The 56,769-nt window shown below is 71.9% G+C and carries 55 protein-coding genes and 1 tRNA gene (2 of these 56 cut by a window edge); 24 read left to right on the top strand and 32 right to left on the bottom strand.

Translation table 11 applies throughout. The features are described from left to right. Positions 1-200 carry the 5' portion of an Lrp/AsnC family transcriptional regulator gene (locus tag ADY59_RS03145; RefSeq protein ID WP_049557255.1) on the bottom strand. 286 nt of this gene lie to the left of the window's left edge, so only the first 200 of its 486 coding nucleotides appear in the window; it begins with the start codon at positions 198-200; the stop codon falls past the left edge of the window. Between the two features lie 96 nt (positions 201-296). Here ADY59_RS03145 and hppD point away from each other — a divergent pair, with 96 nt between their 5' ends. The 5 genes from hppD (at position 297) to ADY59_RS03120 (ending at position 4,956) form a co-directional block, all read left to right on the top strand. Beyond that, positions 297-1,406 carry a 4-hydroxyphenylpyruvate dioxygenase gene (gene hppD / locus ADY59_RS03140; RefSeq protein WP_049557254.1) on the top strand — a complete coding sequence of 370 codons (1,110 nt, stop codon included), beginning with the start codon at positions 297-299 and terminating at the stop codon, positions 1,404-1,406. 74 nt (positions 1,407-1,480) lie between these two features. After that, positions 1,481-2,872, top strand: coding sequence for a M1 family metallopeptidase (locus ADY59_RS03135; protein ID WP_053174403.1), 1,392 nt, complete (start codon positions 1,481-1,483; stop codon positions 2,870-2,872). Positions 2,873-2,912: 40 nt separating this feature from the next. Further along, positions 2,913-3,248, top strand: coding sequence for a PadR family transcriptional regulator (locus ADY59_RS03130; RefSeq protein WP_049557252.1), 336 nt, complete (start codon positions 2,913-2,915; stop codon positions 3,246-3,248). Beyond that, on the top strand, positions 3,245-4,135 hold the full coding sequence (locus ADY59_RS03125) for a hypothetical protein (RefSeq protein ID WP_049557249.1): 891 nt from the start codon (positions 3,245-3,247) through the stop codon (positions 4,133-4,135). Before ADY59_RS03130 ends, ADY59_RS03125 begins: the two co-directional genes overlap by 4 nt. Beyond that, positions 4,132-4,956 carry a hypothetical protein gene (locus tag ADY59_RS03120; protein ID WP_049557247.1) on the top strand — a complete coding sequence of 275 codons (825 nt, stop codon included), beginning with the start codon at positions 4,132-4,134 and terminating at the stop codon, positions 4,954-4,956. Before ADY59_RS03125 ends, ADY59_RS03120 begins: the two co-directional genes overlap by 4 nt. Here ADY59_RS03120 and ADY59_RS03115 read toward each other — a convergent pair. Then, the gene (locus ADY59_RS03115) at positions 4,953-5,891 is read right to left on the bottom strand and encodes an ROK family protein (RefSeq protein ID WP_082309804.1); all 939 of its coding nucleotides are present in this window, start codon (positions 5,889-5,891) and stop codon (positions 4,953-4,955) included. The genes ADY59_RS03120 and ADY59_RS03115 overlap by 4 nt on opposite strands. After that, on the bottom strand, positions 5,888-7,060 hold the full coding sequence (locus ADY59_RS03110) for an FIST signal transduction protein (RefSeq protein ID WP_049557245.1): 1,173 nt from the start codon (positions 7,058-7,060) through the stop codon (positions 5,888-5,890). The genes ADY59_RS03115 and ADY59_RS03110 overlap by 4 nt, the downstream gene beginning before the upstream one ends. Positions 7,061-7,182: 122 nt before the next feature. Between ADY59_RS03110 and ADY59_RS03105 the strand changes: the two genes are divergently transcribed. The 3 genes from ADY59_RS03105 to ADY59_RS03095 all read left to right on the top strand — a co-directional run bounded on the left by ADY59_RS03105 (position 7,183) and on the right by ADY59_RS03095 (position 11,425). Continuing rightward, on the top strand, positions 7,183-8,622 hold the full coding sequence (locus ADY59_RS03105; RefSeq protein ID WP_082309803.1) for a sigma 54-interacting transcriptional regulator: 1,440 nt from the start codon (positions 7,183-7,185) through the stop codon (positions 8,620-8,622). Positions 8,623-8,686: 64 nt separating this feature from the next. Then, positions 8,687-9,424, top strand: coding sequence for a hypothetical protein (locus ADY59_RS03100; RefSeq protein WP_049557241.1), 738 nt, complete (start codon positions 8,687-8,689; stop codon positions 9,422-9,424). A 27-nt stretch (positions 9,425-9,451) separates the two neighbouring features. Beyond that, the gene (locus ADY59_RS03095; RefSeq protein WP_049557239.1) at positions 9,452-11,425 is read left to right on the top strand and encodes a vWA domain-containing protein; all 1,974 of its coding nucleotides are present in this window, start codon (positions 9,452-9,454) and stop codon (positions 11,423-11,425) included. On the opposite strand, the gene ADY59_RS03090 is transcribed toward ADY59_RS03095, so the two are convergent. Continuing rightward, on the bottom strand, positions 11,422-11,844 hold the full coding sequence (locus ADY59_RS03090) for a DUF6292 family protein (RefSeq protein ID WP_063780543.1): 423 nt from the start codon (positions 11,842-11,844) through the stop codon (positions 11,422-11,424). The genes ADY59_RS03095 and ADY59_RS03090 overlap by 4 nt on opposite strands. Before the next feature lie 140 nt (positions 11,845-11,984). Between ADY59_RS03090 and ADY59_RS53200 the strand changes: the two genes are divergently transcribed. Both ADY59_RS53200 and ADY59_RS03085 read left to right on the top strand, forming a co-directional pair. Continuing rightward, positions 11,985-12,110, top strand: a complete 126-nt coding sequence (locus ADY59_RS53200; protein ID WP_269433543.1) for a hypothetical protein — start codon at positions 11,985-11,987, stop codon at positions 12,108-12,110. A gap of 10 nt (positions 12,111-12,120) precedes the next feature. Then, positions 12,121-12,555 (top strand): DUF2269 family protein, encoded by a 435-nt coding sequence (locus ADY59_RS03085; protein ID WP_049557236.1) that lies wholly within the window; start codon positions 12,121-12,123, stop codon positions 12,553-12,555. On the opposite strand, the gene ADY59_RS03080 is transcribed toward ADY59_RS03085, so the two are convergent. Then, on the bottom strand, positions 12,552-13,691 hold the full coding sequence (locus ADY59_RS03080; protein WP_049557235.1) for a cystathionine gamma-synthase: 1,140 nt from the start codon (positions 13,689-13,691) through the stop codon (positions 12,552-12,554). The two genes, ADY59_RS03085 and ADY59_RS03080, sit on opposite strands and share 4 nt — an antisense overlap. Next, entirely contained in the window at positions 13,688-13,882 is a 195-nt protein-coding gene (locus ADY59_RS03075) for a hypothetical protein (protein ID WP_049557233.1), read from the bottom strand. Before ADY59_RS03075 ends, ADY59_RS03080 begins: the two co-directional genes overlap by 4 nt. Positions 13,883-14,001: 119 nt before the next feature. On the opposite strand from ADY59_RS03075, the gene ADY59_RS03070 reads away from it, so the two are divergent. Next, positions 14,002-15,138, top strand: coding sequence for a sensor histidine kinase (locus ADY59_RS03070; RefSeq protein ID WP_049557231.1), 1,137 nt, complete (start codon positions 14,002-14,004; stop codon positions 15,136-15,138). A gap of 13 nt (positions 15,139-15,151) precedes the next feature. Here ADY59_RS03070 and ADY59_RS03065 read toward each other — a convergent pair whose 3' ends face one another. After that, positions 15,152-18,160, bottom strand: coding sequence for a BTAD domain-containing putative transcriptional regulator (locus ADY59_RS03065; protein ID WP_049557343.1), 3,009 nt, complete (start codon positions 18,158-18,160; stop codon positions 15,152-15,154). Positions 18,161-18,226: 66 nt separating this feature from the next. On the opposite strand from ADY59_RS03065, the gene ADY59_RS03060 reads away from it, so the two are divergent. Then, positions 18,227-19,084 carry an NAD(P)-dependent oxidoreductase gene (locus ADY59_RS03060; RefSeq protein ID WP_049557228.1) on the top strand — a complete coding sequence of 286 codons (858 nt, stop codon included), beginning with the start codon at positions 18,227-18,229 and terminating at the stop codon, positions 19,082-19,084. On the opposite strand, the gene ADY59_RS03055 is transcribed toward ADY59_RS03060, so the two are convergent. After that, positions 19,081-20,451, bottom strand: a complete 1,371-nt coding sequence (locus ADY59_RS03055; RefSeq protein WP_049557341.1) for a cystathionine beta-synthase — start codon at positions 20,449-20,451, stop codon at positions 19,081-19,083. The genes ADY59_RS03060 and ADY59_RS03055 overlap by 4 nt on opposite strands. Positions 20,452-20,575: 124 nt before the next feature. On the opposite strand from ADY59_RS03055, the gene ADY59_RS03050 reads away from it, so the two are divergent. From ADY59_RS03050 to ADY59_RS03040, 3 genes are all read left to right on the top strand, one after another. Further along, positions 20,576-21,559 carry an SGNH/GDSL hydrolase family protein gene (locus ADY59_RS03050; RefSeq protein WP_231618510.1) on the top strand — a complete coding sequence of 328 codons (984 nt, stop codon included), beginning with the start codon at positions 20,576-20,578 and terminating at the stop codon, positions 21,557-21,559. A gap of 60 nt (positions 21,560-21,619) precedes the next feature. Beyond that, positions 21,620-22,960: an outer membrane protein assembly factor BamB family protein gene (locus ADY59_RS03045; protein ID WP_231618509.1), complete on the top strand. Its 1,341-nt coding sequence runs from the start codon at positions 21,620-21,622 to the stop codon at positions 22,958-22,960. A gap of 363 nt (positions 22,961-23,323) precedes the next feature. After that, positions 23,324-24,541, top strand: coding sequence for an acetyl-CoA C-acetyltransferase (locus ADY59_RS03040; protein ID WP_049557223.1), 1,218 nt, complete (start codon positions 23,324-23,326; stop codon positions 24,539-24,541). 52 nt (positions 24,542-24,593) lie between these two features. Here the strand turns inward: ADY59_RS03040 and ADY59_RS03035 are convergent, their stop codons facing one another. From ADY59_RS03035 to mfd, 18 genes are all read right to left on the bottom strand, one after another. Then, positions 24,594-25,004, bottom strand: a complete 411-nt coding sequence (locus tag ADY59_RS03035; protein ID WP_049557222.1) for a PPOX class F420-dependent oxidoreductase — start codon at positions 25,002-25,004, stop codon at positions 24,594-24,596. A gap of 101 nt (positions 25,005-25,105) precedes the next feature. Further along, entirely contained in the window at positions 25,106-25,339 is a 234-nt protein-coding gene (locus ADY59_RS03030) for a DUF4287 domain-containing protein (protein WP_049557338.1), read from the bottom strand. 159 nt (positions 25,340-25,498) lie between these two features. Then, positions 25,499-26,287, bottom strand: coding sequence for a Bax inhibitor-1/YccA family protein (locus tag ADY59_RS03025; protein WP_049557220.1), 789 nt, complete (start codon positions 26,285-26,287; stop codon positions 25,499-25,501). A gap of 169 nt (positions 26,288-26,456) precedes the next feature. Next, a tRNA-Leu gene (locus ADY59_RS03020) sits at positions 26,457-26,529 on the bottom strand. Between the two features lie 49 nt (positions 26,530-26,578). Beyond that, complete coding sequence (locus ADY59_RS03015; protein WP_049557219.1) at positions 26,579-27,103, bottom strand: peptide deformylase; 525 nt, start codon at positions 27,101-27,103, stop codon at positions 26,579-26,581. After that, a complete protein-coding gene (locus tag ADY59_RS03010; RefSeq protein WP_049557336.1) occupies positions 27,100-27,612 on the bottom strand; it encodes a glycine cleavage system protein R in 513 nt (170 codons plus the stop codon). Before ADY59_RS03010 ends, ADY59_RS03015 begins: the two co-directional genes overlap by 4 nt. A gap of 80 nt (positions 27,613-27,692) precedes the next feature. Beyond that, a complete protein-coding gene (locus tag ADY59_RS03005; RefSeq protein ID WP_049557217.1) occupies positions 27,693-29,009 on the bottom strand; it encodes an NAD(P)/FAD-dependent oxidoreductase in 1,317 nt (438 codons plus the stop codon). 91 nt (positions 29,010-29,100) lie between these two features. After that, the gene (locus ADY59_RS03000; RefSeq protein WP_049557215.1) at positions 29,101-29,895 is read right to left on the bottom strand and encodes a uracil-DNA glycosylase; all 795 of its coding nucleotides are present in this window, start codon (positions 29,893-29,895) and stop codon (positions 29,101-29,103) included. Positions 29,896-29,913: 18 nt separating this feature from the next. Next, entirely contained in the window at positions 29,914-30,837 is a 924-nt protein-coding gene (locus ADY59_RS02995) for a hypothetical protein (RefSeq protein WP_049557214.1), read from the bottom strand. After that, on the bottom strand, positions 30,830-31,159 hold the full coding sequence (locus tag ADY59_RS02990) for a PadR family transcriptional regulator (protein WP_049557213.1): 330 nt from the start codon (positions 31,157-31,159) through the stop codon (positions 30,830-30,832). Before ADY59_RS02990 ends, ADY59_RS02995 begins: the two co-directional genes overlap by 8 nt. Positions 31,160-31,239: 80 nt before the next feature. Then, positions 31,240-32,643: a hypothetical protein gene (locus tag ADY59_RS02985; protein WP_156325257.1), complete on the bottom strand. Its 1,404-nt coding sequence runs from the start codon at positions 32,641-32,643 to the stop codon at positions 31,240-31,242. 174 nt (positions 32,644-32,817) lie between these two features. After that, positions 32,818-33,762 (bottom strand): Ppx/GppA phosphatase family protein, encoded by a 945-nt coding sequence (locus tag ADY59_RS02980; protein WP_049557209.1) that lies wholly within the window; start codon positions 33,760-33,762, stop codon positions 32,818-32,820. Continuing rightward, a complete protein-coding gene (locus ADY59_RS02975; protein WP_156325256.1) occupies positions 33,753-34,241 on the bottom strand; it encodes a DUF501 domain-containing protein in 489 nt (162 codons plus the stop codon). The genes ADY59_RS02980 and ADY59_RS02975 overlap by 10 nt, the downstream gene beginning before the upstream one ends. After that, positions 34,228-34,677, bottom strand: a complete 450-nt coding sequence (locus tag ADY59_RS02970; protein WP_082309802.1) for an FtsB family cell division protein — start codon at positions 34,675-34,677, stop codon at positions 34,228-34,230. The genes ADY59_RS02975 and ADY59_RS02970 overlap by 14 nt, the downstream gene beginning before the upstream one ends. A gap of 67 nt (positions 34,678-34,744) precedes the next feature. Continuing rightward, a complete protein-coding gene (gene eno, locus ADY59_RS02965; protein ID WP_049557205.1) occupies positions 34,745-36,022 on the bottom strand; it encodes a phosphopyruvate hydratase in 1,278 nt (425 codons plus the stop codon). A 41-nt stretch (positions 36,023-36,063) separates the two neighbouring features. After that, on the bottom strand, positions 36,064-37,002 hold the full coding sequence (locus ADY59_RS02960) for a MazG family protein (protein ID WP_049557203.1): 939 nt from the start codon (positions 37,000-37,002) through the stop codon (positions 36,064-36,066). Positions 37,003-37,004: 2 nt separating this feature from the next. Continuing rightward, entirely contained in the window at positions 37,005-37,595 is a 591-nt protein-coding gene (locus ADY59_RS02955; protein WP_049557201.1) for a SurA N-terminal domain-containing protein, read from the bottom strand. 47 nt (positions 37,596-37,642) lie between these two features. Beyond that, the gene (gene mfd / locus ADY59_RS02950; protein WP_049557199.1) at positions 37,643-41,131 is read right to left on the bottom strand and encodes a transcription-repair coupling factor; all 3,489 of its coding nucleotides are present in this window, start codon (positions 41,129-41,131) and stop codon (positions 37,643-37,645) included. Between the two features lie 172 nt (positions 41,132-41,303). Between mfd and ADY59_RS02945 the strand changes: the two genes are divergently transcribed. From ADY59_RS02945 to ADY59_RS02935, 3 genes are all read left to right on the top strand, one after another. Continuing rightward, positions 41,304-42,020 (top strand): class I SAM-dependent methyltransferase, encoded by a 717-nt coding sequence (locus ADY59_RS02945; protein ID WP_049557197.1) that lies wholly within the window; start codon positions 41,304-41,306, stop codon positions 42,018-42,020. A 66-nt stretch (positions 42,021-42,086) separates the two neighbouring features. Continuing rightward, on the top strand, positions 42,087-43,301 hold the full coding sequence (gene cysC / locus ADY59_RS02940; RefSeq protein WP_049557196.1) for an adenylyl-sulfate kinase: 1,215 nt from the start codon (positions 42,087-42,089) through the stop codon (positions 43,299-43,301). Next, positions 43,298-44,179 carry a sulfite exporter TauE/SafE family protein gene (locus ADY59_RS02935; protein ID WP_049557331.1) on the top strand — a complete coding sequence of 294 codons (882 nt, stop codon included), beginning with the start codon at positions 43,298-43,300 and terminating at the stop codon, positions 44,177-44,179. The genes cysC and ADY59_RS02935 overlap by 4 nt, the downstream gene beginning before the upstream one ends. Here ADY59_RS02935 and ADY59_RS02930 read toward each other — a convergent pair. Further along, positions 44,124-45,155 (bottom strand): glycoside hydrolase family 26 protein, encoded by a 1,032-nt coding sequence (locus ADY59_RS02930; RefSeq protein WP_231618508.1) that lies wholly within the window; start codon positions 45,153-45,155, stop codon positions 44,124-44,126. The genes ADY59_RS02935 and ADY59_RS02930 overlap by 56 nt on opposite strands. A gap of 322 nt (positions 45,156-45,477) precedes the next feature. Here ADY59_RS02930 and ADY59_RS02925 point away from each other — a divergent pair, with 322 nt between their 5' ends. Genes ADY59_RS02925 through ADY59_RS02900 form a run of 6 tightly spaced genes read left to right on the top strand, consistent with a single transcriptional unit; the run spans position 45,478 to position 51,885 of the window. Then, positions 45,478-46,752, top strand: a complete 1,275-nt coding sequence (locus tag ADY59_RS02925; protein ID WP_049557195.1) for a Wzz/FepE/Etk N-terminal domain-containing protein — start codon at positions 45,478-45,480, stop codon at positions 46,750-46,752. Next, positions 46,749-48,026, top strand: coding sequence for a hypothetical protein (locus tag ADY59_RS02920; protein ID WP_049557193.1), 1,278 nt, complete (start codon positions 46,749-46,751; stop codon positions 48,024-48,026). The genes ADY59_RS02925 and ADY59_RS02920 overlap by 4 nt, the downstream gene beginning before the upstream one ends. Then, the gene (locus ADY59_RS02915) at positions 48,013-48,903 is read left to right on the top strand and encodes a hypothetical protein (protein WP_049557191.1); all 891 of its coding nucleotides are present in this window, start codon (positions 48,013-48,015) and stop codon (positions 48,901-48,903) included. The genes ADY59_RS02920 and ADY59_RS02915 overlap by 14 nt, the downstream gene beginning before the upstream one ends. Next, a complete protein-coding gene (locus ADY59_RS02910) occupies positions 48,900-49,751 on the top strand; it encodes a sulfotransferase domain-containing protein (RefSeq protein WP_049557190.1) in 852 nt (283 codons plus the stop codon). The genes ADY59_RS02915 and ADY59_RS02910 overlap by 4 nt, the downstream gene beginning before the upstream one ends. Continuing rightward, positions 49,742-50,992 (top strand): lipopolysaccharide biosynthesis protein, encoded by a 1,251-nt coding sequence (locus ADY59_RS02905; RefSeq protein ID WP_049557188.1) that lies wholly within the window; start codon positions 49,742-49,744, stop codon positions 50,990-50,992. Before ADY59_RS02910 ends, ADY59_RS02905 begins: the two co-directional genes overlap by 10 nt. Then, positions 50,989-51,885: a sulfotransferase gene (locus tag ADY59_RS02900; RefSeq protein WP_049557186.1), complete on the top strand. Its 897-nt coding sequence runs from the start codon at positions 50,989-50,991 to the stop codon at positions 51,883-51,885. The genes ADY59_RS02905 and ADY59_RS02900 overlap by 4 nt, the downstream gene beginning before the upstream one ends. On the opposite strand, the gene ADY59_RS02895 is transcribed toward ADY59_RS02900, so the two are convergent. The 5 genes from ADY59_RS02895 to cysD all read right to left on the bottom strand — a co-directional run. Further along, positions 51,860-52,690, bottom strand: coding sequence for a WecB/TagA/CpsF family glycosyltransferase (locus ADY59_RS02895; RefSeq protein ID WP_231618507.1), 831 nt, complete (start codon positions 52,688-52,690; stop codon positions 51,860-51,862). The genes ADY59_RS02900 and ADY59_RS02895 overlap by 26 nt on opposite strands. Before the next feature lie 29 nt (positions 52,691-52,719). Next, positions 52,720-53,604 carry a glycosyltransferase gene (locus tag ADY59_RS02890; RefSeq protein ID WP_049557182.1) on the bottom strand — a complete coding sequence of 295 codons (885 nt, stop codon included), beginning with the start codon at positions 53,602-53,604 and terminating at the stop codon, positions 52,720-52,722. Next, on the bottom strand, positions 53,601-54,518 hold the full coding sequence (locus ADY59_RS02885; RefSeq protein ID WP_049557327.1) for a sulfotransferase: 918 nt from the start codon (positions 54,516-54,518) through the stop codon (positions 53,601-53,603). The genes ADY59_RS02890 and ADY59_RS02885 overlap by 4 nt, the downstream gene beginning before the upstream one ends. Positions 54,519-54,643: 125 nt before the next feature. Further along, on the bottom strand, positions 54,644-55,906 hold the full coding sequence (gene cysN, locus ADY59_RS02880) for a sulfate adenylyltransferase subunit CysN (RefSeq protein WP_049557181.1): 1,263 nt from the start codon (positions 55,904-55,906) through the stop codon (positions 54,644-54,646). A 4-nt stretch (positions 55,907-55,910) separates the two neighbouring features. Then, positions 55,911-56,769, bottom strand: the 3' portion of a protein-coding gene (gene cysD / locus ADY59_RS02875) for a sulfate adenylyltransferase subunit CysD (RefSeq protein ID WP_049557180.1). The gene runs 56 nt beyond the window's last position; 859 of the gene's 915 nt are visible here — the last part of the coding sequence; its start codon lies beyond the right edge, outside the window; the stop codon is at positions 55,911-55,913.

Raw genomic sequence — 56,769 nt, 5'->3', positions numbered from 1 at the left:
GCCGTGACGTCGTAGCCCAGCCCCACGGTGGACACGTCGGGACCGAAGCCGGTGATGACCCCCCGGGACAACAGCCGGTCGAGCCGGGCCTGAACCGTACCGCGCGCCACCCCGAGCCGGCGTGAGCATTCCAGCACTCCCAGCCTCGGCTCGTCGGCCAGCAGCGCGATGAGGCGCGCGTCGAGGTGGTCAATAGTCACAGGTTCTCCAGCACTTCACGCCGCCGATTAGGCAGATTGTCCACTCATCTACGCAACTCTTGCACAACCAGCCCAGATAAATCGAGAGTTGGTGGTATGAGTGATGTCTTTCCGGTCAACGGGATGGATGCCGTGGTGTTCGCCGTCGGCAACGCCAAGCAGGCCGCCCACTACTACTCCACCGCGTTCGGCATGAGGCTGACGGCCTACCGCGGGCCCGAGAACGGCAGCCGGGACGAGGTGGCCTACGTGCTCACCTCGGGCAGCGCCACGTTCGAGTTCCGGGGCGCGGTGCGGCCCGGCACCGGCGTGTCCGCCCACGTGGCCGAGCACGGCGACGGGGTCATCGACCTGGCCATCCAGGTGCCGGACGTGGAGGCGGCCTACGAGCACGCCGTCGCCAGGGGCGCCCGCGGCCTGGCCGAGCCGTACACCATGGAGGACGAGCACGGGAAGGTCGTGCTCGCGGCGATCGCCACCTACGGCGAGACCCGTCACACGCTCGTCGACAGGTCAAACTACGGCGGCCCCTACCTGCCCGGCTACGCCGCGGCCGAGCCGCTGGTCGCCCCGCCCGCCACCAGGACCGGGCGGCTCTTCCAGGCCGTCGACCACTGCGTCGGCAACGTCGAGCTCGGCAAGATGGACGAGTGGGTGGAGTTCTACCGCAACGTCATGGGCTTCACGAACATGGCCGAGTTCGTCGGCGACGACATCGCCACCGAATACTCGGCGCTGATGTCCAAGGTCGTGGCCGACGGCACCCGCAAGGTCAAGTTCCCGCTCAACGAGCCGGCCGTCAGCCGCAAGAAGTCGCAGATCGACGAATACCTGGAGTTCTACGGCGGACCGGGCGTGCAGCACATCGCGCTGGCCACCAACGACATCCTGACCACGGTCGACCACATGCGGGCGGCCGGGGTGGACTTCCTCGACACGCCGGACTCGTACTACGAGGACCCGGAGCTGCGCGCCCGCATCGGCAACGTGCGCGCGCCGATCGAGGAACTGCAGAGGCGCAAGATCCTGGTCGACCGGGACGAGGACGGCTACCTGCTGCAGATCTTCACCAAGCCGGTGCAGGACCGCCCGACGGTCTTCTTCGAGCTCATCGAGCGGCACGGCTCGCTCGGCTTCGGCAAGGGCAACTTCAAGGCGCTGTTCGAGGCCATCGAGCGCGAGCAGGAGCGCAGGGGCAACCTCTGAACCGGTGGTGATCAGCGGCTCCTTCGTGGATGCTTACGATACGTAGGCATGCGATCACGAAGGGGAGTCGCTTCATGAGGGACACCGGGAGGCGGGCCGCACTGCTGGCCGCCCTGATGAGCGTGCTGGCGTGCGGGCCGTCCAACGGGGAGGCCCGCACCGAGGCCCAGGCGGGCGCGCCCGGCATCGGCGACACCGATTTCCCCACCGACGGCAACGGCGGCTACGACGTCGCGCACTACGCGCTCAAGCTCGGCTACACGCCCGCGAGCAAGCAGCTCGACGGCGAGGCGACGATCCGGGCCACGGCGACGATGCCGCTGTCGCGGTTCAACCTCGACCTCAAGGGGCTCACCGTGAGCGGAATCTGGGTCGACGGGGCCGCCGCCACGTTCACCCGGGCCGGCGACGAGCTGACCGTCGTCCCCGCCAGGCCGCTGTCTCGCGGGGTGCCGTTCACCGCCCGGGTGGCCTACTCCGGGGTGCCCGAGCCGGTGCGCGACTCCACCAACCTGGGCACCTACGGCTTCGTCCCGACCCCCGACGGGGCGTTCGTGGCGTGTGAGCCCAACGGCGCCAAGACCTGGTTCCCCGGCAACGACCACCCAGCCGACAAGGCCGCCTTCGACTTCGAGATCACCGTGCCCGAGGGCGTGACCGCGCTGGCCAACGGCGAGATGCGCGGTGAGCCGCGCACCACGGGCGGCCGCACGACGTTCCGGTGGCGCGAGACCCACCCGATGACCACCTACCTCGCCACCGCCACCATCGGGAAGTTCCGCCTCAAGAAGGGCACCACGGCGGGCGGCATCCCCAACCTGGCGGCCGTCGACCCCAAGTTCGACGGCACGCTCGACAAGTTCCACAAGGTCTCGGGTGAGATCACCGACTACTGGAGCACGGTCTTCGGCCGCTACCCGTTCGGCTCCACCGGGGGCGTGGTCGACGACTTCTCCGCCGGCTACGCGCTGGAGAACCAGACCAAGCCCATCTACGGCGGCTTCGAGCCCGACGACGGCATCATCGCGCACGAGCTGGCCCACCAGTGGTTCGGCAACAGCCTCAGCATCAAGCGGTGGAAGGACCTGTGGCTCAACGAGGGCTTCGCCACCTATGCCGAGTGGCTGTGGTCGGAGCACAAGGGCGGGCGCACCGCCGACCAGATCTTCGCCGCCTACCACGCCCGCCCGGCCACCGACCCGATCTGGGCCTACCCGCCCGGCCGGGCGCGACCCGCCGACCTGTTCAACGAGTCCGTCTACAGCAGGGGCGGCATGACACTGCACGCGCTGCGCGAGGCCGTCGGCGACCGGACGTTCTTCACCCTGCTGAAGACCTGGGCCGCCGAGCACCGCTACGGCAGCGTCACCACCGAGCAGTTCGTCGCGCTGGCCGAACGCCTGTCGGGCAAGCAGCTCGACCCCCTCTTCGACGCCTGGCTCTTCCAGCCGCGCCGCCCGGCCTGATCGCCTTGCCGCACTTCGGGCATCGAAGTATGGTGCCCGCATGCCGAAGGGATCGACGGGCCTGAGTGAGCAGGCGTACTTCGTGCTCGCCGCCCTCCTCGACGGCCCGCTGCACGGCCACGCGATACTCAAGCGGGTGGTGGAGCTGTCCGACGGCAGGATCACGCTGGCGGTCGGCACCCTCTACGGCGCGCTCGACCGGCTCGCGGCCGCCGGCGTCATCCAGGTCGAGCGCGAAGAGGTCGTCAACGGCCGCAAGCGCCGCTACTTCCGCATCACCGACGAGGGCACCGGCCTGGTCCAGGCCGAGGCCAGACGCATGCAGCAGGCCGCCTCGGTGGTCACCCGGCGCCAGCTCGGAGCGACGGCGGGATGACCCGGCTGGAGCGGCGCTACCGATTACTCCTGCGCGCCTACCCCTCCGGCTACCGCTCCGACCACGGCGACGAACTGCTCGACGTGCTCCTCGACACCGCCGAGCCCGGACGCGCCCTCCCTCCGGCCCGCGAGGCGGCCGCCCTGGTCGCCGGAGGGATGCGCGCGCGGCTCACCGAGGCGGCGCGGGGGCCGGCCTGGGCCGACGGCCTGCACCTCGGTGTCGTGGCCCTGGCGCTGGTCAATCTGGCGGCGCTGATCCCGTACACCGCCGAGACCGGCCTGTGGGTCGCCCTGTCCGCGCTCGGCCTCCTCGCCGTCCTGCGCGGGTGGGTCCGGCTCGCGCTGCCCGTGCTGGCGCTGACCGGCAGCAAGAGCGTGGCGATCACTCTCGGGCAGCCGTGGCTCGACCGCACGCTCCTGCCCGTCCTCCCCGGCGGCCCCTGGGAGGGCGGGCCCGCCCTGTACGGCAACGCCGGGCCCGTCGCCACCGCCACCTCCTGCGCCCTCGTGGTGCTGGGCCTGCTCGTCCTGGCCGCCCGCGCCGACCCGCCGCGCAGGCGGTCGTGGTGGTGGCTCCTGGCCCTGCCGGTCGCGGCCGGGGCGGACCCGGGGTGGGGTGACCTGGCCGCCCCCGGCGCTCAGACCGTGGTACGGGTCGTCCTGGAGGCGGCGTTGCTGGTGGCCGCCGTCTACGCGGGGCACGTGACGCGGGACGGCCGGTGGGCCGTCGCGGCCGCCGCCTACTTCCTGCCGGCCACGGCGGACCTGGGCGAGCACCTGTCCACGGCCTCCCGCCAGGAGATCGCCCACTGGGGGCTGCTGGCCGTCCTGACTCTCGGTGCGGCGGCGACGCCGTTCGCCACCAGGCGGAAGCTCGTCCTGTGAGGGTCCTGGCGGCCGTGGCGGCCTTCACCCTGGTGGGCTGTACGGCGTCCGGCGGCCACGCCGGGGGCACGGGCAAGCGGTGGCAGCAGGAGTTCGCGATGGCCGCCTGCATGGCGGACCGGGGCTTCAAGTACAGGCCCTCGGTGCCGGCGTTCACGCCGTCGGCGGAGGTCCTCCGCCGCGCCGACGGCCATTACCCGTCTTTACTAAAATATCGGCAAAAGTACGGCTACACGGTCTTCTCCGGGCACGTCTATCCCACGACGGAGGAGGCTGCGGGCGTGGACGTGCCCCCGCACATTCCCAACGAGAAGTACATCGAGGCCCTGTCCCCCAGCCAGCAGGTGGCCTACCGGGAAGCGGACCGCGTCTGCTACACCCGGGCGATCAAGGCCGTCTTCGGCAAGGACGTCACCGGCATGGAGGACCTCCACCGGCAGCACGCGCGGGCCCACCAGGCGCTCGACGAGCGCGAGTTCGACAACGACCCCGAACTGGTGGCGCTGGCCCACGACTACGCCGTATGCCTGCGCTCGAAGGGGTATCCGGTCCCGACGGAGAAGCCCGGCCGCATCGGCACCCTGGAGCAGGATCGCTTCCTCGGCAAGCTGTGGGAGCTGGGCAGAAGGCAGTATCCCGACGCCACCCCCGACCTGCCGGTCATGCCGAGGCTCACCCCCGACGAGGCCAGGCCGTACCTGCGCGAGGAGATCACGTCCGCTCTCGACGACCTCGAATGCGGCAAGGCGTTCTTCTCCGCCTTCAACCCGCGGCACCGAGCCGCCTCGGCCCGGCTCCAGGAGGAATGGGGCCTCTCCTAGTACCGGTCCCCCACCAGCACCAGAGCCGCCGCCCCCACCAGTCCGGCCTCCTGCCCCAGCGCCGCCGGCAGCACCCGGAGGCGGCGGGCGAAGGCCATCCTGGCGTGCTCGCGCAACGCCTCCTCCAGGGGACCGAACAGCGGCTCGCCGGCCTGGGAGAGGCCACCGCCGATGGTGACCAGGTCCAGGTCGCACAGGTGTGTCGCGGAGGCGATGGCGATGCCGAGCGCCCGTCCGGCGCGGCGCATCGCCGCGAGCGCCACCGGGTCCCCGGCCAGGGCGTCGGCGGCCAGCGCGCGGCCGGTCACGGCGCGGTCCTCCCGATAGAGTCCGTCGCCGGCGGCCGTGCCCGGGGTCCAGCCGCGGGCCAGTGCCCACTCGGTGAGGGCGGGGCCGCGCGCGACGGCCTCCAGGCAGCCGTGGCCGCCGCAGCCGCAGGGCGGCCCGCCGTCGGGTTCGACCACGATGTGGCCGATGTGCCCGGCGTTGCCGGTGCCGCCGTTGATGAGCCGGCCGCCCAGGACGAGCCCGCCGCCCACGCCGGTGGACACGACCATGCCCAGCATGTCCGCGACGCCCCGGCCGTGGCCCCGCCAGTGTTCGGCCACGGCGACACAGATGGCGTCGTTGTGGATGCGTACGGGGAGGCCGGGAAAGCGGCCGGCCAGCCGGGCGCGCAGCGGGAAGTCGCGCCAGCCCGGGATGTTGAGCGGTGAGACCTCGCCCGAGGGCCAGGTCATCGGCCCGCCGCAGCCCACGCCCACGCCCGTGACGCCGGGGGCGAGCGGTTCGACGAGGTCGGCGAGGGTCTTCCAGAGGGTCTCGGCGTCGGCGTCCTGCGGGGTGGCCGCTCTGCGCGTGCTCAGCACGGCGCCGTCCTCGTCCACGTGCGCGGCGGCCATCTTGGTGCCGCCGATGTCGATGGCGAGGATCACCCGCCGCTCGCCGAGGAGAACACCAGCACGGAGGCGGTGAAGCCGTGCACGTGGTTGTGCCCGGCGACCGGCCCGACCTCGCCGGCGGCGAAGAAGCCGGCCACGCCGATCGGCCCGAGCGTGTCGCGCAGCGCGACGGGGTCGTGGTCGGCGGTGCCGAACATCGCCGACCCGCGCCCGTTGCAGGAGAACAGCAGCGCCCCGTCGACGCGGCCGAGCTCTTCCCGGTGCGCGTCGAGCACGTCGTACAGGTCCTCGTCGGCGGTGGCGGCGTCGCGCACCTGGAAGCGGACGGTTCGCCCGATGTCCACGATGTCGCCGATGGCCACGGCCTCCCGCTCCGGATCGATGCCGATCACGCCTCTGATGAGGAAGTCGCCGCGTTCGTGCCGTTCGGCGTACTCGTCCATGGCCAGGCCGATCTGCAGACCGGCGGCCACCAGTTCGCGGTCGTCCTCGTCGAGGTCGCTGACGATGTCCTCCAGCCGGGACAGGGCGGGCTGACCGGCCAGTTCGAGCAGCAGGTTCTCCTCGCAGCGGGTGACGACCATGCTGGGCCCGATCGGCCGGCAGCCCTGGCTGACCACGGTGCTCACCCGCACCGCGCCGCTGATGAGCACGCCGATGGCGCCCTCGGTGTAGACCTCGCCGTCGGCGAACAGGCGCACCGACCCCCTGCCCTGCAGCCCGTTGGCCAGTCCGCCGACCAGCGGCAGGTCGCCGAGCACCTCCACCGAACGCTCGACGAACGCGTCCGTCGGGAAGGAGTACGGGTCGGCCAGCAGGATCGCCACATGGTCGTCGGCCGTCCGCTCGGGCAGCCCGACCACCACGAACCGGTCCTCGGCCGTGAGCGTCTCCAGCGCGAACGTGGTCAGCTCCGCCCCGTCGAGGGTGGCCGCCCACGCGCTCACGGCGGGCGTCAGCTCCACGCCCTGCCCGTCGCCGATGACGCCGGTGGCGCTGCACCCGATCACGTGCGCCTCGGGGGCCAGCCGCATCGCCCGCTCCCCCGCTCTGGCGACGTCGTCGGGATCGTCGCCGCAGATGAAGAAGCAGACCAGGTCGGCCTGACCGCTGAGCCTCGCCAGGGCCTGGCCGACAGCCCTCTCCGCGGCTTCGACCAGGTCGGAATCCACGGCGAGGCCGTCGGCGAAGCGGCTCGTCATCACTGCCACGCCTCTCGCCTCCCTCGGCAGGTCCAAGTTCCCTAGGCCCGATTCTCCCCACTAAAGGGACAAGCACGCACACGAACCGCCACGCAATAGTCAAGATCCGAAATCTCCGCCAGATGCGAAACCCCTGCCACATCGCGCGCCGGGGACGTAGGGTCGATCCCGTGCATCAGCCTCGTATCCTCCGCGAGTTGCGAGAGAGCGGCCACGTTCATCGCACCGTCAAAGCCGAGGTCCGCGAAAACCTGCTGGTCAAGCTCCGGGCGGGCGAGCCTCGTTTTCCAGGCATCGTGGGCTTCGACGACTCTGTCCTGCCCCATCTCGAACGCGCCCTGCTCGCCGGGCACGACCTGGTCCTGCTCGGTGAGCGCGGCCAGGGCAAGACCCGGCTCATCCGCACGGTCACCGGCCTGCTCGACGAGTGGACGCCGGTGGTCGAGGGCTGCGAGATCAACGACCATCCCTACGCGCCCGCCTGCGGCCGCTGCCGGGTACTCGCGGCCGAGCTGGGCGACGAGCTGCCGGTGGCGTGGAAGCACCGCGACGAGCGCTACGGCGAGAAGCTCGCCACCCCCGACACCTCCGTCGGCGACCTGATCGGCGACATCGACCCGATCAAGATCGCCGAAGGGCGCACCCTCGGCGACCCGGAGACCGTGCACTACGGCCTGGTCCCGCGCACCAACCGGGGCGTGTTCTCCGTCAACGAGCTGCCCGACCTGGCCGAGCGCATCCAGGTCTCGCTGCTCAACGTGCTGGAGGAGCGCGACATCCAGGTCCGCGGCTACAACCTGCGGCTGCCGCTCGACATCCTGCTCATCGCCAGCGCCAACCCCGAGGACTACACCAACCGGGGCCGGATCATCACCCCGCTGAAGGACCGCTTCGGCGCCGAGATCCGCACCCACTACCCGCTCTCGATCGAGGACGAGCTGACGCTGATCCGGCAGGAGTCCATGCCGGACATCGGCGCCGACGTGCCCGAGCACCTCATCGAGGCGATCGCCCGCTTCACCCGGCTGGTCCGCGAGTCCACGGCCGTCGACGCCCGTTCCGGCGTGTCGGCGCGCTTCTCGATCGCGGCCGCCGAGACCGCCGCGGCCTCGGCCGTGCGCAGGGCCGCGATCGCCGGCGAGGACCAGGCGGTGGCCCGGGTGTGCGACCTGGCGCCGGTCGTCCACAGCCTGCGGGGCAAGGTGGAGTTCGAGGTCAGCGAGGAGGGCAGGGAGACCGAGATCCTGGCCCACCTGCTGCGCCGCGCCACGGCCGAGACGTTCCGCACCCGGCTGGGCGGGATGGACCTGGCGCCGCTGACCGACAAGTTCGCCGAGGGCACCCAGGTGGAGTCGGGCGAGCTGATCGCCGCCGGTGAGCTGCTGCGCCGCATCGGCCCGGTCGACGGGCTGGCCAAGATCATGTCCCGGCTGGGCATGGGCGCCGGCGACGAGTCCCCCGGGCACGCGGCGGCGGCGCTGGAGTTCGCGATGGAGGGCCTCTACCTCATGCGCCGGCTGTCCAAGGACGACCTCGACGGGGTCGCCGTCTACCGGACGTGAACATCTGGGCGGTTCCGCACGTCTCAAAGGACGACTGACCGTTTCGTCCGGGGGGAACCGCCCAATGCGACTGCTCGCCAGCGCCACCACCGCCCTCGCCCTGTGCGCCCTGAGCGCCTGCGCCACCCCCGTCTCCGCGGGGACGACCCGGGTCGTGTACGGCCACGCCTGGGCCGACGGCACGGGCCACCTGCGCATCCTGCCGCAGTCGGCCACGGCCGCCCGCAAGCAGTACAAGCTCAAGGCCATCCCGGGAGCCAAGGAACTGCGGCTCGGCTACACCAAGGCCGCCTACCTCCGGGTCGCGGTCGCCTGCCACCTGAAGGAGACCGAGGGGCACGTCGCGCTCGACGCCAAGAACTTCGGCAGGACCCGGTGCAAGCCCGCCGACCTGGCCACCGGCCTGGCGTCCGGCCCGATCGCCGTGCGCGTCCACTACACCGGCCGCCAGGCGGTCAAGGTCACCGAGTTCCTGCCGTACCCGTCGAACCTCAGCGTGGTGCGCGGCACGGTCAAGCGGTCCGGCGACCGGACGCTGCTGTTCACCAGGGGCGGCAAGACCGTCAAGCTCGGCTACACGCACGCGCTGACCTTCAGCCGGGTCACCTCCCGGTGCGACTCCGGCTGGCTCACCGGCAGGCCGGTCAACGCCGACCGTGACGGCCTGGGCACCAAGCACTGCGGGGCCGGCGATTTCACCGCCGCGCTGAAGAAGCTCCGCCATCCGGTGCTGGTCCAGATCGACTACCAGCCTCGCAGCGGCCAGGTGTTCCAGGTGTGGGAGGTGTTCGGGGACGCATAGCAGGGCATCTCGGGTTAGCGTGGGGGCGTGACGGCCTACCGCTATGGCGAGTACCACGATGGCCCCGACCCCCTGGCCCCGCCGTACGACGTGCGTGCGGCACTCGACGAGATGGGCGACGCCATCCTGTCCGGCTCCACACCCGTGCACGCCCTGCGCGACCTGCTCAAGCGGGGCCTGCCCGGCGCCCAGGACCGCCGCGGCCTGGACGACATGCTCAGGGAGGTCCGCCGGCGCCGCCGCGACCTGCGCGAGAGCGGCAGGCTCGACGGCACGCTGGAGAAGGCCAGGGCGCTGCTGGACAAGGCCATCGGGCAGGAGCGGGCCGAACTGTTCCCCGATCCGGCCGACGACGCCCGGCTGCGCGAGGCCGAGCTCGACGCGCTTCCCGACGACACGGCCGGCGCCATCCAGGAGCTCAGCTCCTACCAGTGGCGTTCGGCGGCGGCCAGGCAGACCTTCGAGGAACTGCGCGACCTGCTGCGGCGGGAGGTGCTCGACGCGCAGTTCAGGGGGCTGCGCGAGGCGCTGGCGAACCCGGACCCGGCCGCGATGGAGCGGGTCCGCCAGATGATGGCGGACCTGAACGAGATGCTGGAGAAGGACGCTCGCGGCGAACACACGCAGGCGGACTTCGACGCCTTCATGGCGAAACATGGTGAGCTCTTTCCGGAGAAGCCGCGCAACCTCGACGAGCTCGTCGACATCCTCGCCCGGCGGGCCGCCGCCACCCAGCGCATGCTCGCCTCGATGACCCCGCGCCAGCGCGAGGAACTCGGCAACCTCATGAGCCAGACCCTCGACCAGGCCGGGCTCGCCGACCAGATGCGCCGGCTCGGCGAGTCCCTGTACGCGCGCCGCCCCGACCTGGCCTGGGACGCCACCGAACGGCTCACCGGCGAGGAGCCCCTGGGCATGGGCGACGCCGTCACCGCCCTGGAGGAGCTGGCCGACCTCAGCCAGCTGGAGAGCGCGCTGCGCCAGGACTACCCCGGCGCCCGGCTCGACGACATCGACGAGGCCGCCGTGCGCCGCGCGCTCGGCCGCTCCGCCGTCGACGACCTGGAGGCGCTCAAGCGGATCGAGCGGGAGCTGGAGGAGCAGGGCTACCTGCTGCGCCGGCGCGGCAAGCTGGAGCTCACCCCCAAGGCGGTGCGGCGGCTCGGCGAGACGGCGCTGCGCCGCGTCTTCGCCTCACTCGACGCCGGCCGCCGGGGCGACCACGACCAGCACGACGCGGGCTCGGCCGGCGAGCTCACCGGGTCCTCCCGGCCCTGGCGCTTCGGCGACGAACAGCCCGTCGACGTGGTCCGCACCCTGGTCAACGCCGTCCGCGCCGGCGGCCTGCGCACCGACCAGGCGGGCGGAGGGCGTACGGCGGTCAAACTGTCCGTGGACGACTTCGAGGTGGCCGAGACCGAGCGGCGCAGCGCCGCCGCCGTCTGCCTGCTGGTCGACCTGTCCTACTCGATGGCCCTGCGCGGCACCTGGGCCGCCGCCAAGCAGACCGCGCTGGCGCTGCAGGCCCTGGTCGCCTCCAAGTTCCCGCAGGACGCCGTGCAGATCATCGGGTTCTCCAACTACGCCCGGGTCCTGCAGCCGGACGAGCTGGCGGGCCTCGACTGGGACATGGTCCAGGGCACCAACCTGCACCACGCGCTGCTGATCGCCGGCCGGCACCTGGACCGCCACCCCGACTTCGAGCCCGTGGTGCTCGTGGTCACCGACGGCGAGCCGACCGCGCACCTGCTGCGCAACGGCCGCTCGGCGTTCGAGTGGCCGCCGTCGCCGGAGACGCTGGAACTCACGCTGTCGGAGGTCGACAAGATGACCAGGCGGCGCGCCACGATCAACGTCTTCATGCTGGCCGGTGACGATCGGCTCAAGGAGTTCGTGGACGAGGTGGCGCGGCGCAACGGCGGGCGGGTCTTCTCGCCCAGCGCCGACCGGCTCGGCGAGTACGTGGTGAGCGACTTCCTGCGGGTGCGCCGGGCGCGTTAGGCCTCGACGAGCCGGGTGTAGAAGTCGAGCGCGACGTCGAACCCGTCGCGGCAGTTGCGGTGCGAGCGGTAGCAGGGGCGCCAGGCGCTGCTCGCGCCCACTCCGGCGCGGGCGTCGGCGAGCGCCTCGGGCACCCGCTCCGGCCGGGGCAGCAGCCCGCCGCCGAGATAGCGGACGCCGGTCAGCTCGGTGTGCTCGCCGGGGGCGCCGGAGACGTAGCGGCCCAGCCGCCACCCGCTCTCCTCGTCCCACACCAGCGCGGCGCCGTCGGCGAGCCTGACGGTCGCCTCGCGCGGCTCGCAGGGGCCCTCCCACCAGCCGTCGGCCTCGGCGCCGAGCAGCTCGACGACTCGCCGCACATAGCAGATCGGCTGCTGCAGCCACTCGTCGGTATACGGCTCGACGTGCCTGATGGCCACGGACGGCACCCCCTTGTGCCCAAACGGTAAGGAAAGACCAGCGGCCACCCACCATACCCGCGACGAACTTATTCCGTTGCCAGCCCGTCTAGTCATTACGGACGATATTTACGTCCGTCACGGGGAAGGAGGGGTGTCTTGTGCTCGCCATGATTTTCCTGATCCTGGTGATGGCGTTCACCATCGCCGTCACCGAGCTGATCATGCGAGGTTCCCCGGACGGCAAAGAGAGTGTCGAGTCCCCCACCGAGATCGCCGGGGACTAGTCTCTTCCGCATGACGGACCTGCTTCTGTGGCTGCACATCGGCTTCGCGATCTTCACGATCGGGCCGATCACCGCCGCCACCCACGCCGCGCCGCGCGCGATCCGTACGAAGAACGTGCCCGTCGTCCGCACCATCCAGCGCATGACCAGGATCTACAGCGTCGGCTCGCTGGGCGTGCTGGTGTTCGGCATCGTGCTCGGCGTGGTGATGGGCGGCGGCCTGCTCGGCGAGTGGTACATGACGGCGTCGATGACGCTGTTCCTCGTCGCCGTGGTGCTGCTGGTCATCGTCGACCGCGACCTGCGCGGCGCCGTCCAGGCCCTCGAGAGCGAGGAGGCGGACGACGACGCGAAGGTGCAGATCGGCCGGATCGCCGCCATCAGCGGCCTGCTGACCGTGATCTGGCTGGTGATCCTCTTCCTGATGGTGGTGCCGGGCAGCTAACCGAGCGCCCGCGTCAGGTCGGCGAGCAGGTCGTCGACCGTCTCGATGCCCACCGACAGGCGCACCAGGTCGGCGGGCACCTCCAGGGGTGAGCCCGCCGCCGACGCGTGCGTCATCCGGCCCGGGTGCTCGATGAGCGACTCGACGCCGCCGAGCGACTCGCCCAGCGTGAACAGCTCGGTCCGGTCGCAGATCCCGACCGCCTCCGCCTCACCGCCGGCCACCCGGAACGACACCATGCCGCCGAACCGCTTCATCTGCTTGGCGGCGACCTCGTGGCCGGGGTGCTCGCCGAGCCCCGGGTAGAGCACCTGCGTCACGCGCGGGTGGGCGAGCAGCAGGTCGACGACCCGCTCGGCGTTGTCGCAGTGGCGGTCCATCCGCACGCCCAGCGTCTTGAGCCCGCGCAGCGTCAGCCACGCGTCGAACGGCCCGGCGACCCCGCCCATCGCGTTCTGGTGGTAGGCGAGTTCCTCGCCCAGCCCCTTGTCGCGGGCGATCAGCGCGCCGCCGACGACGTCGGAGTGGCCGCCCACGTACTTGGTGGTCGAGTGCACGACCACGTCGGCGCCGAGCGCGAGCGGCTGCTGGAGGTAGGGGGAGGCGAAGGTGTTGTCGACGACCAGGAGCGAGCCGTTGTCGTGGGCCAGCTGGGCGAGCGCGGCGATGTCGGCGATGCCGAGCAGCGGGTTGGTCGGCGTCTCGACCCACACGATCCGCGTCTTCTGCGTCATCGCGGCGGCCACCGCGTCGAGGTCGCCCAGCGGCACCGGGTCGAAGTGCAGGTCCCAGCGCTTGTTGACCTTGGCGAACAGCCGATAGGTGCCGCCGTAGGCGTCGTTGGGGATGATCACGTGGTCCTGCGGCTTGCACACCGTACGCAGCAGGGTGTCCTCGGCGGCCAGCCCGGAGGCGAACGCGAGCCCGCGCGCGCCACCCTCCACGGCGGCCAGCGCCTCTTCCAGGGCGGTCCTGGTCGGGTTGGCCGACCGGCTGTATTCGTAGCCGGAGCGCAGGCCGCCCACGCCGTCCTGCTTGTAGGTGGACGTGGCGTATATCGGGGGCACCACCGCGCCGGTCACAGGGTCAGGCTCCTGACCTGCGTGGATCGCCAGGGTTTCGAAACCGTTGGTCATACGGCCACGGTAACGGACGCGGCGGGGCGTTCCTCCTCCCGCTCCTGCGGTTTGACGACCGGGATGTGCCGGCCGCTCTGTCCCTCGGCGTCCTCGCCGTTGATGCGCGACAGCAGAACCGGGTCCGACAGCGCCAGCAGCACTCCGATGACCAGTCCCACGCCCAGCAGTACGAATCCGATGAAGACCATGGCTCCATGCTGCGCCCCCGCCCCCTGCCGCCACCTCGGCTGAAGGGCCGGTCCGGCCGCCCCGGGGTCGGCCGATCGGACGATACGAGCTGTCCGACTTGCGGCTTAGGCTCAACGCCGTGGGGGAATCCAAACGCGCCGTCTACTGGATCCGGCGGCTGAGCGAGATCGCGATGCTCGGCTGGCTGAGCATGCTGCTCCTGCTCGACCTCGTGATCGCGGTGGGCTCCGGCGGCCTGCAGTACCTCACGGTGCTCTGCGGGGTCGCGGGCATCGCCGCCGTGGTGCTGCGCCGCCGCTACCGCGTCGAGTCGTTCGCCGTCCTGCTGGGCCTGTCGTTCGTGACGTCGCTGGTCCTGGGCCTGGACGGGGTGGTGGGCGTGCCGGGCACCGCCGAGACCGGCGCGACCCTCATCCTGATCATCGGCGTGCTCCGTCACGTCGAACCGGTGCGCAACGCGGCGATACTGGCCTGCGCCGGGCTGATCGTGCTGATGGCCGAGACGATCTGGCGCTCGGAGGGCAACCAGGCGTTCGCCTTCTCCTTCATGCTGTTCGTCGGCTGGTCGACGGTCGCGGGCGCGGGCGGCTACCTGCGCTTCCAGCAGGAGCGCCGCAACGAGGCCGTCCACTCCGTACGGCGCGCCGAGCGGCTGGAGCTGGCCAGGGAGCTGCACGACCTGGTGGCCCACCACATCACCGGCATCGTCGTGCAGGCCCAGGCGGCCCGCACGGTCGCCGTGTCCAGCCCGGACGCCGTCGTGCCCGCCCTCGACGCGATCGCCTCGGCCGGCAGCGAGGCGCTCACGTCGATGCGCCGCATGGTGACGGTGCTGCGGGCCGACGAGGCGTCCCGCGCTCCCGGCACCTCCCTGGCCGACCTGCGGCTGCTCACCGAGCGGTTCTCGGCCGAGGGGCCGAAGGTGGCGTTCGAGATCGGTTCCGGCCTCGGCGACGGCGCGCTGCCGCCCGAGGTGATCACGACCCTGCACCGGGTGCTGCTGGAGGCGCTCACCAACGTGCGCAAGCACGCCCCGCACACCCGGTGGATCGAGGCATCACTCAAGCGGTACGAGGCCGTCGTGGTGCTGCGGGTGCGCAACTACGGCTCGGCCGCCGACCCCCGTGTGGCCCGGCTCGGCGGCGGCTTCGGCCTGGTCGGCATGGCCGAGCGCGTCGAGGCCCTCGGCGGCCGCCTCCGCGCCGGCCCCACTCAGGAAGGCGCCTGGGAAGTCCTCGCCGAGTTCCCGGCCTGACCCGCCACCCGCCTCACCGTAGTCCCGCGCTCGATCCCGTGTCTGCGTCCCCGCTCGGTCCCGCTTCGCTCGTCGAGGTGTACGCCTGCCGGAAGCGGGGCTCGCCCAGGGCGGACAGGGCCGTGGCGGTGATGCGGTCGACGTCGAAGCGCTCCCCTGCGGCCAGCGGGGTGCCGACGGATCGCCTGGCGGCCGCCGCCCTGCCGAGCAGCGCGGTGGCCCGTACGGCGTCGCCCGCCAGGGCCGAGGCCCCGGCCAGCCCTTCGAGCGCCAGCGCCACCGCCCGCGGGTCGCCGGACGCCCGCGCGGCCGCGTACCCCTCGCGCTGCCGGGCCGCCGCCGTCACCACGTCACCCCGCTGCTCAGCGGCGAACCCCAGCTCCGCCATGACGAACGCGATCCCCGGCGTCCCGCGCACCTCCTCCAGCCAGCCGAGCCAGGGCAGCAGCAACGCCTCGGCCTCCTCGTACCGCCCCTGCCGCCGGGCGCTCATGGCCAGCCCGAGCACGGCGTGCTCCTCCGCCGACTTGTAGGACTGCTCCACGGCCAGCCTGCGGGCCCGCTCGTGATACTCGTCCGCCCGCTCGTAGGCGCCCTCCAGCAGCGCCACCCGGCCCACCGCGGACAGCCGGTACGCCACCTCGAACCCGAGCTCCTCGGCCAGCCGCAGCGCCTCCTCGCGCAGCCGGGCGGCCTCGGCGTAGTCGCCGCGCATCTCGGCCAGCCGGTCGAGCGTGTCCATGGCCTCGATCTGGCCCCACCCGTCACCCAGCTCCCGAAAGATCGCCAAGCTTCGCTCGCCGTCGCGCCGCATCACCTCCAGGTCGGAGCGCACGGCCGCCAGCTTGGAACGCAACTGCAGCGCCACCGCGACACCCCACCTGTCCCGAAGCTCGTCGAACGTCCGCAACGCCCGCTCCACCCCCTCCACATGGGCCCGCTGGTCGCCGTACGCCCATCGCACCTGCGCGGGGAACCAGTCCGCCAGCGCCCGCCCGGCCGCGTCGAGCCCGTCGCGCCGGATGTCCGGCGCCGCCTCCCCGGTGGCCAGCGTCATCCCGGCCAGCCACACGGAAGCCTCAGCCGCCTCCCGGTCCCGTACCGTCCCGGCGGCGGCCAGGGCCGCGGCGATGGACCGGCGCGCCTCGCCGAGCCTGCCGCGCAGGAACCAGTACCAGGCCAGCGCGTTGACCAGCCGCAACGGCTCGGGACCCGCGAGCGCGAGCCGGAAGTTGGCCGCCTCCCGGTCGAGCCGCGCCAGCCATTCCCGCTGGCGGCTCCCCCGCAGCTCGGCGCGCTCGGCGAGCGCCGTGTAGTAGCGCGCGTGCCGCTCCCGGATCGCCTCCTGCTCCCCCGCCTCCCGCAGCCGCTCGCCGCAGTAGGCGGCCACGGACTCCAGCAGCCCGTAGCGCGGCCCCGGCGTGACCAGCGACCGGTCGACGAGCCGCGCCAGCGTGTCGAGCACGTCCACGCCCGGCTCCGCGCACACCTCCTCGGCCGCCTCCAGCGTGCATCCGTCGGCGTGCACGGCCAGCCGCCGCAGCACGATCCGCTCGTGCTCGGCCAGCAGCTCCCAGCTCCAGTCGAGCGTCGCCCGCAGGGTCCGCTGCCGGGCGGGCGCGTCCCGCATCCCGGCCGTCAGCACCCTGAACCGGTCGTCCAGCCGCCGGGCCAGCTCGTCCACCCCGAGCGCCCGCACCCGCGTGGCGGCCAGCTCCAGCGCCAGCGGGATCCCGTCGAGCCGCCGGCAGATCGTGGCGACGGCCGGGCCGGCCGCGATCCCGGCCCGCGCCGTGAACAGCCGCACCGCCGCCGTCTCCGTCAGCGGCTGTACGACACGGACGAGCTCGCCGGTGACGCCGAGCGGCTCCTGCGCCGTGGCCAGCACCCGCAGCCCCGGCACCGCTCTGAGCAGCGCGGACACCATCTCGGCGGCCTGTTCGACCAGGTGCTCGCAGTTGTCCATCACCAGCAGCACCCGTTTGCCGGCCAGCGCGCCCGCCACCCGCTCCACCAGCCCGGCCGGCCCCTCGTCGCGTACCCCCAGCACGTCGGCCACCGCGTCGCCCACGTCGACGGCCCCGGCCAGCTCCACCAGCCACACCACGTCCGCCAGGCCCGGGCGGGCGCCGAGGGCCGTCTCCAGGGCGAGCCGGGTCTTGCCCACGCCGCCGGGCCCGGTGAGGGTCACCAGCCGGTTCGCCGCCAGCAGCCCGTTCAGCTCGGCCACCTCGGCGTCCCGCCCGATCAGGTTCCCGACGGGGACGGGCAGGTCACGCCGCGTGCCCAGGGCCGGCCCCCGGTGAAGGGCGCCCAGGGCCGGGTCCTGGTCGAGGATCGACCGGTGAAGGGCGGTCAGGTCCGGCGACGGGTCGATGCCCAGTTCGTCGGCCAGCCGTTCGCGCAGCGCCGTGAACGCCGCCAGCGCCTCGCCCTGCCGCCCGCCCCGGTACAGCGCCCGCATGTGGGCCGCGACGAGCCGTTCGCGCAGCGGGTGCGCCGCGACCAGGGCGCCCAGGTCGACGCCTCTGCCGAGCGCGAGCCGTACCTCCGCCTGCTCCTCCAGCGCCGTGAGGCGCATCTCCTCCAGGCGCGCGATCTCCGGCCGGGCGAACCCCTCGTCGGCGAAGTCGGCGTACGCCGGCCCCCGCCACAGCGCCAGTGCCTCGTCGAGCTGGGCCGCCCGCTCCCCCGGCCCGGCGGCCTTCCGTACGCAGAGATCGCGGAAGCGGGCCGCGTCCACGTCGGCGGCGGCCAGGCGGTAGCCCGCCGGGCCGTGGACGACGAGCCCCGGGTCGCCGAGCGCGCGCCGCAGCTGCGAGACCCTGGCCTGGAGGGTGCCGACGGGGTTGCGTGGCGGCCTGGCGCCCCACAGGTCGTCCACCAGCCGGTCCACCGGCACCGGCCCGCCCCCGTGCGCCAGCAGGTCGGCCAGCAGCGCCCGGACCTTGGCCTCGGGCACGCGGACCGGCCCGCCGTCGTCGTCCCACACCGCCAGCGGGCCCAGCACCCCGAATCTCACCACGCCAGTGCTAACCCGTAGCGGGCCGGAAGGATTTCCGAAGCGCCTCCCGCCAGGGTGAGGGTCATGAGCGAAGTGACAGTGATCGGCCTGGGGCCGATGGGGATGACGATGGCCGAGACGTTCCTGGCCGCGGGCCACGACGTGACGGTGTGGAACCGTACGGCGAGCAAGGCGGACGAGCTCGTCGCCAAGGGGGCGAAGCAGGCGGACACGGCGGCGACGGGCGAGCTGCTCGTGGTGAGCCAGATCAGTTATCAGGCGATGTACGACAGTTTCGATGACGCCAGGCTTGACGGGAAGGTGGTGGTCAACCTCAGCTCGGACTCCCCGCAGGTGCTGCGGGAGGCGGCCGAGTGGGTGGCGGCGCGCGGCGGCACGCTGATCACGGGCGGGATCATGGTGCCGCCGCCCGGCATCGGCCGGCCAGGCGCGTACACCTTCTACAGCGGCCCCAAGGCGGTCCTCGACCGGTACGCGGCCACGCTGGAGGCGCTGTCGGACGTCACCTACGTGGGCCACGACCACGGCCTGGCGATGCTGTACTACCAGGCCCAGCTGCTGATCTTCTGGTCGTCGACGACCAGCTACATGCACGCGCTGGCGCTGCTGGGCACGGCCGGCGTGGCCCCGGCGGAGTTCCTGCCGTTCGCCAGGGACATGTTCACCGGTCTGGGCTCCGACGGGCCGATGGGGTTCGCCAAGATCCTGGCCGAGGAGACCGCGGCCGGGGTCTACCCGGGCGAGCTGAACAGCCTCCACATGCAGGCCGAAGGTCTCGGCCACGCCGTGGCGGCGCTGGAGGCCGCCGGGCTGGAGACCACGGTGCCGCAGGCCCTGCGCAGGCTGTTCCGGCGCGCCGACGCCGAAGGGCGCGGCCAGGAGGGCCTCGGCACCGTGATCGAGTCGATCAGAAAGCCCTAACGGCCGGCCAGGAAGGCGAGCAGGTCCTGCCGGGTGAGCAGCCCGGCGGGCTTGCCGTCCTCCAGCACCACGGCGGCGTCGGCCTTCTCCAGCACCTCGACCGCGCGGGACACGGGTTCGCCGCTGCCGATCATGGGCAGTGGCGACGACATGTGCTGCGAGATCAGGTCGTCGGAGGAGAGCTTGCCGTGGTAGAGAGCCTCCAGCAGGTCGCGCTCGACGATCGAGCCGACCACCTCGGCCGCCATGACCGGCGGCTCCTCCTTCATGACGGGGAGCTGCGACACCGAGTATTCGCGCATGATCGAGATGGCCGTGCCGACCGACTCGTGCGGGTGCGCGTGCACGAACTCCGGCAGCCCCGGCCCCTTGCGCGCGAGCACGTCGCCGACCCGGCCCTCCTCGGACGCGGTGGTCAGGAATCCGTAGTCGGCCATCCAGTCGTCGTTGAAGATCTTCGACAGGTAGCCGCGCCCGCCGTCGGGCAGCAGCACCACGACGGTGTCGTCCGGCCCCGCCTTGGCCGCCACCTGGAGTGCCGCGACCACGGCCATCCCGCACGAGCCGCCGACCAGCAGCCCCTCCTCGCGGGCGAGCCTGCGGGTCATGATGAAGGAGTCGCGGTCGGACACCGCGATGATCTCGTCACAGATCTCCGTGTCGTACGTGGCCGGCCAGATGTCCTCGCCGACCCCCTCGACCAGGTACGGCCTGCCGGAGCCGCCCGAGTAGACGGAGCCTTCCGGGTCGGCGCCGATGATCCGGACCCGCCCGCCGGAGACCTCCTTGAGATAGCGGCCGGTGCCGCTGATCGTGCCGCCGGTGCCGATGCCCGCGACGAAGTGCGTGATGCCGCCGTCCGTCTGCTCCCACAGCTCCGGGCCGGTGGAGTGGTAGTGGGAGTCGGGGTTGTTGACGTTGGAGTACTGGTCCGGCTTCCAGGCGTTCGGGATCTCGCGGGCCAGCCGGTCGGAGACGGAGTAATAGGACTCCGGGTGGTCGGGCGCGACCGCGGTCGGGCAGACCACGACCTCCGCGCCGTACGCCCGCAGGACGGAGATCTTGTCACCGGCGACCTTGTCCGGCACCACGAACAGGCACCGGTAACCCTTCTGCTGGGCCACGATGGCCAGCCCCACACCGGTGTTGCCCGAGGTCGGCTCGACGATCACGCCGCCCGGGCGCAGCTCGCCGGACGCCTCGGCGGCCTCGATCATGCGGACCGCGATGCGGTCCTTCACCGAGCCGCCGGGATTGAAATACTCGACCTTGGCGAGCACCTGGGCCGGCAACCCCGCCGAGACCTTGTGCAGCCGGACGAGCGGGGTGTTGCCCATCAGCTCGACCAGGGAATCATAAACGCGCACCGAGGTGTTCACCTTCTTTACCGAAGCTTGGTCAGCTGGTCCGGGGCCGAGATCCCGTACGGTTGGCAGGCCCTCGGCTAGTTTCATGCAAACGCTACCGCCGAGTTCGGTTGGGAGGACACACGTGGTCTGGCCAGCGGGCATGGCGCGCGCGGCGCGCAGGATCGCAACAGCCGCGGCGCTGGGGGGAGGAGGCCTGACGGCGCTCGGCGCGACCGCCTACGGCCTGCTGATCGCGGAGGGCATGCTGGCCCGCAAGACCATCGGGCGCCCGCACGGCATGGACGGCCCGCCCTCCGACGGCGACTACGGCGATTTCCCCGGCGAACCACTCAAGCTGGCCATGCTCGGCGATTCCACCTCGGTCGGCCTCGGCCTCACCGATCCCGGCAAGACCCCCGGCGTGCTCATCGCGTGCGGCCTCGCCGCCGTCGCCGAGCGTCCGGTACGGCTGCGCGTCGTCGGCAAGTCCGGGGCGGCCTCGGCCGAGCTGGCCGAGCAGGTCGACGCGGCGCTGGAACTGCGGCCCGACGTGGCCGTCATCTTCGTCGGCGCCAACGACGTCATCACCCAGACCTCGCCCGCCACCGCCGTACGCCACCTCACCAAGGCCGTCAGGCGGCTGCGCGAGGCCGGCGCCGAGGTGGTCGTCGGCACCTGCCCCGACCTGGGCACGATCCGGCCCATCGCGCAGCCGTTGCGCTGGGTGGCGCGGCGCTGGAGCCGCCAGATCGCCGCCGCCCAGACGGTCGGCGTGGTCGACGCCGGCGGCCGTACGGTGGCGTTCGCCGACCTCCTCGGCGAGGAATTCCACGCAAACCCGGGCGAGATGTTCGGACCGGATCGTTTCCATCCATCTGACCGAGGTTACGCACAGGCTGCTTACGCGGTGCTACCTTCTGTATGCGCCGCGTTGGGACTGTGGCCCGAGCCTCGGCCCGCGCGCGGCGAAGGACTGCAACCGATCTACCTTGCGGCGGCCACGGCCGCGGAGGAGCCCGGCACCGAGGTTTCCGCGACCCGGGTCGACGGGCGGGCCAGCGGCACCCACGGCAAGTGGGTCAACCTGTTCCGCCGGCGACTCGGGGAGGGGCTGAACGACGCCTGAACCCGGTCACCCTCCGAACCGGGGCCGTCACTCGTCGTCCACCTTTGGAGTGAATTGCCCGTGCTCCGGCCTCTCGCGACACCGGCTCTCGCCCTCGCCGGAACCCTGGCCCTGGCCGGCTGTTCCAACAGCGACGCAGCCACCGCCAGCTTCCCGACCTGGCACAACAACGAGATCAACGCCGTCAGCCGGATGGCCGCCGCCGGCGGGGTGGTCACCACCACCACCATGAAGCCCGACGGCACGCTGGAGACCGTCTCCCTCGACCAGGCCACCGGCAAGAAGCTCTGGGCCCACCCCGCCACCATGGCGGGCCGCCTCCCCGGCATGGGCGTCTCGCCCCCCGCCCTCGTCGACACCGGCAAGGGCGCCGTCATCGCCGCCCTCGACCCCGCCAAGAAGGGCAACTGGAACGCCACCCTCGTCGCCCGCGACGCCCGCACCGGACGGCAGAAGTGGACCCGGCCCATCCACTCCACCTTCGGCCCCCAGCGCTGCGGGCCCTACGTCTGCCTGTCGGAACACACCGCCCTGTCCAAGGCCCGCGTCGTCGTCCTCGACCCCGCCACCGGCAAGCAGCTGTGGAAGCTGCCCGGCATCGCCGAGGTCGAGTGGTCCGACGCCGGCCGCGTCCTCATGCTCCGGCTCGCCGCCAACCCCATGATCGAGTCGTACGACCTGAAGACCGGCAAACTGCAGTGGCAGCAGCCGATCGAGCAGGCGCTCGGCCCGGGCATCGACATGTCGGGCGGCTGGGCCTTCGGCGCCACCGGCGACAACCTGATCGGCTACGTCGCCCCCTACACCAACCCGCAGACGAAGAAGGTCTCCGCGTTCGGCCTGTTCTCCATCAAGATCAGCGACGGCACGATCAACTGGATGCGGCCTTCCGTCGTCCGCGTCTACCCCTCGGGCAGCCCCGGCTTCGCCCCCGTCGTACGGCCCGTCGACCAGCAGGGCGCCTACGGCGGCTTCGCCCGGCTCGACTCCGGGACCGGCCGCGTCGTCGGCCAGATCACCGCCTCCGACGTGCCCGGCTCCGGCTGGTGGCTGGCCTTCCCCAGCCGCATGGAGAAGCTCGGCTTCCTCAAGCACGGCCACAAGGGGTCCGCCTTCGACCTCGTCACCGGCAAGTCCGTCCCCGTCGACGACCAGCGCGGCTGGTCCTTCTGCGTCACCGACCCCAAGCCCCTCCCCCTGCGCGGCCAGGCACCGGGCTTCTACTCGACCGCCGCCCTGTGCGAGTACAACCTGTCCACCGGCAAGCGCATCCCCGACGCCGCCACCCCGCCCTCCTGGTTCACCGGCAGCCAGGACGGCTGGCGGCTCTGGCGGGACGAGAAGGGCCACGTCCACGCCACCAACGACCGCACCGCCACCACCCCAGGCATGTACGGCTGACCCCTGCCTGCCCCCCTCGACCACCGGCCACCCCGGGGCCGCACTCCCCGGGGGCCCGGCGCGTCCCTCCAAAGGTGCGCCCTCGGGGACACCCCAGAAAGGCGTGGCCTCGACCGGGCGCCGGTGCGGCTTGGTGGCGGCCGCGCGCACCCCGGGCACGTCGGGACGCGGCGTTCGACCAAGCTCGGCGAGTGGTCGTGGCGCCGAGCCCGTCGGACCAGCTCCCGGCAGGCATCCTGCGACAGGCACACCCCCGGCCACCTGCCTGAACCGCCGCCCGGCGGTAAGAATGCGTGGGTGGGGCGTGATGACGGAGAGGTATTGGAATATAGTTCTAGTCACTGTGCTGACAAAGGAGGGGCCATGCCCGAGGCAGTCATCGTCGCAACCGCCCGCTCGCCCATCGGACGGGCCGGCAAGGGGTCGCTCAAGGAGATTCGTCCCGACGATCTGACCGTGCAGATGATCAAGGCCGCGCTCGCCAAGGTGCCCCAGCTCGACCCGGGGACGATCGACGACATCATGCTCGGGTGCGGGCTGCCCGGCGGCGAGCAGGGGTTCAACATGGCCCGCGTGGTCGCGGTGCTGCTGGGGCTGGACGGGGTGCCGGGCACCACGGTCACCCGCTACTGCTCCTCGTCGCTCCAGACCACCAGGATGGCCTTCCACGCCATCAAGGCCGGAGAGGGCGACGTGTTCGTGTCGGCCGGCGTGGAGACCGTGTCGCGGTTCGCGAAGGGCAACTCCGACGGCTGGCCCGACACGATGAACCCGTTGTTCGGTGAGGCCCGGGCCAGGACGAAGGCGTTCGGCGAGGGCGGACGCACCTGGCACGACCCGCGTGAGGACGGGACGGTCCCCGACATCTACGTCGCGATGGGCCAGACGGCCGAGAACCTGGCCCAGATCAAGGGGATCAGCCGCAAGGAGCAGGACGAGTTCGGCGTACGTTCGCAGAACCTGGCCGAGAAGGCGCTGGCCGACGGCTTCTGGCAGAAGGACATCACGCCGGTCACGCTGCCCGACGGCACCGTGGTCAGCAAGGACGACGGCCCGCGCGCCGGCACCACGTACGAGAAGGTGTCCTCGCTCAACCCGGTCTTCCGTCCCGACGGCACCGTCACGGCGGGCAACTGCTGCGCGCTCAACGACGGCGCGGCGGCGGTCGTGGTGATGAGTGACGTGAAGGCCGCCGAGCTGGGCATCACGCCGCTGGCCCGGATCGTGTCGACGGGCGTCACGGGCCTGTCGCCGGAGATCATGGGGCTGGGCCCGGTGGAGGCGAGCAAGCAGGCGCTCTCGCGCGCCGGCATGGCGATCGAGGACGTCGACCTGGTGGAGATCAACGAGGCGTTCGCCGCCCAGGTGATCCCGTCGTACCAGGACCTGGGCATCGACCTGGACCGCCTGAACGTCAACGGCGGCGCGATCGCCGTCGGTCACCCGTTCGGCATGACGGGCGCCCGCATCACCTCCACGCTGATCAACAGCCTCCAGCACCACGACAAGAGCATCGGCCTGGAGACGATGTGCGTGGGCGGCGGCCAGGGCATGGCGATGATCCTGGAGCGCCTGAGCTGACCCGTCCGGCGGGCGTCCGGGCGACGCCCGCCGGTTCACCGTACGAGGACGGTCACCTGTGGACGTCGGGGCCGGCCCGGTCGAGGGTGATGCGCATGATGACGCGGTGCTCGCGGCGCATCGCCTCGCGGTAGTCGTCCCAGTCGGGGTGCTCGCCCGACACCCCCCGGTAGTAGGCGACCAGGTCGTCCATGGCCTCCGGCAGCGAGACGACCTCCGCCGTGCCCTCGACCTGGACCCAGTCGCCGAAGAAGCCGTCGGTGAAGGCGCAGACGGCCACGCCGGGGTCGCGGCGGGCGTTGCGGGTCTTTGCGGCGGCCTCCCTGGTGCTGACGACGACGCGTCCCTCGTCGTCGACCCCCACCACCACCGGGGACATCTGGGGGCGGCCGTCGGCGTGCTTGGTCAGCAGGATGGCCCGATGGTTGCGGGCCAGGAAGTCGCGTGCCTTGTCGAGGTCCATGCGGCCATGATCGCGCGTTCGGGTCCGTGGGTGCCAGCGCGCGGGGGCCGTGTCATGATTCCGCGCCCGTGCGTGGCACGGGCGCGGGTCGTCGGGAGGGCTTAGATGAAGCCCATGCGGTTACGGCGGTACCGCTCGTGTTCGTGCACGATCGCGGCGGCGTAGCCGTGGGTCAGCCCGTGCTCGTCGGCAAGCCAGTTGGCCCGCTCCGCGCACCTCAGGAAAGCCGGGCCGTTGTCGATGGCTTGGAACCACTCGGGGAGTTCGCGTCCCGTGATGGCAGGGACTCTGGCGATGAGCTTTGTCTGCGTCTCCGGTGAGTGGTTCAAGGACATGGGCACCTCCACGGATTAAGGTCCTTTGCTTGACACTGCAACACCGGCAGGCATATGGCAAGGCCCCAACGTGGGAGGATCTTGTCACGGCAGGTAGATTTCCCGTCGCACAGCGAAAGGGCCCCGCCGGATCCGGCGGGGCCCTTCGGTGACTCTCGGTCAGTCGCTACTGGTGAAGTACGAGAGGAACCGGAGCACCTCCAGGTAGATCCAGACCAGGCTCAGCGTGAGGCCGAACGCGCACTGCCAGGCGAACTTCTCCGGCGCGCCCTGCTTGACGCCCTGCTCGACGGCGTCGAAGTCGAGGAGCAGGAAGAAGCAGCCGAGCAGGATCATCGCGGCGCTGAAGACGTAGCCGAGCGGGCCCGCCTCGCGCAGCCCGAGCCCGCCCTCGACGAAGAAGCCGGCCAGCAGGTTGACCAGGACCAGGCCCAGCGCGGCGACCGCGGCGGCGATCACGTACTTGACCATCTTGGGGGTGACGCGCACGATGCGCAGCGCGTAGACGGCGAGCACGCCGCCGAACGCCATCGCGGTGCCCAGAACCGCCTGCACGACGATGCCGCTGGTGGCGGACTCGAAGACCCGGCTGAGCGCGCCGAGGAAGACGCCTTCGAAGGCGGCGTAGGCGAGGATGAGCGCCGGGTTGGTGCTCTGCTTGAACGAGGCGACGAGGCCGAGCACCAGCGCGACGAGGGCCGCGCCGATGGCGACGGGGATGGACACCTTGAGGTACCACGCCGCGCCGGCGGCCACGACGAGGGTGCCCAGCGTCATGAAGCCGCGGACCACGACGTCGTCGATCGTCATCGTGCGGTGGGCGGGGGGCGCCGGGGGGCTGTACGACGGGGCGTCGTACATGTTCTGCAGCTGGTCAGGCGTCGGGGCCTGGCCGCCCCAGCCCGCCGACTGCCGTGATCTGCTGAAAACGGGGTTCTTGCTCTCCATCGCTGCCTCCTGTGCGCCGAGCCTATGGGACCGGACGGCACCTAGGTCAACTCGCGCTCGGATCTATGTAGTTTCGAGACTTCAGCCGGGGGGACAACGAACGCCACGCCGCGGAAGTTCCCAAGGTCGTCGGGCCGATAAATGAAGCATTTCCCATGGTAGAAGCCGGTGCCCCCGGCGGGATTCGAACCCGCACGTCAACCCTTTTAAGGGGTTTGCCTCTGCCATTGGGCTACGGGGGCGCCGCAATCATACGAAACGGACCATGCTTCCGAGGAGCACAACTTCGCATCAGGCGTCACAAGTGTGAAGTCTGCGGTGAAGTGATAGGGCTCCAGACACTCTGTCCAGGAAGAGTACGCCGTCCAGATGGTCCAGTTGGTGCTGAATACACCTAGCTTCGAATGCATCCGCTTCGATGGTGACGGGCTTCCCGGTTCCTGGCAAACGCCCATGTACGGTGATACGCGACGCTCGCCGTACATCTCCTAAAAGACCCGCTATGGAGGCGCAGCCCTCGCGCCCGCGGTCCCAGCGGGACGCCCCCGTGAGGCGAGGATTGACCATGACGAGCTCTCCGGCCGAGGAACGGCTCCGGGGATGGCGGCCGGCGTCGAAGGCGATCAGCCGCCAGCTCAGCCCGATCTGCGGGGCGGCCAGGCCGGTCCTGGCGGGCTCGTCGCGCAGGGTGGCGAGGAGGTCGGCCGCGGCGGCCACGACCTCCGGGGCGGTGGGGTCGACCTGCTCGGCGGGCGACGACAGGACGGGGTGCGGGGCGCCGAGGAGCGCGCGGGCGGTCCCCGGCCGGACGTTCACAACAGGTCCGGTTCGACGGGGCGGAAGGTGATCTCCGAGTCGAGGCCCGCGCCGGCGTTCGCCAGCCTGCGCATGAGGGCGGCCACGTCGACCTTCTCCGGCAGCTCGACGTCGGCGATGAGCACGTACAGGCGGCCCGAGAGCCGGGTGCTCATGCCGGTGATGTTGCCGCCGTCGTCGGCCAGCACGGCGCTGATCGCCGAGATGATGCCCGGCCGATCGGGGCCGTGCACGGTGAGCACGTAGCCGATGCCCTTGGACTGCCCGCGGAAGTAGCGCCTGGCCTCGACGGCGGAGGCGGTCACCACCGTGTCGGGCACGCAGAGCTTCTCCAGCAGCTCGTCGGAGCTCAGGTCGCCGGAGACGAGCAGCATCATCGCGATGTGGCCGCCGAGCAGCGTCATCGTCGAGTCGTGGATGTTGGCCCCGCAGTCGGCGAGCGAACCGGTGACCGCGGCGATCACGCCGGGCCTGTCGACGCCGAGCACGGTCACCGCTGATAGCCCCACCGGCGGCACCCCTTTCGTGTTTCTGTCCGTGGGTGCCGAAAACGCCCCGGCGGGACCGCCGGGGCGCTGCCGTGCCTGGGCTAGCGTCGCATGGTGGCGACGGCGGCCCTGAACCCGTCGCGCGGGTGCTCCATCTCACCCAGCGAGATCGTCTCGCGCTTGAAGAACAGGGCCAGGGTCCAGTCGACGACGACACGGACCTTGCGGTTCAGCGTAGGCACCCGCGACAGATGGTAGGTGCGGTGCATGAACCACGCAGGGAATCCGCGAAGCTTGACGCCGTAGACGTTGGCGACGCCTTGGTGCAGGCCGAGGCCGGCGACCGATCCGACATACTTGTGGCGGTAATCGACGAGTTCGTGCCCGCGAAGGTGACGGACGATGTTGTCGCCGAGCACCTTGGCCTGGCGGACGGCGTGCTGGGCGTTGGGCGCGCAGTACTGGCCGGGGTTGGTCACGTCGGGCACGCCCGCCGCGTCACCGGCGGCGAACGCGTCGCGGGTGCCCGCGAGCGTGAGCTTGGTCGTGGTCTTCAGCCGGCCGCGCTCGTCGAGCGGCAGGTCGCTGTCGGCGACGACCGGGCTGGGCTTGACGCCCGCCGTCCACACCAGCGTCTCGGCCTCGAACTCCGAGCCGTCGCTGAGCACCACGTGGCCGCCGATGCATGATTCGAGCCGGGTGTCGAGCTTGACCTCGATGCCGCGCTCGCGCAGCTGCTCCAGCGTCCACTTGCCCATCTCCGGGCCCACCTCGGGCAGCACCCGGTTCGTCGCCTCGACGAGCACCCAGCGGATGTCCGAGGGCTTGATGTTGCGGTAGTAGCGCGTGGAGTGCTTGGCCATGTCCTCCAGCTCGGCCAGCGCCTCTACGCCGGCGAAGCCCGCGCCGACCACCACGAACGTCAGCGCCCTGCGGCGCACCTCCGGGTCCTCGGTCGACTCGGCCACGTCGAGCAGGTGCAGCACCCGGTTGCGCAGCGCGATGGCCTCGCCCACGGTCTTGAAGCCGATGCCGATGTCGGTGAGCCCGGGGATCGGCAGCGTGCGCGAGATCGAGCCGGCGGCCATGACGATGACGTCGTAGGCGACCTCGCGCGGCGCGCCCTCGGCGGGCTGGAAGGTGACCGTGCGGGCCGAGTGGTCGACCTTGGTCACCCGGCCGTTGAGGATGCCCACCTTGGGCAGCACCCGCCGCAGCGGGGCGACCATGTGCCGGGGCGACAGGTTGCCCGCCGCCGCCTCCGGCAGGAACGGCTGGTAGGTCATGTAGGACTGGGGATCGATGATCGTGATCCGCACCTCGCCGGCGCGGAGCTCCCGCGAGAGCTTGCGCTGCAGACGCAGTGCCGTGTAGAGACCGACGTAGCCGCCGCCGACGATCAAGATGTGCTTGTTCATGGCCCCATCCCTTGATGGATAGCTTGTGAAAGCATTCACAAGCTTACGTCACGCTTATCCCCGAAGGCCAATGGGGAGACGGTGCGACGCGTCACACCGCCAGCTCGACCGCCCTGGCGAAGATGTCGTCGAGCATCTCGGCGGTCACCCGGCCGGTGAACGTGTTCTGCTGGCTGGGGTGGTAGCAGCCCAGCAACGTCACGGGCGCGCTCCCGTACGAGACCTCGACCTCCACGCCGTGCCCGAACGGCGGCCGGCTGCGCGGCAGCGCGTAGCCCGCCTCCCGCAGCGCCGGCCACATGGCCTGCCAGGCGAAGCCGCCGAGCGCCACGACCACCCGGACGGAACCGGCCACGAGCGCGATCTCCCGCGACATCCAGGGGAAACAGGTGGCCTTCTCCTCGGGCAGCGGCTTGTTCGCGGGCGGCGCGCACCGCACCGACGCCAGCATCCGCGTGCCGACCAGCCTCTGCCCGTCACCGGCGTACGTGCTCGTCTCCTGCACGGCCAGGCCGGTGCGGTGCAGGGAGGCGAACAGCCAGTCGCCGCTGCGGTCGCCGGTGAAGATCCGGCCGGTCCTGTTGCCGCCGTGGGCGGCCGGGGCCAGGCCGACGAGCAGGATGCGGGGGTGCTCGTCCCCCCACCCGGCGACGGGCCGCCCCCAGTAGGTCTCGTCCGCGAACGCCCGCCGCTTGACCTCGGCCACCTCCTCACGCCAGGCCACCAGGCGCGGGCAGGCCCGGCACACCGACTGCCGGGCGGTGAGGGCGGCCAGGTCGCGGCTGGAACCGGCCAGCTCACGCACGCCGGCCGGATCGGCGGCGACCGGCGTGGCGGCGGTCGCGGGGTCGTCGGGCCAGCCGGTGCCGGGAGGTACGAAGCTCATGACACCGATGGTGCCCGATCAGCCGGGCTCGGACGTCGCGCAGGCCGAGGGCGCGGGCACGACGTCGGCCTGCTCGCCCTCCTGCTCGCGCAGGCGCCGCTCCTCGGCCTGCTCGACGGTCACCAGGGGCAGCGGGTAGCGGTTGCGGAGCACCTCGCCGCACGACGGGTCGAGCTCGAAGCCGTGCTCCTCCGGCGACAGCACGAGCGGCCTGCCGTCCTGGTCGTAGAGGTCCACGCCGGTCAGCGGCTTGCCGTCCTTGTACGGCTTGATGTTGCTGACGTCGCCGACGAACGGCGACCCCGAGCCGACCAGCACCACGTCGGGCTGCCGCGACTGCTGCACCGGGGCGAACGCCTGCTGCACGACCGGCCCGGAGGCCCCGGCGACCATCCCCGCCACCAGCGCCACGGCGGCCACCACGTTGACGGCGACGGCGACGGCGAGCGAGACGACCGGCCATCCCCCGCGCCGCCCGCCGAACCACACCGACGCCGCGACGGCCGCGACGACCACCAGCAACTCGACCGCGTCGCCCGGGACGAGCCGGGTCCCGGCCGACGCCGGGCGCGGGCCGGTCGCCAGCGCCAGGCCCGCCATGGCCAGCGCGTAGCCCCGCAGCACCCACCAGCCCGGCCGCAACTCTCCCAGGAAGCCCGTGACGCGCCCGTAGAGCCTGTGCCGCCGCACCCGGGCGCGCAACCCGGCGACGATCTCACGCGGCCCCCTGCGCCCCTTCCCGGCCTCGGGACGGCCCCCGTAGGCGGCCCGCAGCTCCTCGGCGTACGCGGCGGGCGGGCCCAGCCGGTCCTCCAGCGGCGCGTCCGACTCGGCCGCGATCTCCGCCAGATGGTCGTCCAGGTCCTCCAGCAGCTCCTCACGCTCGGGATGGCGCGCCAGCGCCTCCCGTACGGCCCGCGCGTAAGCGTCGTGATCAGTCATGCGGCCCCTCCTTCAACAGGGAGTCCATGGTGGCGGCGAACGAGGTCCAGGTCGCGGCCGACGAGGCGAGCAGGCGGCGGCCGGTGTCGTTGAGCCCGTAGTACTTGCGGTGCGGCCCCTCGTCGGAGGCGACCACGTACGAGGTCAGGGCGCCGGCCTTGAACAGGCGGCGCAGCGTGCCGTAGACGGACGCGTCGCCCACCTCGGCGAGCCCGGCCTCCCTGAGCCTGCGGACGACGTCGTAGCCATAGCCGTCGCGGTCGTCGAGCACCGCCAGGACGGCCAGGTCGAGCACGCCCTTGAGCAACTGGCTGCTATCCACGCCATGCACACTACTGTGTATAGCGCAGTAGTGGCAAAAGAAAAACCGGGTGGCGCCAGGCGCCACCCGGTTCAGCGAACTCAGACCTGGATGCAAGGCGCCTTGAAGGAGGCCGAAACCACCTTCAGGAGCTTGCCGCTCGGGTCGAAGATCTTCAGCTCGGCCACGCCGTCCTTCGTCAGGCTGTTGAAGCCCTGCTGGAAGGAGACCGTGGTGGAGCCGTCACCGATGTTGGCGGAGCCGAGGTGCGTGCCCTCGTACGTCCACACGGCCTGACCCTTGAAACCGTTCTTGCCGGGCACCGTGGCCGAACCGGACAGGTTGCCGGCCGGGCAGGTGGTCTCGCTCGCGGTCACCGAAGCGCCGGAGACCTCGTAGGAGGGCTCGGGCTTGGGCTCCTCACACGCCGAGTAGGACTGCGTGATGGAGTCGCCGTTGTTCGGGCCGTGGACCGACAGCGTGATCTTGCCGCCGTTCTTGGCGGCGCCGTACAGCGCCCGCTGGGAGAGCGAGACGTTCTTGGAGCCGCTGCCGAAGTAGCGCGAACCCTGCTCCACCGTCCGGCCGTTGACGGACCAGGCCCACCGGACGTCGGCGCCACGGGTGAGGTTGACGTTCGCGTGCGCGCTCACCTTGCAGCCGTCGTGGTTGGTCGCGGTCACCAGGTCGGAGACGGAGACCTTCACGGCCGGAGCCGGCGGGGTGTAGTCCTTGCACCAGACCTTGTAGTAGGCCCGGTTGGACGACTCGCGGTCCGGGCTCAGGATCTGCAGGACCGCCGAGCCGCGCTGGCTGTGACGGGCCGTGATGCCCGCGTAGACCTTGCGGGAGTCCCAGACCTTGACCTTGCCGTAGTCCACGACGTCACCGTTGACGACCCAGCGGTAGCGCACCCAGGCCGGGCGGTTCACACTGATCCGGCCGGTGAAGTGGATCCGCTTGCCGGTGTCGCACGAGCCCACGTAGTGGGACGGGCTCGCCCAGGCGCGGGCCGAGACCCGTACGTCGTCGCGGGTGCCCTCGAGCTTCATGCAGTTGACCGAGAAGTAGCTCTTCTTCGAGGTCACCTTGCGGGGGCCGAGGACCTGCAGGGCCTGCCAGCCCTTGACGTCGCCCTTGAAGGTGACCTTCTCGGTGACCTTCACGGACTTCTTGCCCTTGACCTTGACGGTCTTGACCGTGCTCTTCGAGCCGTCGCCGTGCAGCCAGCGGTAGGCGAGCGTGGTCTTGGCCTTGCTCGAGACCTTGACCGTGGCGGAGAACGTCACCGACACCGGGCAGGCGCCGACGTAGTCGCGCTCCGACACCTTGGGCGTGGAGACGGAGACCTTGGCCTTCGTCTTGGTGGCCGCCGCACCTGCGGTCGCCGAGGAGGCCGTGGCAGCCTGAGCGGGACTGGAGACCAGCCCCGCTACCAGGCCGGCCAGCACGAACGTGGAGGCGCCGAACGCCGCCACCTTCCGCGCTAACACAGAGGACTTCATGAATGAGGCTCCATTCCGTGAGGGAAGAGATGCGCTCGGGAACGGTTGCCACGCCGACAACCATCTGTGTCGCGCAATATGGCAAAGCCCCCGTAATGCACGATCACTAAAGCACAGAACTGATTGCACCCTCAACACGAACGCAAGCGAGTTATGTCCCGATTTAGCCACTTTTTAGGCCATGGACCACGCAATTCCATCGAGAATGTCGTGCTCACTCACCACTACCTGCGAAAACGCGAACCGCCGCACAAGGCGGTCAAGGATCAACGCCCCCGCCCCGATCACGTCGACCCGTCCCGGATGCATCACCGCGAGCGCGGCACGCTCACCATGCGTCATCGCCAGCAGCCGCCGCGTCACCTCGTGCACCTGCGCGGCGGAGATCCGCGAATGATGGATCCGCGCCGAGTCGTACTCCGGAAGGCCGAGCGCGATGCCGGCCACCGTCGTCACGGAACCGGCCAGCCCGACCAGCGTGTGCGCCTGCCGGATCGGGATCTCGGCCTCGACCCGGTCGAGCGCCGCCTCGATGTCGGCCACCACCGCCTCCAGCGCCGGCGCGGACGGCGGGTCGCCCGCGTCGCGCAGGTGGCGCTCGGTCAGCCGCACGCACCCGATGTCGACGGAGATCGCCGCCTCCGCGTGCCGGGAGCCGACCACGAACTCGGTCGAGCCGCCGCCGATGTCGACGACCAGGTAGGGCGGCAGCGGGCCCTGCGGCACCTCGGTCTCCGGCGACAGCCGCAGCAGGCCCCGGGTGGCGCCGCTGAACGACAGCTCGGCCTCCTCCGCGCCCGTCACCACCTCGGGCGCGACGCCGAAGATCTCCCGGACGCCGTCGGTGAACCGGTCGCGGTTGTCGGCGTCGCGGGTGGCGCTGGTCGCCACGACCCTGGTGGCGGTGGCCCCGTGCCGGTCGATCAGCTCGCGGTAACGCAGCATGGCGCCGAACGTGCGCTCCAGCGCGTCGGACGACAGCCGCCCGGTCCGGTCCACCCCCTCGCCCAGCCGGACGATCTCCATCCGCCGCTCGACGTCGGTCAGCGTGTCGTCGCCGACGTCGGCGACGAGCAGCCGCACGGAATTGGTGCCGCAGTCGACGGCGGCTACGCGCATGGTCCGTCACTCCACCAGTCGGGGAGCGCGTCCAGCGCCTCCCTGCCGAACGGGTTGCTCCCGGGCACCGCCAGCTCGTGCGCCACGAGCGCGTGCAGGCACTTGACCCGCAGCGGCATGCCGCCGGCGCTCTGCATGTCACGCGGGAGCGGCTCCAGGCCCTCCTCCTCGGCGGCCTTGTCACGCCGGGCGACGTAGTCGTCGTGCGCCGCCTGATAGGCGGCGGCCAGCTCCGGGTCGCCCGCCAGCCGGTCCTGCATCTCCCGCATCAGGCCGGAACCCTCCAGCGTGCCGATCGCGGAGGCGGCCCTGGGGCAGGTCAGGTAGTAGAGCGTGGGGAACGGCGAACCGTCGGGCAGCCGCGGCGCGGTCTCGACCACGTCGGGGTTGCCGCACGGGCAGCGGTGCGCCACCTCGCGCAGCCCTCGGGGAGGCCGCCCGAGCTGCCGCTCGACCGCCTCGACGTCACTGCTTTCCAACGCTGTCCTTCTCCCCCGTGCCGGTGACACCGGCTGATTCGTGCACACCCGCCCTGCGGCCGGTGCCGTTGTCGGCGGCCTGCACCGACTCCCACAACGTCTGATACCACGGCGGCGGCGCCGCCTGCTGCTTCACCGCCGTCCGGCCCTTGCCCGGATCGGCGTCCATCACCACGTAGCACTTCTCGCCCGGCCCGCAGTAGTGCAGCCGCTCCTTGGCCGTGCGCTTGATCCAGTTGGGGTCGCGCACCTGCTGCGCCTCGGCGACCAGCCGCTGGCGCTCGGCCTCCACCCTCGACTTCTCCTCGCGGAGCTCGGCGATGTTGCGCCGCTGGGCGATGTACTCGCGCACGGGGTAGGCCAGGCTCATCGCGATCGCGCACACCACGATCGCCAGGATGGCGGCCCGCCCGGTCAGCTGCGGTCTCTTCGCCAACGCACTACCCCCTCAGACGGCGACGGGACCCGCGGCAGGACTCGCCCACCGCGGGCCGTACCCGAAACTAGCGCTGGAATCGCGGGAAAGCGCCCCGACCCGCGTAACGGGCGGCGTCGTCGAGGATTTCCTCGATGCGCAGCAGCTGGTTGTACTTGGCCACCCGGTCGGAGCGGGCCGGCGCGCCGGTCTTGATCTGACCGCAGTTGACCGCCACGGCCAGGTCGGCGATCGTCGTGTCCTCGGTCTCGCCCGAGCGATGGCTCATCATGCACTTGTAGCCGTTGCGGTGGGCCAGGTCGACGGCGTCGAGGGTCTCCGACAGCGTGCCGATCTGGTTGACCTTGACCAGCAGCGCGTTGGCGGTGCCGGCCTTGATGCCGCGCTCCAGCCGCTCCGGGTTGGTGACGAACAGGTCGTCGCCGACGAGCTGCACCCGGGCGCCGAGCGCCTCGGTGATCGCGTGCCAGCCCTCCCAGTCTTCCTCGTCGAGCGGGTCCTCGATGGAGACGAGCGGGTAGTTGTCGACCAGGTCCTGGTAGAAGGCGATGAGCTCCTGGGCGGACAGGCCCTTGCCGTCGATGGTGTAGACGCCGTCCTTGTGGAACTCGGAGGCGGCCACGTCGAGCGCCAGCGCGATGTCCTCGCCCGGCCGGTAGCCGGCCTTCTCGATGGCGACGAGGATCAGGTCGAGGGCGTCGCGGTTGGACGGCAGGTTGGGCGCGAAGCCGCCCTCGTCGCCCAGGCCCGTGGCGTAGCCCTTCTCCTTCAGCACGGCCTTGAGCGCGTGGTAGACCTCGGTGCCCATGCGGACGGCCTCGCGGAACGTCGCGGCGCCGATCGGCGCGATCATGAACTCCTGGATGTCCACGTTGGTGTCGGCGTGCGCGCCGCCGTTGAGGATGTTCATCATCGGCACGGGCAGCACGTGCGCGTTGGGGCCGCCCACGTAGCGGAACAGCGGCAGCTCGGCGCTGTCGGCGGCGGCCTTGGCCACGGCCAGCGAGACGCCCAGGATGGCGTTGGCGCCCAGCTTGGCCTTGTTGGGCGTGCGGTCCAGGTCGATCATGATCTGGTCGACGATGCGCTGGTCCTCGGCCTCGACGCCGTGGATCTCGTCGAAGATCTCGTCGGTGACGGCGAGCACGGCCTGCTGCACGCCCTTGCCGCCGTAGCGCTCGTCGCCGTCGCGCAGCTCCACGGCCTCGAACTGGCCGGTGGACGCGCCGCTGGGCACCGCCGCGCGGCCGGTGCTGCCGTCGTCGAGGATCACCTCGACCTCGACCGTCGGGTTGCCCCGGGAGTCGAGGATCTCGCGAGCGTATACGACCTCGATGGTAGCCACGGGATGCGCTCCTAAATCGAAAGGCAATATGGGCTCAGAGCCTATCGGCCCTCTCGCGACTCCCAGGCGCGCACCCTGCCGCGGTAGGCGCGTGCCGCCGCTCGCAGCTCGGCCTCGGCGTCGAGGCCGGCCTCCTGGGCGCGGCGCACCAGGTCCCACAGCTCGCGGGCGATCCCCTGGCCGACGGCGGCCGCCAGGCTCTCGGGCACCCCGCCGCGCTCGGCCCGCCGGACGAGCTGTGCCACGAGCGACAGCGCGGGCTGGCCCATGGGCACGCCGTCGAGCAGCGACTCGCTGCCCTTGGACGCCCGCTCGGCCGCCTTGATGGCCTCCCAGTTGTCGTTGACCTGGTCGGCCGTCTCCGCCCGGACCGAGCCGAACACGTGCGGGTGCCGCCGCACCAGCTTGTCCACGATGCCGGCGGCCACGTCGTCCATGTCGAACCCGTCGGCCACCCGCGCGTGGAACACCACCTGGAGCAGCAGGTCGCCGAGCTCCTCGCGGAGGGCCGGGTAGTCGGCCTCCTCGATGGTCTCCAGCACCTCGTACGCCTCTTCGAGCAGGTAGGGCACCAGCGACTCGTGGGTCTGCTTGCGGTCCCAGGGGCACTCGACGCGCAGCCGGTCCATCACCGCGACCAGGTCGAGCACGCGGGCGCCCGGCAGGTCGTAGGAGCCGGGCACGACCTCGATCAGCGGCGGGTCGGGCAGCGCGACGGCGGCGTGGCCGAGCGCGCGCATGAAGTCCTCGTCATCGCCGGAGGCGAGCCACACGACGCTCTCCGCCACCGCCCGCCGGGCCAGCGAGGCGGCGTCCGGCGTCACCACGGCGACCTCGATCCCCGCCTCGGCCAGGTAGGGAAGCTGGGGATGGCCGTCGGCTCCGGTCAGCACCGGGCCGGAACGCAGCGCCTGCCACGCCTGGTGGCTCAGCAGCCCCGGCGCGACCCGGGGCGAGCTGGTGACGACGACGAGCGGCATGCCTAACCCTGCTGTTGCTGTTGCTGTTGCTGCTGGGGCGGCTGCACCGGCTTGCCGAAGCGGCCCGGGTCGACGAAGCCCGCGTCCTGCTGGAAGCTGCCGTAGCGAGGGCTGAACTGCGTCTTGATCGCGTTGTACTCCTCGCTCCACTTGGCCGCCGCCTGCTGGCTCTCGGTGCCGCCGAGCTTCTCGATCAGCTTGGCCGCGCCCAGCTCGGCCCGCAGGTAGGGGCGCGCGTTCGCCGGGGAGACGCCCTTGGACAGCAGGTTCATCTCGGGCGACTGCTGCTGGCCCGGCTGCCGGAGCGCCGCCTCGATCTCGGTCTCGGTGACCGTGATGCCATGCTTGTCGGCGAGCTGCTGGTAGCGGGCCTGGTTGGTCATCCGGAACAGGACGAACTGGGTGACCGGCACGCCGAGCTGCTCGGGCGTGATGTTGGCCTTCTTCAGCGCGGCCTCGAACTCCCGGACGTTCTGGTTGAGATCCTTGGCCGAGATCCGCTGGTTGCCGACGACGGCCGCCGCGCCGGCCTCGACGGGCGTTGAGCAGGCGGTCAGCGCGAGGAGGCTGGCTCCCGCCGCGGCAGCGGCCAAAACCGCTCGTATCGACTTCACGTGCATCCCTTCGACAAAAATCGCCGCTAGCTTACCCGCGCCGGCTCGAGGAACATCGCCTCCACCAGGTCGCCACACCATTTGAGCAGGTCCAGGTCCCGCAGCGGCTGCCCGCCCAGCGGCTTCGTCTTGGGGACCGGCACCAGCAGCGTCTCGGCCGCCTGCTTGTAGATGGCCTTCTTGTAGAGCCGGTCGAGCCGGACCTGCTGCGACTCCTTCAGCACGGCGGGACCGAACTTGATGTTCTGCCCCTGGAGCGTGACGTCGGTCAGCCCGGCCTGCCGCGCCCTGAGCCGGAACCGGGCGACCTCCAGCAGGTTGTCCACCTCGACGGGCGGCTTGCCGTAGCGGTCCGTCAGCTCCTCGCGCACCTCGTCGATGTGGATCGGCGCGGAGATGGCCGCGATCCGCTTGTAGGCCTCCAGCCGCAGCCGCTCGGAGGTCACGTAGTCGTGCGGGATGTGCGCGTTGATCGGCAGCTCGACCTTGACGTCGTGCTGCTCCTCCTGCACCTCGACGCCCGACAGCTTGGCCTTCTGCTCCTGCACGGCCTCGGCCATCAGCCTGACGTACAGGTCGAAGCCGACGCCCGCGATGAAGCCGGACTGCTCGGCGCCGAGCACATTGCCGGCGCCGCGGATCTCCAGGTCCTTCATCGCCACGTACATGCCCGCGCCCATCTCGGTGTGCTGCGAGATCGTGGCCAGCCGCTCGTGGGCGGTCTCGGTCAGCGGCTTCTCCGGCGGGTAGAGGAAGTACGCGTAACCGCGCTCCCTGCCCCGGCCCACCCGGCCCCGGATCTGGTGGAGCTGCGACAGGCCGTAGTTGTCGGCCCGGTCCACGATGAGCGTGTTGGCGTTGGGCACGTCGAGCCCGGACTCCACGATCGTGGTGGACACCAGCAGGTCGTACTCGCGCTCCCAGAACCCGACCATGATCTTCTCAAGCTGGTGCTCGTTCATCTGGCCGTGCGCGACCGCGATCCGCGCCTCGGGCACCAGCTCGCGCAGCCGGGCCGCGACCCGGTTGATCGAGGCGACCCGGTTGTGCACGAAGAAGATCTGCCCGTCGCGCATCAGCTCGCGCCGGATGGCCGCCGCGATCTGCTTCTCGTCGTACGGGCCGACGAAGGTGAGGATGGGATGCCGCTCCTCCGGCGGGGTGAGGATGGTGGACATCTCACGGATGCCGGTCAGGCCCATCTCCAGCGTGCGCGGGATCGGCGTGGCCGACATCGCCAGCACGTCGACCTGGGTGCGCAGGTGCTTCATGGCCTCCTTGTGCTCGACGCCGAACCGCTGCTCCTCGTCGATGATGATCAGGCCCAGGTCCTTGAACCTGACCTCGGGGCTGAGCAGCCGGTGGGTGCCGATCACCACGTCGACGGCGCCGGTGCGCAGGCCGTCGAGGGTGGCCTGGACCTCACCGTCGGTCTGGAAGCGGGAGACCGGCTTGACCGTGACGGGGAAGCTGGAGAAGCGCTCGGTGAACGTCGACATGTGCTGCTGCACCAGCAGCGTGGTCGGCACCAGCACGGCCACCTGCTTGCCGTCCTGCACCGCCTTGAACGCCGCCCGGACCGCGATCTCGGTCTTGCCGTAGCCCACGTCGCCGCAGATCAGCCGGTCCATCGGAACGCCGCGCTCCATGTCGCGCTTGACCTCGTCGATGGCTTCGAGCTGGTCGCCGGTCTCGGCGTAGGGGAAGGCGTCCTCCATCTCGCGCTGCCAGGGCGTGTCGGCGCCGAAGGGGTGGCCGGGCGAGGCCATGCGGGCCGAGTAGAGGCGGATGAGCTCGCCGGCGATCTCCTTGACCGCCTTCTTCGCGCGCGACTTGGCCTTGGCCCAGTCGGCGCCGCCCATCCGGTTGAGCGTGGGCGCCTCGCCGCCCACGTAGCGGGTGACCTCGTCGAGCTGGTCGGTCGGCACGTAGAGGCGGTCGCCCTTGGCGTACTCGATGACCAGGTATTCGCGCGTGGCGCCCTGGACGGTGCGCTGGACCATCTCCATGTAGCGGCCGACGCCGTGCTGCTCGTGCACCACGTGGTCGCCGATCTTGAGCTGCAGCGGGTCGACCATGTTGCGGCGGCGCGACGGCAGGCGGCGCATGTCCTTGGTGGACGCCTTCTGGCCCACCAGGTCGAGGTGGGTGAGGACGGCCAGGCCGGGGGTGACGAAGCCGTGCTCGATGAGCCCCGTCGAGACGTGCACGACCTTGGGCTCCGGCGCCTTGTCCAGATATTTCGTCAGACGGGCGGGGACGTCGACGCCCTTCAGCACCTCGACCATGCGCTCGGCCGGGCCGTGCCCCTCGCTGAGCAGCACGACGGCCTTGTCCTCGGCCAGCCAGCCCTTGACGTCCTCCAGCGCCCTGCGGGTGTCGCCCCGGTACGCCTCGGAGTCGTGCGCGGCCAGCTCGACCCCGGTGCCGAACGGCGCCATCGTCCACCACGGCTGCCCCAGGGCCCCGGCGTGGTCGCGGATCTCCTCCAGCGAGCGGAACGCGGCGGCGCCCAGGTCGATCGGCGCCTCGCCCCCGGCCGCCGCGTTGATCCAGGACGCCTCCAGGAACTCCTGGGAGGTGCGCACCAGCTCCTCGGCCCGGCTCCTGATCCGCTCGGGGTCGCAGACGAACACCGCCGCCCGCGCCGGCAGATGGTCGATCAGCAGGTCCATGTCCCCGGCCAGCGCGGGGGCGAACGCCTCCATGCCCTCGACCGGCGTGCCCTCGGCGAGCTGGTCGAGCACCTCGGCCAGCGCCGGGTGGCGCTCGGCCAGCTCCCGCGCCCTGGCCCGCACCTCGCCGGTCAGCAGCAGCTCACGGCAGGGCGGCGCGAACAGCCCCTCCTCCGCCGCCTCCAGCGAGCGCTGGTCGGCCACCTTGAACCAGCGGATCTCCTCGACCGTGTCGCCCCAGAACTCCAGCCGCAGCGGGTGCTCCTCGGTCGGCGGGAACACGTCGAGCAGCCCGCCGCGCACCGCGACCTCGCCGCGCTTCTCCACCATGTCGACCCGGTGGTAGCCGTTGCCGACCAGGTTGGCCACGACCTCGTCCAGATCGGCGTCGTCACCCGCGCGCAGCCGGATGGGCTCCAGATCGCCCAGGCCCTTCACGATCGGCTGCAGCAACGCCCGGATCGGCGCGACGATCACACTGAGCGGCCCGGCGGCGGTGTCACCCTTGACCGGGTGCGCCAGCCTGCGCAGCACGGCCAGCCGCTGGCCCACGGTGTCGGAGCGGGGCGAGAGCCGCTCGTGCGGCAGCGTCTCCCAGGCCGGGAACACGGCCACCGAAGTCGGCTCGATCAAACTGGTCAGCGCCGCCGCCAGGTCCTCGGCCTCCCGGCCCGTCGCGGTGACGGCCAGCACGGCGCGCTGGTCGTGCCCGGCCAGCGCGGCCACGCCGAACGGCCGCAGCGCGGCGGGCGCGACCAGGCCCACGCCGCCGCCCCGTTCGAGGGCGGCGGCCAGGTTCGGATCGGCGGAGACAAGGTCAAGCAGTCCGGAAAGACTCATCAGTTCGCCCCATGATGGCAACACGACTACCCCCGGCCGAACGGCAGCGGGGGTGTGGTCATTCCAGACTACTGGCCGGTGCTCGCCAACCGTCCGCCGCCGGTGGTACGGAAACGCTCGCGAGAGACCGATGTCCCTTACTCCACGCCAGTTATTGATTACTGTGGGTCACATGTCTGACGTGCGGTCGGTCGCCCAAGGGGGCGATCTCTTTGTTCAGCGGATCCGCGAGCAGTGGACCGGTCAGCTCGGCCGGCGCCTCGACGTGCTGGTCGCAGGGTGCGCCCACGACGAGCCACTGGGGCTGGGGCGCATCGACGTCCGTGTCACCGGGGTCGACGAGGACCTGCCCGCGATACGCGGGGTGGTCGAGGAGCGGGCCGACCTCGTCGCCTGGGCGCTCGGCGACCTGCGTTCGGCGGCGCTGCCGCCCCGCTCCTTCGACGTGATCCAGCTCTCGTTCCTGCTGGAGCGCATCGAGCACGCGGAGCTGGTCTTCGACCGGCTGCTGCAGTCGCTGCGCCCCGGCGGCCTGGTGCTGCTGCGGATGCGCGACAGGAAGTCGGCCTACGCGCTGCTGGAGCGGCTCACCCCGGCCTGGCTGCGGCGGCTGCTGTGGCGGCGGCTCGTCGTCCCGGGGACCCCGGGGCCGCTGCCCGTCGTGCACGGGCCGCTCGCCTCCGCCGACGGGATGCACGCGTTCTGCCTGACCCGGGGCCTGCTGATCACCGACGAGGAGACCGCCACCAGCGGGCCCGCGATGGGCCGGGTGGGCGGGGCGCTCGTCGGCCTGACCGCCCGGCTGACCCGGGGGCGATACCCTGCCACCCACGACGAGATCACCATGGTCATCAGGAAGCCCGAGTATCACTTCGCCCGCCTCATCTAGCGGTCCCGCCGAGAGCAGTGGTATGTTTTCCTACCAATGTAATCGGAATAGTTGGGATGACGGATCGTGGAGTGGACCCCCGACGCGCGCGAGCTGGCCGACCTGGAGCTGCTGCTGTCCGGGGCGTTCCAGCCGCTGACCGGGTTCCTCGGCCATGACGACCTGCACACGGTGCACGAGCGCGGCACGCTTGCCGACGGCACCCCGTGGCCCGCGCCCGTCACCATCACCCTGCCCGGCGAGGCGGCCCCGGGTGACGAGGTCACGCTGCTCGACCCGGAAGGCGTGCCGCTGGCCGTGCTGAGCGTGACCGAGCGGGGTCACGACGGGCTGGCCGCCGGCCCGGTGAAGGGCCTCGGCGCGGCCGAGCACGGCCCGTTCGCGCGGCTGCGCCGTACTCCCGACGAGGTCCGCGTGGAGCTGGGCGGGCGCGACGCACTGGCCGTCACCATGCGCGGGCCGCTCGACGACCTCGGCGAGATCGTCGCCACCGCCAAGGAGCTCGACGCCGTCATCCTCCTGCTCCCCCTCGCGTACGGCGAGGCCGGGCCCGGCGTGGTCAGGGCCGCGCTGCGGGCCAGGGACCAGTTGCCCGAGGGCACGCTGGTGGTGCCGGTGCCGCTGGCGCCGCGCGAGGAGCCCGAGATCGACCTGGAGCTGCGTGAGCACGTGGCCTTCGCCTACGGCGCGAGCGAGCACCTGGCCGGGCCCGAGCCGGTGCGCATCCCGGGGCCGCCGCACAGGCGGGGGCTGGTGGTGTTCTTCACCGGGCTGTCCGGATCGGGCAAGTCCACGATCGCCCGCGGCCTGCGCGACGCGCTGCTGGAGCTGGGCACCCGCACGGTGACCTACCTCGACGGCGACGTGGTGCGTCACCTGCTGTCGAAGGGGCTGACGTTCTCCAAGGCCGATCGCGACCTCAACATCCGGCGGATCGGGTTCGTGGCCGCCGAGGCGGCGCGCCACGGCGGGCTGGCCGTCTGCGCGCCCATCGCCCCTTACGCGGCGACCCGGGCGGAAGTGCGGGAGATGGCCGAGTCGGTCGGCGCCGACTTCCTGCTCGTGCACGTCGCCACGCCGCTGGAGGAGTGCGAGCGCCGCGACCGCAAGGGCCTGTACGCCAAGGCGCGCGCCGGGCTCATCCCCGAGTTCACCGGCGTCTCCGATCCCTACGAGGAGCCGGACGACGCCGATCTGACGATCGACACCACGCACCTCTCGATCGAGGCGGCCGTCGGGCGGGTGCTCGACACGCTGCGCGGCGGCGGGTGGGTGCGGTGATCGACCTCCCGCTCATCGCCGGTTCCTTCCTGGTGGCGATCGTCGTCGGGCTCACCGGCATGGGCGGCGGCGCGCTGATGACGCCGATGATGATGCTGTTCTTCAACGTCCCGCCGCTGGCCGCGGTCTCCAGCGACCTGGTGGCCTCGGCGGTGATGAAGCCGGTCGGCAGCGTCGTCCACCTGCGCCGGGGCACGGTCAACCTGAAGCTGGTCGGCTGGCTGTGCGCGGGCTCGGTGCCGACCGCGTTCTGCGGGGTCTTCCTGGCGCGGGCGTTCGCGGTCGGCGACGGGGTCAAGTACGCACTTGGCGTCGCCCTGCTGCTGGCCGTCGCCGGGCTGGCCGCCAAGGCGCTGCTGGGCGACCGGGGCGGCACGGCGGAGGCCCGCGAGATCGTCGTGCGCCCAATACCGACCCTACTGGTCGGTATGGTAGGCGGGCTGGTCGTCGGGGTGTCGTCCGTGGGCTCCGGGTCGCTCATCATCGTGGCGCTGATCGCGCTCTATCCGGCGCTCAAGGCCAACCAGCTCGTCGGCACGGACCTCGTACAGGCGGTGCCGCTGGTCGTGTCGGCGGCGCTCGGCCACCTGCTGTTCGGCGACTTCCAGGCGGATCTCACGCTCTCGCTGCTCATCGGCTCGATCCCGGGCGTCTACCTGGGCGCGCGGATCTCCTCCCGGGCGCCGGGCGGGCTCATCAGGGCGATGCTCGCGATCGTGCTGCTCGCCTCGGCGCTGAAACTGCTCGACGTCCCCAACGCGGTCACCGTGGTGGCGCTCGTGGCGGCCACGGTGGTCACGGTGGCGGGCTGGCGGTGGCGGGTCAGGGCCGCGGCACGCGCGTCGCGCGGAAGTGCGGATCTCTCGCGAGTTCGCTGAACGCCCGGTCGGCCGTCGCCTCGGTGTCGAAGCTGGTGTTGCCCCGGGGGGCGTGCGGCGAGTCGAAGTAGACCAGCGCCTTGATCTGCGGGTAGCGGCGGATCTGCCGGCGCACCGACTCGAAGAACGCCCGCTTGAACGCCGGGTCGGCGGCCCGCTCGAACACCCCCCACTCCGCCACCATGACCGGCTTGCCGGGAAAGCGCCACTGCATCCACCGGTAGAAGCCGGGCCACTCGTCGAAGTCGTCGCGCATCTTGTTGACCAGCGTGCCGAAGTCGTTCACCCGGCCGTCGGCGTAGGGGTCCATGGCCACCCAGTCGACCACGTCGTCACCCGGGTAGAGCTCCTCGAACCACGACTTGGACGCCCAGTTGGGCGCGCCCATGTAGGTCATCACGGTGACCGCGTTCTTCACCCCGCGCTCCCGCAGCCGGAGCACGACGTGCCGGAACATCTCGGCGTAGTCGGCGGCCCGCATGCCGGAGCCGGTGGCGGCGTGCACGTCGTTCTCGGGCTCGTGGTGGATCGTCAGGAAGAACCGCTCGGGAAAGGTCCGCCGCAGGTAGCCGGCCAGCCGGTCGATCCGGGAGTCGATGGCCCCGTCGGCGATCTCGGCCCAGGTGTGGCCGAAGGACGGCTTCCAGTTGACGAGCAGCAGCCGGGGCCTGGCCGGGTCGCGGGCGAGCCGGATCTCCTCGTCGGTCGGGAACAGCTCCCTGCCCCGGTGGTAGACGTGCAGGATGTCGGCCTTGGCGCCCATGCGCTCCTCGGCGCTCTCCAGCGCCCGGGTCACGCCCGCGCCGGTGAAGATCTCCGGCGCGATCCCCCACCAGGCGCCGCAGGACGGGATGAGCCGGCTGGTGACGGCGCACTCGGGCGGGGTCGCCACGACCGGCGGCAGGCTCGACCTGGCCGACACCGGCGCCCCGTCGACCCCCGAACAGGCGGACAGCACGACGACCAAGACCGGCACCAGAGCCCGCGCAATGATATGTGGCGAATTATGCGGCAAAACGACCCGCCCCCCTCATTCAAGCCCCCGCGCTGTCAACCCTGAACCATGCCACGCCCTTGCCGGGACGTCAGCCGAGACCGCAGATCAGAGCCGGTACGACCGCCGCACAAATCCCTTTATCGCGGGTTAAAGAAGGACGAATTGTCGCCCGTACGGGAGAAAATCTTGGGTAATCGACCTGGGTAATATCCGGCCCGCCTATAGTGGGCGCACACCTCGGCACGTGACGCAGAGTCGCAGAAGCGCGACAATCCGCAAGCATTCCAGGGAGACGCGCCTCATGAGCTCGACGCCGGACTGCCCGGCCCACCGCTCCGGCACCGATCTGGGCGAGCACCTCTCGCTGCTCCGCAGGCGCTGGCTGCTCTTCCTGGGCTGCTTCCTGGCAGGCGGCACGATGGGGCTGGCGCTCATGAGGCTCACCCCGCCCGCCTACACGGCCACCACCCAGGTGCTGGTCACCCCGGTGGGCGTGCCCGAGCAGGGCAACCAGGTGACCAGCAGGCAGCGCGAGCAGCTCAACCTCGACACCGAGGCGCAGATCGCCCGGTCCGCCGTCGTCGCGGCGGCGGCCGCGAAAGCCGCGAAGGTCACCGAGCCGGAGCCCGTCGAGGTCACGGTGCCGCCCAACTCGGCGGTCCTGCTCATGTCCGTCACCGCGCCCGACCCGGCCACCGCCGCCGCCCAGTCACGCGCCTACGCCGAGGCCTACCTGGCCAACCGCGCCGACAGCGCGCAGGCCGCCATCACCGCCCAGCAGAAGCTCATCCTCGCCAAGCTCAAGCAGGTCAACACCGCCCTCGGCGAGGTCATCGGGCAACTCGGCGAGCTGCGCAGGGGCACCGCCGAGCACGCGCTCGCGGCCCACCGGCAGGGCGTGCTCAACCGGCAGGTCAACAGCCTCACGCTCAAGTACGACGCGCTCAAGACGGTCCCGGTGACCCCCGGCTCGGTCATCAGCCGGGCCGAGCCGCCGCTGGAGCCCAGCTCGCCCAGCCTGCCGCTCTACCTGGCCTCCGGGCTCGTGGCCGGGCTGCTCACCGGAGCCGGCGCGGCGAGCGTGCGCGACCGGCTCGACACCCGGCTGCGCACCGCCGCCGACGTCGAACGGCTGACCGGGCTGCCCGCGCTGGCCGACCTGGCCCGGCCGGCCGAGCTGATCACCGCCGTCGTCGCGGCGTGCCCGGGCAAGTGGCTCCTGGTCAGGGCCGTGCCGGCCGAGCTCGGCACGGCGTCCGTGATCGCGCCGCTGGCCGCCAGCGCCCCGCTGTCGGTGCTCAACGGCGCCGAGGTGGGCGACCTCGGCAGGGCCGACGCCGCGGTGCTGCTCATCGGGCTGGGCGAGGCCACCGCCGAACGGGTCGCGGCCACCGTACGACAGCTCGACCGGCACGGCGTGCCCGTCATCGGCGCGGTGACGACGACGGACCTGACGCCCGCGCCGGCGCCCGACACGCGCCGGCCCAACACGCTCGGCAAGCTCGTCGCGAGCGGCGAGCTGACCGAGGGCGGCGCCCTGACCACCCCGATGAACACGCTGGGCAAGCCGACGTGAGAGGGCCCGCCTGGCCCGTCGGCGCGTTCCTGCTCGGCTATCCGCTCTGGTGGGCGCTCGGCTTCGGCGGGCTGTCGGTGGTCGTGCTGGCCGTGCCCATGGCGGTCATCCTGTGGCGGCGGCGGCCGGTCCGGGTGCCGCGCGGGTTCGGGCTGTGGGCGCTGCTGATCGCCGGCTACCTGGTGAGCGCGCTGATGCTGGGCGAGATGCCGCCCGGCACCTACGGCGAGCTCGGCGCCGGCCGGCTGGTCGCCTACGGGATGCGGCTGGCGCTCTACCTGGCGCTCATGATCATGGTGCTCTACCTGGGCAACCTCACCGAGCGGGAGCTGCCGCAGCTGCGGCTGGTGCGGATGCTCGGCGTGCTGTTCGTGACGACCGTGGCGGGCGGGCTGCTCGGGCTGCTCGCGCCCGGGTTCTCCTTCACCTCGCCGGTGGAGATGGTGCTGCCGGGCTGGCTGGCCGACAACCCGTTCGTGCAGAACCTCATCCATCCGACGGCCTCCCAGACGCAGAAGGTGCTCGGCTACTCCATGCCGCGCCCGGAGGCCCCGTACGAGTGGGCCAACGCCTGGGGCAGCAACGTGTCGGTGCTGCTGATCTGGTTCGTGGTCGGCTGGTGGGTGTACGGCTCGCGGCGCCGCCGGGTGACGGCCGTGGTGCTGGTCGCGCTGGCCGCCGTGCCGATCGTCTACTCGCTCAACCGCGGCCTGTGGATCGGGCTCGGGCTGGCCGTGGCCTACCTGATCGTGCGGGTGGGCGGCCGGACCAGGATCGCGCTGTGCGCCGGGGCGGCCACGGCGGCGCTGGTGTTCGCGCTCAGCCCGCTGGCAGGGCTCGTCAGCCAGCGGCTGGACAATCCGCACTCCAACGACATCCGCGCCTTCACCGTGTCGGCCACGATCGACGCCGCCACCCACTCCCCCATCGCCGGCTACGGCAACACCCGCAACGCCATGGGCAACCATCGCACGATCACGACCGGCAAGACCGGCTGGTGCGCGGGCTGCGGCCATCCGCCGCTGGGCGCCGACGGGCAGCTCTGGCTGCTGATCATCACCCAGGGGTTCACCGGGGCCGTGCTCTACGTGGCGTTCTTCGCCGGGGCGATCCGCCGCCACTGGTCCGACCGGTCGCCGATCGGGCTGGCCGGCGTGCTGGTGATGTGCCTGGTGCTGCTCTACATGTTCGTCTACGACGGGCTGGTCACGCCGCTGAGCCTCTACTTCGTCTCGTTCGCCCTCCTGTGGAGGAACACGCATGCACGACCATAGGATCCGGCTGCGCTATCTCGGCGACACCCTCGACCTGCTCTACCCGGGCTCCGGATCGCCGCGCCCGTACACGGTGCTGCCCCATCCGTACCTGCCCCGGCGGCTGGCGCCGCGCCGGTGGTGGCATCCGGGGCCGCGGGTGATGCTGTCCGCCGAAGGGTCGATCGACGCCCATCTGGGCGAGGTGTTCGGCGCGCCTGTCGAGACCGTCCTGCACGTGCGGCCCGCGCGCCGGGCCAACCGCAAGCCGGTCCTGGAGGCCTATTCGGCGGGGTCACGGCTGGCGTACGTGAAGATCGGCGACACCGAACGGGCGCGCGCGCTGGTCGACAACGAGGCCGCCGTCCTCGGCCGACTCGCCGACCAGCCGCTCAAGAGCGTCGTCGTGCCCACCGTGCTCCACCACGGCACGTGGCGCGGGCTCGGCGTGCTCGCGCTGTCACCGCTGCCCGTACGGCACGGCCGGGTGCCGGAGGCGCTGCTCGTCCGCGCCGTCAAGGAGATCGCCGCCACCGGCGACGGCGCCTGGCACGGCGACCTGTCGCCGTGGAACATGGCGCCCGCCGCCGACGGGCGGCTGCTCGTGTGGGACTGGGAGCGCTACGCGACCGGCGTCCCGCACGGGTTCGACGCGGTGCACCACTTCTTCCAGCGGGCACTGCGGCGGATGAACCCGGCGACCGCGGCTCGCGCCTGCCTCGCCCAGGCACTGCGGGTGCTGGCGCCCTACGGGCTGTCGGCCGCCCAGGCCAGGCGGACGGCGCTGCTCTACCTCGTCGCGCTGGCCGACCGGCACGCCGCCGACGGACACGAGCCGCTCGGGCCGCCGGACCGCTGGCTCAGCCCGCTCATCGACCACGAGGAGCCGATCCTGTGAAGTCCATCAAGCAGCCGGTGCTGTCCGTGTCACGCGGCGCCGGACGGCTCACCGCGGGAGCCCGGGTCCTGCCGTCGTTCCTCATCAGCGGGGCGCAGCGGTGCGGCACCACCTCGCTCTACCGGGCGCTGGCGCAGCACCCGCTGCTGCTCAAACCGGTGCTGCACAAGGGGGTGCACTACTTCGACACCGCCTACTGGCGCGGGCTGTCGTGGTACCGGGGGCACTTCCCGCTGCGCGTGGGCACCTCGCTGCTGACCCGGCGGTTCGGGGCGCGGCCCCAGGCGTTCGAGTCGTCGCCCTACTACCTGTTCCATCCGCTGGCCGGCGAGCGGATCGCGGCCGACCTGCCGGGGGTCAAGCTGATCGTGCTCGTGCGCGATCCCGTCGAGCGGGCGTGCTCGGCGCACGCCCACGAGCTGGCCCGGGGGTACGAGACCGAGTCCAGCTTCGAGTACGCGCTCGAACTGGAGGACACCCGGCTGGCCGGGGCCGAGGAGAGCCTGCGGGCCCGGCCGCACTCGGTGCACCACTCGCACCAGCACCACGCCTACCTGGCGCGGGGCCGCTACGCCGCGCAGCTCGACCGGCTGGAGCCGCTGTTCGGGCGGGAGCGGATCCTGGTGCTCGACAGTCACCGGTTCTTCGCCGCGCCCGAGCAGGCCTACGACCGGGTGCTGGACTTCCTGGGGGTGCCCCGGATCGGCTATCCGGCGTTCGAGCGGCACAACGGGCGGGCGCTGCCGAGACCGCTGCCCGAGTCGGTGCGGCGGGCTTTGCGTGACCGCTTCGAGGAGGACGACGCGCGGCTGGTGCGCTGGCTGGGCGGTGAGCCCTCGTGGCGGTGACCGGTCTGGCGCGCAGCGGGGCGGCCGGGCTGGCCGGGGCGGCGGTGGGGGCGCTGGCCCAGTTCGCGCTCGTGGTGGTGGTGACCAGGGGGCTGCCCCCGGCGCGGGCCGGAGAGTTCTTCATGGTCACCGCGCTGGCGTTGATGGCGGCCGGGGTGGCCAAGCTGGACGCGGGGAACGGGCTGGTCTACTTCATCGCGCGGGCCGGGACATATGGCTACCTGGGCGTCTCCGGCTATGTCCGGGCGGCCGTGGTGCCCGTCGTGGTGGCCGCCTCGGGCGCCGGGCTGGTCCTGTACCCGCAGCTCGGGCCGCTGGCCTGGGCGCTGCCGGCGATGGCGCTGGCCGACGTGCTGCTCGCGGCCACCCGCGGGTTCGGGGCCATGCGGCCCACGGTGCTGCTCGACGGGATCGTGCTGCCGGTGGGCCAGCTCGTCCTGGTCACGGCCGCGGCCTTCACGTACGCCTCCGCGCTGCCTCTCGCCTGGGCGGCGCCGTACCTGCTCGTGGCCGTGCTGGCGGGGCTGGCGCTGCGCGGGCGGGCGCCCAGGGCGCCGTACCTGCCGGGGACGGGCCGCGACCTGTGGCGGCACACCGCGCCCCGGTCGGCGGCGGGCGCCATCCAGGCCGTGTTCCAGCGGCTCGACATCGTGCTCGTGGCCGTGCTCGGCGGGCCCGTGCAGGCGGCCGTCTACACCGCCGCCACCCGGTTCAAGATCGTGGGCCAGCTCGCCAACCAGGGCCTCTCGCGTGCCGTGCAGCCCCGCCTGGTGACCGCGCTCGCCGAGGGCGACCTGGTGCGGGCCAGGGAGCTCTACCAGGTCACGACCATGTGGCTGGTGCTGCTGACGTGGCCCGTCTGGCTCGGCTACGCCGCGCTCGCGCCCTGGCTGCTGGACCTGTTCGGCGCCGGCTACGACACCGCCGCGCCGGTGGCCCTGGTGCTCGCGGCAGCCATGATGGCGGCCACGGCGTGCGGCATGGTCGACGTCGTGCTGACCGCCGCCGGGCACACCACCGGCAGCCTGCTCAACCTGCTGGCCGCGATCGGCGTCACGGTGCTGCTGGACCTGGCGCTCATCCCGGCCCACGGCGCGCTCGGCGCGGCGCTCGGCTGGGCGGGCGGGCTGCTGGTCAAGAACGCCCTGCCGCTCTGGCAGCTCCACCACCGCTACGGCCTGCGCCCCTTCGGCCGCCACAGCCTGGCCGCCCTCCGCTTCCGCGCCTGGGCGGCGGCGTGAGCGCTCCCGTGCTGGTCACCGGCCTGCCCAGGAGCGGCACGAGCTGGACCGGCAAGATGCTGGCCGCCGGCGGCGAGCTCGTCTACGTCAACGAGCCGCTCAACCCGCAGCACCCGCCCGGCCGCTGCCCCGGAGTCCTGCGCGCCGAGGTGACCCACCGTTTCCAGTACATCTGCGACGACAACGCCGCTGCCTGGCTGCCCGCCTTCCGCGACACCACCGCCCTGCGCTACCGCTGGGGCGCGCAGTTGCGGGCCAACCGCTCGCCGTACGACGTGGCGCGCATGATCCGCTACGGCGCCGCGTTCGGGTTCGGGCGGCTGGCCGGGCGGCGGGCGCTGCTGGACGACCCGTTCGCGGTGCTGTCGGCGGGCTGGTTCGCCGCCCGGCTGGGCTGCCGGGTGATCGCACTGGTGCGGGACCCGGTGGCGTTCGTGGCGAGCTGGCGGCGGCTCGGCTGGACCGTCTACTTCCACGAACTGCTCGAACAGCCCCTGCTCGTCCGCGACCACCCCGAGGTGGAGCTCCTGCGCCCGCTGGTCGGCTCCCAGGACCGGCTGGCCAAGGCGGCGGCGCTGTGGCGGGTGACGCGCTCGATCCTGTCGGGCGTCCCCGGCATCCTCGTGACGTCCTACGACGACCTCGCCGCCGACCCGCTGCCCGGCTTCCGCGCCCTGTACGAGCACGCCGGCCTCACCTGGACCCCGGCCGCCGAGCGCCGCATCACCCGCGCCTGCACGGCCCCGGCCGGCGTCGACCGGGGCTTCGCCTGGTCGGGGCTGTCGCGCACGGCCTACCGCCCGATGGACTCCCGCCTGGCCCTCCGCACCGCCGCCCGCGGCCTCACCCCGCCGGAGATCGCCCGGATCAGAGCCCTGACCGCCGTGCCGTGACACCGCGCCGGGCGTCGAGCAGCAGCCGCACCGCGTAGGGCAGGTCGTCCACCAGGTAACGCCTGGCCAGCCGCCCCGGCTCGGCGCCCAGCCGGAACGCCCACTCCAGCCCGGCGCGCCGCATCCAGCCGGGCGCCCGCGGCACCATCCCGGCGGCGAACGCGATCGCCGCCCCGCACCCCAGGAACCAGGCATCGGGCAGGTCTCGCCGCAACTCGGAGATCAGCAACTCCTGACGCGGGAACCCGAGGCCCACGAACACCAGCCGGGGCCGCGCCCGCACGACGGCACGCCGCACCCGCTCCCGCTCGGCCGGACGCGCGTCGAACCCGTACGGCGGCGTGTCCACCCCGCGCACCTCCAGCCGGGGACTGCGGCCCACCAGCTCACCGGCAGCCCCCTCGGCGGCCCCGGGCGGCCCGCCGAGCAGGTAGACGGGCCATCCACGGCGGGCGGCCTGCTCGCTCAGCGACCACACCAGGTCCGCGCCCGTGACCCGCTCGGGCACCGGGGTCCCGGAGATCCGCGACGCCCACACCAGCGGCATCCCGTCGGCCACCACGAGCTCGGCCCCGCGCACCAGCTCCCGCAACCCGGCGTCGCGCGCCAGGGTCCGGCAGATGTCCACGTTGGGGGTGACGATGTGCCCCCCGCGCCCCGCCTCCAGCTCGGCCGTCACCCACGCGACGACCTCCGCCTCGGTGAACGGGTCGACCCCCACCCCGCCCACGACCACCCTGCGGGATCGCGTGGACGGCAGGTCCGTGCGGAGTTCGGGCATGGCGTTCGTACGGGACAGGGGCATGGTGAGATCCGTAGGCGAGGGGACGGGGGTCAAATGCCGTGCCCCCGGCGGTGCAGCAGGGCGAGGACACGGGAGGCGGGCACGAGGCCGGCGGCGACGGCCAGGGCGATGGGGGCGCGGGGCTCGCCCAGGCGGGCGGCCAGGGCGCGGCCCGCCCAGCGCGCCGCGTCGAGGCGGTGGCCGAGTGCCGCGTGGCCGAAGGCGAGCTGGCCGTAGATCCGCGCCGCGCCGCGTGGATCCACGGCCAGATCGGGGTGCCGGGCGAGCATCCACTCCAGCCCGGCGATCCGGTCGGCCCAGCGGGCGACGTAGTGGGAGGCGCCCCACCGCACCCGCACGAGCGGCCGGTCGGCGCAGGCGATCGGGTGCCGCCCGGCGGCGCGCAGCGCCAGGTCCCAGTCCTCGTTCTGGCCGGCGGGGGCGCTCTCGTCGACCCAGAGCGTGCCCCTCCTGAACAGGAACGTCGAGGAATGCACCATCACCATGCGCGAGCGCGTCAGGTCGGCGGCCGTCACCCGGTCGGTCCCGGCCAGCCTCGTCACCCGGCGGGTGCCGTACTCGACCTCGATCCCGCAGCTCACGAACTCGGCGCCGGTCTCGACGAGCCGCACCTGGGCGGCGAGCTTGCCGGGCAGCCAGAGGTCGTCGTCGTCGCAGAAGGCGACCAGCTCGGTGTCGCAGGCCGCGATGCCGGTGTTGCGCGCCCCGGGCAGCCCCGGGCTCAGCCGGTTGCCCACCACCCGCACCCGGTCGTGGCCGGGCACCTGCGGGCGCACAGTCTCGGCGGGCACGCCGTCGGCGACGACGACCACGTCGACCGGGTGGTCCTGGGCGAGCGCCGCCAGGACGGCCTCGCGCAGCAGGGCGGGCCGGTCGCCCCGGGTGGGGATCACCACGCCGACGGGACGGCTCATGCCGTCGCCCTCCCGTAGCCGTAACGCGCCCTGAGCGGCCACGTGAGGGCCGCCACCAGGCCGCGATGGTGCAGCGGGAGCCCCTGCCGCCAGGCGTCGTCCCTGGCCAGCTCGACGCGCCCGACCTTGAACCGCATCGGGTTGCCCGAGGAGGTGTGGCTGGTGGTCAGGTAGGCCGTCGTGCCGTCGAGGAACGGCAGCCGGAACTCGGCCAGCCCGAGCGCCCCGGCCAGCCCCGTCAGCGTCGCCTCCGGCGCGGCCAGCAGGTCTTCGTAGCGGATCCGCGTGACGGGCGCCCCCCGCCGGGCGAGCACTTCGAGTGCCAGGTTCTGGGCGTTCCAGTGGACGGCCGTGCGCAGGGGGGCCCAGCGGGTCATCGGCCGCCCGTCCTCGGGCCGGGCCACGCTCTTGCTCCAGGAGTGCGCGACGGCCCTGGGCTCGCGCACCACCTGCACGACATGGGCGTCGACCCCGGCCTCCACCAGGCAGTAGGCGAGGGAGGCGTGCTTGCTGGAGTCGACCACCACCCGCGCCCCCGCCGCCTCGGCCGCCGCCCGGTAGACGCGCCGGTAGGCCCGCACGTATTCCGGCAGGTCCGCGTGGGCGATGCGAGCCATCCGGCGCGTGCGGTCGACCCGCCGCCGCAGCGCCACGACCCGCTCGGCGAGCATGGACGTCCACCCGTTGAACGCCTTGTCGCCGACCCGCACCCAGAACGGGCAGACGCTGAACGCGCGGCCGCACCCGCACGACTCGTCGGCCAGCACGCCCCGCTCCCACAGATGGACGACCTCGCCCAGGGGCACGACGCCCGGCAGCTCGCCCAGGAGCCGTTCGAGCAGCGTCGTGCCGCTGCGGCCGAGGCCGCCAAGGAAGATCACGCGCGGATCGCTCAAGGGGATGGTCTCTCGCATCGCCAACACGGAACGTGCAGAGACTAGCGCGGAGAGTAATCGTTCGACCAAGGAACGGAAAATGATCTACCTAACGCGGAACGGCCGGCCGCGGAGAACCCCGCGCCCGGCCGTCCAGGAGAAGATCAGCGAGTTTCCATGATCATCCCTGCCGCCACCGTGCTGTTGGTCGTCTCGTCCACCAGGATGAAGCCGCCGGTGAGCCGGTTGCGCCCGTAGTCGTCGACGAACAGCGGCTGCGTCACCCGGAGCGTCACCCGGCCGATCTCGTTGAGGCCCAGCGAGGTGGCCTCCTCGTCCCGGTGCAGGGTGTTGACGTCGAGGCGGTATTGCAGGTCGCGGACCAGCGCCCGGGCGGTGCGCGTGGTGTGCTTGATGGTCAGCTTGGAGCGCGGCGTCAGCTTGGAGGTGTCGGCCATCCAGCAGACCATCGCCTCCAGGTCCTGGGCCGCGTTGGGCTGGTTGTTGGGCCGCGCGATCATGTCACCGCGCGAGATGTCGAGATCGTCCTCGAACCGCAGCGTCACCGACATGGGCGGGAACGCCTCCTCCACCGGCCCGTCGAAGGTGTCGATGGAGGCGATCCGGGTGGTGAGCCCCGACGGCAGGTGGACCACCTCGTCACCGGGCTTGAGCACGCCGCCCGCCACCTGGCCGGCGTAGCCGCGGTAGTCGTGGAAGGCGTGGTCGGTGGCCCGCTGCGGGCGGATCACGTACTGCACCGGGAAGCGCACGTCGGTGAGGTTGCGGTCGGAGGCGATGTGCACGTTCTCCAGGTGGTGCAGCAGCGAGGTGCCCTGGTACCAGGGCATGTTCTCGGAGCGGGACACCACGTTGTCGCCGTTGAGCGCGGAGATCGGGATGAACGTCAGGTCGTTGACGTTGAGCTTGGAGGCGAAGGCGGTGAACTCCTCGCGAATCTCCTCGAAGCGCTCCTGCGAGTAGTCGACCAGGTCCATCTTGTTGACGGCCAGCACCAGGTGCGGCACGCGCAGCAGCGAGGTGAGGAACGCGTGCCGGCGCGACTGCTCCAGCACGCCCTTGCGGGCGTCGATGAGGATGATGGCCAGGTCGGCGGTGGAGGCGCCGGTGACCATGTTGCGCGTGTACTGGATGTGGCCGGGCGTGTCGGCGATGATGAACTTGCGCCGCGGCGTGGCGAAGTAGCGGTAGGCCACGTCGATCGTGATGCCCTGCTCCCGTTCGGCGCGCAGGCCGTCGGTCAGCAGCGACAGGTCGGTGTATTCGGTGCCGCGGTCGCGCGAGGTGCGCTCGACGGCCTCCAGCTGGTCCTCGAAGATCGCCTTGGAGTCGAACAGGAGCCGCCCGATGAGGGTGGACTTGCCGTCGTCGACGCTTCCCGCCGTGGCGAAACGCAGAATGTCCATCGGTCTAGAAGTAGCCTTCCCGCTTGCGATCCTCCATGGCGGCCTCCGAGGCGCGGTCGTCGGCCCTGGTGGCCCCGCGCTCGGTGATCCGGGTGGCCGCGATCTCCTCGATGATCTCCTCGACCGTCGCGGCCGAGGACTGCACGGCGCCGGTGCAGGTCATGTCGCCCACCGTGCGGTAGCGGACCACGGCCTCGAACAGCGGCTCGTCGTCGCCCCGCTGCACCACGTCGGCGTCGGGCAGCAGCATGCCGTCGCGCTCGAACACCTTACGGGTGTGGGCGAAGTAGATCGACGGGATCTCGATGCCCTCGCGCCTGATGTAGTCCCACACGTCGAGCTCGGTCCAGTTGGACAGCGGGAAGACGCGGATGTGCTCGCCCTGGGCGATGCGGCCGTTGTAGAGGTTCCACAGCTCGGGCCGCTGGTTCTTCGGGTCCCACTGGCCGAACTCGTCGCGGAAGGAGAAGACCCGCTCCTTGGCCCTGGCCTTCTCCTCGTCGCGCCGCGCGCCGCCGAAGACGGCGTCGTAGCGCTGCTCCTCGATCGCGTCGAGCAGGGTGGTGGTCTGCAGGCGGTTGCGGGAGGCGCGCCGCCCGGTCTGCTCCGTGACCCGGCCCTGGTCGATGGAGTCCTGGACCGAGGCGACGACCAGCTTGGCGCCCAGCTCCTCGACCCGGCGGTCGCGGAACTCGATGACCTCGTCGAAGTTGTGGCCGGTGTCGACGTGCATGAGCGGGAACGGGATGGGCGCGGGCCAGAACGCCTTCTCCGCGATGCGGAGCATGACGATGGAGTCTTTGCCGCCGGAGAAGAGCAGACAAGGGCGCTCGAACTCGGCAGCCACCTCGCGCATGATGTGG

Origin of the sequence: Nonomuraea sp. SBT364, from assembly GCF_001083785.1 — a bacterium.
Lineage (GTDB): Bacteria > Actinomycetota > Actinomycetes > Streptosporangiales > Streptosporangiaceae > Nonomuraea.
This window is presented reverse-complemented; position numbering and strand designations above follow the sequence as displayed.

Coding starts and splice junctions, on each gene's coding strand:
- hppD (WP_049557254.1), top strand. CDS start 297: ATGAGTGATGTCTTTCCGGTCAACGGGATGGATGCCGTGGTGTTCGCC.
- ADY59_RS03135 (WP_053174403.1), top strand. CDS start 1,481: ATGAGGGACACCGGGAGGCGGGCCGCACTGCTGGCCGCCCTGATGAGC.
- ADY59_RS03130 (WP_049557252.1), top strand. CDS start 2,913: ATGCCGAAGGGATCGACGGGCCTGAGTGAGCAGGCGTACTTCGTGCTC.
- ADY59_RS03125 (WP_049557249.1), top strand. CDS start 3,245: ATGACCCGGCTGGAGCGGCGCTACCGATTACTCCTGCGCGCCTACCCC.
- ADY59_RS03110 (WP_049557245.1), bottom strand. CDS start 7,060: ATGACGAGCCGCTTCGCCGACGGCCTCGCCGTGGATTCCGACCTGGTC.
- ADY59_RS03105 (WP_082309803.1), top strand. CDS start 7,183: ATGCGAAACCCCTGCCACATCGCGCGCCGGGGACGTAGGGTCGATCCC.
- ADY59_RS03100 (WP_049557241.1), top strand. CDS start 8,687: ATGCGACTGCTCGCCAGCGCCACCACCGCCCTCGCCCTGTGCGCCCTG.
- ADY59_RS03085 (WP_049557236.1), top strand. CDS start 12,121: ATGACGGACCTGCTTCTGTGGCTGCACATCGGCTTCGCGATCTTCACG.
- ADY59_RS03080 (WP_049557235.1), bottom strand. CDS start 13,691: ATGACCAACGGTTTCGAAACCCTGGCGATCCACGCAGGTCAGGAGCCT.
- ADY59_RS03075 (WP_049557233.1), bottom strand. CDS start 13,882: ATGGTCTTCATCGGATTCGTACTGCTGGGCGTGGGACTGGTCATCGGA.
- ADY59_RS03060 (WP_049557228.1), top strand. CDS start 18,227: ATGAGCGAAGTGACAGTGATCGGCCTGGGGCCGATGGGGATGACGATG.
- ADY59_RS03040 (WP_049557223.1), top strand. CDS start 23,324: ATGCCCGAGGCAGTCATCGTCGCAACCGCCCGCTCGCCCATCGGACGG.
- ADY59_RS03035 (WP_049557222.1), bottom strand. CDS start 25,004: ATGGACCTCGACAAGGCACGCGACTTCCTGGCCCGCAACCATCGGGCC.
- ADY59_RS03030 (WP_049557338.1), bottom strand. CDS start 25,339: ATGTCCTTGAACCACTCACCGGAGACGCAGACAAAGCTCATCGCCAGA.
- ADY59_RS03025 (WP_049557220.1), bottom strand. CDS start 26,287: ATGGAGAGCAAGAACCCCGTTTTCAGCAGATCACGGCAGTCGGCGGGC.
- ADY59_RS03005 (WP_049557217.1), bottom strand. CDS start 29,009: ATGAACAAGCACATCTTGATCGTCGGCGGCGGCTACGTCGGTCTCTAC.
- ADY59_RS03000 (WP_049557215.1), bottom strand. CDS start 29,895: ATGAGCTTCGTACCTCCCGGCACCGGCTGGCCCGACGACCCCGCGACC.
- ADY59_RS02995 (WP_049557214.1), bottom strand. CDS start 30,837: ATGACTGATCACGACGCTTACGCGCGGGCCGTACGGGAGGCGCTGGCG.
- ADY59_RS02985 (WP_156325257.1), bottom strand. CDS start 32,643: ATGAAGTCCTCTGTGTTAGCGCGGAAGGTGGCGGCGTTCGGCGCCTCC.
- ADY59_RS02980 (WP_049557209.1), bottom strand. CDS start 33,762: ATGCGCGTAGCCGCCGTCGACTGCGGCACCAATTCCGTGCGGCTGCTC.
- ADY59_RS02960 (WP_049557203.1), bottom strand. CDS start 37,002: ATGCCGCTCGTCGTCGTCACCAGCTCGCCCCGGGTCGCGCCGGGGCTG.
- mfd (WP_049557199.1), bottom strand. CDS start 41,131: ATGAGTCTTTCCGGACTGCTTGACCTTGTCTCCGCCGATCCGAACCTG.
- ADY59_RS02945 (WP_049557197.1), top strand. CDS start 41,304: ATGTCTGACGTGCGGTCGGTCGCCCAAGGGGGCGATCTCTTTGTTCAG.
- ADY59_RS02925 (WP_049557195.1), top strand. CDS start 45,478: ATGAGCTCGACGCCGGACTGCCCGGCCCACCGCTCCGGCACCGATCTG.
- ADY59_RS02915 (WP_049557191.1), top strand. CDS start 48,013: ATGCACGACCATAGGATCCGGCTGCGCTATCTCGGCGACACCCTCGAC.
- ADY59_RS02895 (WP_231618507.1), bottom strand. CDS start 52,690: ATGCCCCTGTCCCGTACGAACGCCATGCCCGAACTCCGCACGGACCTG.
- ADY59_RS02890 (WP_049557182.1), bottom strand. CDS start 53,604: ATGAGCCGTCCCGTCGGCGTGGTGATCCCCACCCGGGGCGACCGGCCC.
- ADY59_RS02885 (WP_049557327.1), bottom strand. CDS start 54,518: ATGCGAGAGACCATCCCCTTGAGCGATCCGCGCGTGATCTTCCTTGGC.
- cysN (WP_049557181.1), bottom strand. CDS start 55,906: ATGGACATTCTGCGTTTCGCCACGGCGGGAAGCGTCGACGACGGCAAG.